This is a genomic window from Aeromonas sp. FDAARGOS 1404 (genome assembly GCF_019047085.1).
Lineage (GTDB): Bacteria > Pseudomonadota > Gammaproteobacteria > Enterobacterales > Aeromonadaceae > Aeromonas > Aeromonas veronii.
Window position 1 is genome coordinate 1477501 of record NZ_CP077237.1, and the last position, 57060, is coordinate 1534560.

A 57060-nucleotide genomic window follows, 5' to 3' on the forward strand; every position below is an offset into this window, starting at 1 on the left:
GAGGTCGGCAAACTCGCTCTCCATCTCGGGATCGAGCCGTTCGCGAGTGCAGTTGCTGGGGTAACCGCGATCGTACTGGGGCCAGAGACCATGCAGCACAAAGCCCAGCTTGCGGGAACACTGGTCCCGATCCGCCGGTTTGACGGCGCAATGCTCGGGCGACCAGGAGAGCGCCATGGCGTAATAGTCAAACTCCCCCGCCTCCCCTTTGGCCTGCACGGCCGAGGAGAGCAACAAACCACCCGCCAACAGGGCAATCATCTTCTTCATCTATATATGTCCATTTCAACCAACTCGGGAATGGCTGCAATGCTCCCATATTCCAGCGCTCGGAAACAGTGCTCCAGCCAAGGCTTGCGACAAGGGTCAGACCACTTCGGGGTTTCACCGGATACTAACGAGGCGTAAGCTGGCATCCTGGCGCCGGGTGCGCCACCGCATCATTTCAAGCAACCACAGGATGTAACATGATCCGCAAGAATCCCTCCGGCCATCTGCCTGTCATTGACGAATCCGCCTATATCGACAAGACCGCCATCATCTGCGGCAAGGTGATCATCAAAGAGAATGTCTTTGTCGGCCCCTATGCGGTGATCCGCGCCGACGAAGTGGATGCCAACGGCGAGATGGAACCCATCGTCATCGGCGCCAACTCCAATATTCAGGATGGCGTGGTGATCCACTCCAAATCCGGTGCCGCCGTCACCATCGGCGAGTACACCTCCATCGCCCACCGCTCCATCGTCCACGGGCCGTGCGAAGTGGGAAACCGGGTCTTTATCGGCTTCAACAGCGTGCTGTTCAACTGCCATATCGGTGACGGTGCCGTGGTGCGTCACAACTCGGTGATTGATGGCTGCGATCTGCCGCCGGAGTTCTACGTCCCCTCCACCACCCGCATCAACCAGCAGAGCGATCTGACCCATATCCCGCGGGTTTCAGTGGATGCCGCCGAGTTCTCCGAAGACGTGGCCCACACCAATATCGACCTGGTCAAAGGGTACAAGGCGCTCTCCAACGAGTTCTGATCCCTCTATTTCCCGCGGGTTTCGGTCGATGCCGCCGAATTCTCCGAAGATATGGCTCACACCAATATCGATCTGGTCAAAGGGTACAAGGCGCTCTCCAACGAGTTCTGATCCCTCTGTATTCCCAGAGAACAAAACGGGCGCCGAGGCGCCCGTTTTTCATCTGACTCTATATGAAGGCTAGATGGCCCTGACGCAGGTGGCGGCATGAGCCTCGTCCGCCAGATCCCACAGCGGCTCACCAGTGCTCAGGTCGAGCAGCGGCAGCTCACCATCATCATTGGCAGTCGCATCGCTGCTCCAGTAGCGGTTGTAGAGCGGCCACCCCTGCTGCTGAAGCAACTGATCCGTCGCGCCATCCTTGTTGTAAGCGGCAAACAGCACCTCCAGCTCGGCCCGGGTCGGCAGACGCCAGTCATCGTGGCCGCTCGCCACCAGCTGCTGGCAGTAATCCCGCGCCCGCGCTTGACCCATGGTCACATACTCCAGCGGGAAGGGATTGTAGTCACCATCGCTGTCACTGCTCACACCGTCATAGGAGATGGACAGACGATCCGCCTCGTCCCTGGTCAGCTGGCAGACAAAGGCAAGCTTGCTCGCCACCAGCTCGGGTTGACGACAGCCCTGGGCAAAATCGGGCTGGGCATCCACCACCTGCACCGTCACGGTCAACGTGTGACGAGCCGTGGTCGCCACCAGTCGTGCCGTACCGACCGCCACACCGCGCACCTCGCCCTGCTGACTCACGGTAGCGAACTCCGGCTGTTCGCTGCGCCACTCAACAGGCGCATCGAGCGGGCCGAGAGAGCCATCGCTCAGTTGCCACTGCAGTTGCAGAGGAAGCGTCCGCCCCACTTCCAGCTGAGGCTGGGCAGGCAGCACGGCCAAGCCGGTGATCACCGCTCCCACCGGAGCCGGGTCATCCGCCTCACTCACCCCCAGCTCAGCAACAGTGGCCGGGGTGCGGCGCGGCTCGGCCGAGGCACTGCGCAAAAACTCACCGATGGCATCGAGCTCGTCATTGCTGAGGCCAAGGGCATGCAGGTGATCGGAGGCTTTGGGGAAGAAGGGATCATATTGATCCGCACCGGTCGGGAAGCCGACCCCGCTGCTCCACTTGGTCACTCCAAAGTTGTACATGGCCACCACCCCCTGCACCGAGCCGCCGATACGCTGGGCCAGGATCGGGAAGATGCCGTTGTGCATATAGGGGCCGGTAAAGGCGACGTCCCGCAAGCTGGGGGTCTTGAAGCGACCGATATCTGCTTTGTTGCGGGTCTGCAGGAAGCGCCCGCGATCTTCCAGCTTGCCACGACCGTAATAGGTGAGCCCCACACTCTCGAACCCGTGCTGACTCAACAGCGGGCCGGAGTGGCAGTTCATGCAGCGGCCATCGGTGCGGTAGAGGTGCATCCCCCACAGCGCTTTGTCACTGAGTGCCTGACTATCCCCTTTGACGAAGCGCTCAAAATCGCTGTCTCGGCTGATGATGGTGCGCTCGAAGGTAGCGATCGCCTTGGCGATCCGCTCCAGCGTGATCCCCTGATCGCCAAAGGCGGTGGCAAAAGCAGCCTGATAGTCGGGGCTGGCCTGCAAACGGGCCAGCAGCTCGTCATGACTCAGCGCCATTTCGATGGGGTTCTGGATCGGGTGAAGCGACTGCTCCTCCAGCGTGGCGACCCGCCCGTCCCAGAACTGGGTCGAGCTGAAGGCGCTGTTGAGGATGGAGGGGGAGTTGCGATTGCCCTTCTGACCCAGATGACCGACCGAGACGCTCAGGCCGTCGCTCCACCCCTTTTGCGGATCGTGGCAACTGGCACAGCTGATGTCCCGCCCCTTCGAGAGCTGTTTGTCGAAAAAGAGCTGCTGACCCAGCACCACCTTGGCCCGGCTATAGGGGTTGTCGACCGGGAAGGGAACCGCCGGCAGCGGCCCCAGCTCCTGCCATTCCACCCCTTCATCCACCCAGGCGGCAGGCCATTGGGCTGACGCACCGCTGTACTGGGCGCGCAGGGCCGCCATGTCCGGCTTGCTGCTGTCGCGCACCACGGAGGGGCGCACCGGATAGGGTGCCAGCGCATACCAGAGCAGACTCCCCTCTCCCTCATCCAGCCAGGTTCGGGTCGCCAGTTGATAGAGACGGGGTTGACCCGCACCATCCTGCAGCCAGATCTGGGCGGGCAGGCCAACAGCAAAGGTATTGGGATAGCGCCATGCCGACTTGTCACTGCTCAGCAGCCGTTCGAACTCGGTGAGGGTCGGCAGGCGCCAGTCGCTGCGGCCGCAAGCGGTCAGCCCCGCGGCCAGTTGTGGCTGGCTGGCAACCGCCAACGCACTGGTGTCACTGCCATAAAGCCAGTACTGGCTGCCCTTGACCCCGCTGACCGTGCGCACATCGTGCAGGCACTGCCAGGGGCCATGCACCACCAGCAGCCCCTGCTCATCGAGGCGCAGCAGATCCGCCGTCTCCGGCTCGTCCGGCTGGCTCGGATTCGCGGGATAGAGCTGGGTGCGGGCGGACTGGATCTGGGCGCTGTTGCTGCGCTGATACCAGCTGCGCGCCTGCTTGTCATCGCGCAGGGCCAACAGCATCTGCCAACTGTCGGCATAGTCGAGCACGGCACCCGGCTGGCGCTGGGCCAGCAGGAAGACAGCATAATCCTGAAGAGCCGCCTGTTGTTGCAGGCGGATCTCCTCTGCCCTGCCCCACTCGGCCTGATTGAGGGAACCATCCCCGCTCTGATCCGCCAGCAGGAAGAGCGCCGTCTCCTCCTCGTTCAACCCCAGCCGCGGCACGCTGTTGCGGCGCGCCAGAGTGATCCCGGCCGAGAGATCCGCCACCCGCACCGATACCGCGCGCAGCAGATAGCCCTCGTCGCTACCGAGCAGCTCCAGCGGCTGATCCAGTTGCAGACCTGCTGGCAAAGTGATGCTGACAAGCTGGCCCGGTTCGATGGCCTGCTGAACGCGGATCCCGGTGGCGACCTGTCTCACCTCAAGCTGTGCTCCCGCCCCCAACCGATCGGCCACATTGACCTCAATGGTCAGAGGAACCCGGGTATGGGTTTCCGGCGGTACTATTGGCGGAGTGATGGGCGGCTCGGTCGGCTTGACGACCGGCGGGGTCACCTCGGGTGAGGGGGTCACCGACGCATTGCTGTGATTGTCATTGCATGCGGTCAGAGCCAGCAGGCTGAGCAGTAAAAGGCTGGTTTTCATTCGGTATGGTTGAGTGGTCAGACAAGTGCGCGATTATCCAACCAAATACCAATCATTATCAATTGCATTCAATTAATATGCTTTTTGACAACAACTCCTTATCAGCAACGCCTTACCACCCAATGAGAGAGGGCAGCCTCTTTGGCTGCCCTCTCTTGCTTCAAACCCGCTTGTCGAAAGCCCGACAATCTTCAGGAGCACTTCTTCAGGCTGATATGCCAGTTGGCGCCGGATTGCACCTGATGCTTGGCGGCGAAGCTGTCCATGTTCAGCGCCACCGACACCTGCAGCAGGCTGTTGAGGTAGACCAGCGGCTGACCTTCCGGCACGTCACCGAAGCTGCTGACGTAAGGGGCCTTGCCGTCATATTTGACCACATCTCCTTCGCGGATCTTGATGCAGGCGTTATCCCCCTTGTTGATCCCCGCCTTGGTCAGCAGGGCATCGTCGATATTGGTCCAGACGTTGCCGTACTGCACATCGAGGATCGGGATGGTGCCCTTGAGGGTGCCATCTTTCTCGGCTACTGCAGGCTGATAGGGGATCTTAACCACTTCGGCGGGCAGCAGCGGGCCCACCTGCTCGTAGCTGATGGCGCCGGAGGCGAGCCGTGCGCCGGTATAGGCGTACACATCGCGGCCGTGGAAGGTGTAGGACTTCTCGGAGCCCTTGAGGCGGTTGAGCTTCTCATCGATCTGGCGCACCGCCTCGATGCCGAAGTGCTCGGCCACCAGGGTCAGGGTGCCGTTGTCCGGGGTCACGATGTAGTGGCCGCTCCTGGTCTTGAGCACTACTGACTTGCGCTCGGTGCCGACACCGGGATCAACCACGCTGACAAACACAGTCCCCTTGGGCCAATACTGCAGGGTCTGGTAGAGGCGGTAGGAGGCTTCCCAGATGTTGTAAGCCGGGATTTCGTGGGTCAGGTCATAGAGCGGCAGGGTGCGATCCACCCCGAAGGCAACCCCCTTCATGGCCGACACGGCGCCATCTTTGAGGCCGAAATCGGTCTGGATCACCAGCGCTTCGTTGGCGACGGCGATGCCGCTTGCCAGCATGAGGGCGAGCGCGATGGCGCGGGGAGCGGTGCGAATATCCATATCTGAACTCCTGAATCATCTGAGGATAACGAAACGGCAATAGCCATTTAGACATCCAGACTGCCACCAATGAATTTTTTTGCAAGGGGTTTGCAACAAAGTGAGGGACGACTCGCAGAAATTGTGCTCGCCAAACGTCGGCGGCGGGGGTATCAAAGGCAGAATGGGAAAACGTTTACAATACAGGAGCTCAGCACCATGACACAACCCGTACCGGAGATGATGACCCTGCTGCTGGAGATTGGTGAACAGAGCAGTCAGCTCTGGCTGAGCCAGCCAGATGCGGCCCCATCACACTACCCGCTGGCCTTTGGTACCCACGCCATCCAGCCCGGGCCGTTTCGCAATGCGCCACCCACCCCGCTCGAACTGGAGCGGGCCATCATGGTGGTGGAAGATGAGCTGATGCGCATCGCCGCGCAGATCCCGCTCGGCTTGCAGCTGACCCTGCGCAGCCAGCCGTCGCTGGCCGAAGTGCTGGGGGACAACCAGCTCGACCGGGATCTGGTGGAGCAAGCCTTTGGCCAGCTGGCCGCCATGGCGGAAGGGGATCCCCTCGCCGCCAGCTTGCTGCCGCGCGACGAGCACTTTGCCGCCGTGCTGCTGATCGTCAGGGAGTGGCTGCACCATCTGGCCAGCGAGAGCGTGCTGATCGTGGAGTAGGGATAAATAAGTGGTGAGGGCTTCAGCTTCTGGCAAGGTTTGTCGGTGGATCCTGTCGGGATTTCCTTCGCGTATACTTTGCCCGTATGGCGCCCACGCCCCTATCGGTACTCTAACCAGACACCTATGACCTTATTTTCAGGTAACCCCCCAGCCTTGCGCTGGCCACAGGCGTTTGCTCGCCAGTTCATCGTCAAAGTGGCCGGATTGGCCCTGCTCGCCCTGACCGGGTTGGGCACTGTCTTCTACTACACCTATCTCACTATCCAGCACGACATGGATCTCATCACCGCCAGACAGAAGAACGTGTTCGAGGTCTTCTACCAACGGGCCAAGATCCTCAAGGTGGAGAACATCACCAGCTATCTGGCACAGCATCATCTACTCGATCAGCCACCGCCCCCGAATAGCGTCGGCAGCGACTATCTCTACGGGTATGACCTCAAAAGCAAATACCGCTTTGCCGATATTCCGCTGCAATACCCGGCCGCCAATATCCTCAACACCTTCCGCTATGCCCTCTCTTATTCGGAGGTGATCAACATCTACACCATCTGGAATGACTACCGGCTGATCGGCATGGTTGCCGACAACAATGTGCTGCCCGCCAGACTGGCGCCGATCAAGGTGGATCTGATGACACTGCCCGCCTGGTATCACTACTTCGGTTGCGCCAGCTTTGCCCCCGGCCGCCCCTTATGCAGCGCCGATGAGGCCTTTGTCTCCGATATCGAGATCGACAGCTTCAGCATGCGCAACACCATAGTGATGTACTTCCCCTTCATTCATCAGTCGGGGCGCGGCGGTTACAAATACGGGCTGCTCGGTATCGACATCGCCGTCGATGAAGCATTTAACGATGTGTTGCGCCCCTTCGACACCATCAACCCGACCCGCACCAACATATCGTTTGAAGCCGCCGAGCCCTGCCGCCCGAAGCATCTCTGCCTGAGCAAACCCTTTATGCGCACCAAGGCGGGGGATGATCTCTATCTGAAGTGGTCCTACAGCTGGTTTGATTTCGTCAAGCTGGCCCTGCAAAGTGCGGCCTTCAAGGTCTATCTCATCGTGCTGTTGATGGGCATGGTGGCCTGGAAGCAGATCTACCTGCGGCTGCGCACCCTGGCGCACACCGACCACCTGACCCGGCTGCCACGCAGAGATGTGCTCTGCCAGAGTCTGCTCCATGAGCACGACTATCTGATGATCCTCGATATCGACAACTTCAAGTCGATCAACGACACCTATGGCCATGGCGTCGGGGATCTGGCACTGGTCGCCTTTGCCCGCCACCTCAGAAGCAATATCCGCAAGGTGGACAGCGCCATCCGTTGGGGCGGCGAGGAGTTTATCGTGCTGTTCAAGGGGATGGAGGATGACGAGATGATGATCCACTCCGCTGCCCGCCTGCTGGATCGGCCATTGGGGATCCCCGAGCTGCCCACCCCCATCACCTTCTCTGCCGGGGTGATCCGCATTCGTGACTACCTCACCGTCACCGAGGCGGTGCATCTGGCCGACGAGCTGCTCTACCACGTCAAACAGCACGGCAAACACAACATCGCCTGCTATGAGGGCAAAAAGATCCGGCTGATCCGCCCATTACCGGACGACGCAGAGGCATAGCCGCCTTCTGCCGATCCCCCTGCTTCTGCTACCATCGCGGCCACGATCACTCACTGCATCGTGGCCGCAGGCCGCGATAACCCCGACTGGTGCCCCTATGTCCACAGCCTCCTTTGCCGAACTGGCCCTCTCCCCCCGCTTGCAGCAGACCCTGAGCGAACTGGGCTATGCCGCACCGACCCCCATTCAGGCGCACGCCATCCCCGTCATTCTGGCAGGGCGGGATCTGATGGCGGGGGCCCAGACCGGCACCGGCAAGACCGCCGCCTTTGTGCTGCCGCTGCTAGAGCAGTTGCTACAACAGCCACAAGCAGAGCCCCGCCCGATCCGCGCGCTGGTGCTGGTGCCGACCCGCGAGCTGGCGGTGCAGGTCGCCGAGAGCGTGGCGCGCTACGGTCAGGGCACCGGCCTCACCAGCACGCAGGTCTATGGCGGGGTAAGTATCGCGGCGCAGGTCGAGGCGCTTCAAGCCGGGGTGGATATCCTGATCGCCACCCCGGGCCGCCTGCTCGACCATCTGCGTCAGGGGGCCTTGAGCCTGGATAGCCTGCGCCATCTGGTGTTTGACGAGGCGGATCGCATGCTCGACATGGGCTTTATGGACGAGATCAAGGCGCTGCTCAAACAGATCCCGGCGGATCGCCAGACCCTGCTCTTCTCCGCCACCTGCGACAACAACCTGTTTGCCCTCTGCAAGGTACTGCTGCGCGACCCCGAGCTGATTGAGGTGGCGCCGCGCAACACCACGGCGGCTGAGGTGGAGCAGCGGGTCTACACGGTGGACAGCGATCGCAAGCTGGCGCTGGTCGAACACATGCTGAAAGTGAAAGGGTGGGCACCGGCACTTATCTTCAGCCGCACCCGCCAAGGTGCTGACAAGCTGGCCCAGCAGCTTGGCAAATCGGACATCAATGCGCTGGCCTTCCACGGCGATCTGTCGCAAAGCGCACGGGAGAAGGTGCTGCTGGAGTTTCGCGCCGGCACCCTGCAAGCGCTGGTCGCCACCGACGTGGCGGCCCGCGGCCTCGATATCACGGATCTCAACTATGTGATTAACCTCGAGTTCCCGTTTGTGGCCGAGGATTACGTCCACCGTATCGGGCGCACCGGCCGTGCCGGCAACAAGGGGCTCGCCATTACCCTGTTCAGCCCGGAAGATGCGCCCCTGCTGGAGAAGGTGGAAGCGGTGCTCGACACCCGTTTGCCCCAGCAGTGGTTCCCGGGCTTTGAGCCGGATCTCACCCGCTTCGAGCCCGAGCCGCGCCGCAACAGCAAGGCGGCCCAGAAACAGCGAGCCAGAAAGCAGGCCCTCGCTGGCAACAAGGGTGGCAAGGGCAAGCGTTAAGCCTGCCCTGCGCCGCCAATAAAAAAACGCCCGCACGGGCGTTTTTTGTTATCTGACAGGAGCCTGCTCTTGGCGAGTAGAGCCCTAGCGGGTCGCCAGCACCAGTGGCAGGGATCGCAAGATCTGCCGCTCCGCCAGGGTCGAGAGGATAAACATCACCATATAACCGAGCCCCAGCGCCACGATAATAGCCACCACGTTGGCGGTGAACTCGGCCACCAGATAGTAGGCGGCGACCAGCGCCACTATGCCCGCCAACCGGATCAGCAGGCTCTGGGTAAAGTGACCGTGAGCCTTGATATAGGCGAGCTGATAGCCGTTGAGCATCATAAAGATAAAGAAGATGGAGAAGTGGAACAGCACAGGCACCGCCCCCACGTAGTCAGCGGGGAAGAACATCAATACCAGCGGCTTGCCCGCCAGCAGCATCAAACCAAAGAAGGCCAGACTGACGATGGCGGAGAGGCGGAAGATCCAGCGGCGGATCAACCTTATCTGGCGGTGATCGCCATTGCGCAGATTAACCGCCAGCTCAGGCAGTACAAAGCGGTAGATGGGGAAGACAAACAAGGTGGTCATATAGGTGAAGATGGGACGCACCACCACCTGAAAATCCCCCAGCTCGTCGATGCTGAAGTGACGGATGGTGAGCAGCACAGTGATGTAAATCATCAGGATGCTGGCCCCCGCCTCCAGGGATGCGGTAAAGCTCTTCTTCACATAGCTCACCATCTCGGGGCCGAGCGCCACCTTGGCCAGCGGCTTGGTGGCGATGGCCCGGCGGCGCAAAACATACATATAACCGGCGATGGCGAGCGAGGAGAAAGTCAGCCCGTAGAAGAGCGAGGCAAGTGCATCCATCCCCAGCCCGAAGTAACAGGCCATAAACAGCAGGCCGTTGGCCAGCGGCTCCAGCCAGGTGACCCGGTTGGAGAGCTGATACATCCGGTACATGGCCACCAGATTGGTGAAGTAGACCTTGAGCCCCAGCCCGAAGATGACCCCCACCAGTTGCAGATACTCCACCCGGATATGGAGCCCGTGTTTGATATAGGGGATCACCGCCCCCCAGGTGAGCAGCACGATGCCGATGAGGAAGTAGCGGAAGATATTGATGATGTCCCGATCATTTTTGGTCTGGGAATAGCTCACCACCATGGAGGAGCGAAAACCTGTCATCAGGATAAAGGAGAGGGAGATCAAATCCACCACGCTGTTGAACAGCGCCAGCTCCCCCTTGGCGACCCACTGCGCAAGCCACACCTTGAAGGCGAAGCCGATAACGATGCTGACCAGCGAGGCCCACATCCCGGTGATAAAGGCCTGCTTGAGGCGCGCGAGAGAGGCGTATTGCATAACGAAAATGGATAACTTTCAGGAAAAAGAGAGAGGGCCATCTTATGAAAGCCGCCCTCCCTTGAACAGCCTTAATCTCGCAGTGCCAACTGCCCGCAATAAGTGGCCGCAGAAAAGCCGCAACAGCAAAACCCCCGCTTAGTTCCTGAAAGCGGGCGTTTTGTGGTGTGCCGTTATGGCTGCTGATTGCAGCGATGGCACGGCTTGCTGCCAGTCTGTCGCGCAACCCTTATGACTGCGGCACCGCCTTGATCAACTCTTCATAGTGATCAATCAGCTCGGGGCCGTGCAGCGGCGAGTCGTGACCGCCAATCACCGTCTTGATCGGCAGCTTCATCGCTTTGAGCCGCTCGATGGTCTGCGGATAGGCCTTCACATTGGCAAAGCTCAGGTTGCCCAGCTTCTCCTTGAGGATGCAGTTGCCATAGAGCACCTGCTCATCGGGGAAGTAGACAAAGATGCCGTCCGGCGTATGGGCCTGGCCCGCGTAGAAGGCGCGCACCTTGCCCTCTTGCAGCGTGAAGTCACCATCGTGCACCACGTTGGGCAGCACCAGCGGCAGATCCGGGTACTCCGGCAGCCCCTTGCGGGTAAAGGCGACAATCTCGGCCCAGTCGCTCTTCATCAGATCCCGGGTCTGGCGCGTCGCCACCACCTTGGCCCCGATGGACTTCCAGTAGGCGTTACCGCCCGCCCGATCGGTGTGGTAGTTGGTGTTGATCACCTCCAGCACCGGCTTGCTGCTGACCCGTTTAATGAGCTTATGCAACTCGCGGGCGGTATCCGGCGTCCAGGTCGCCCCCACCACAGTCACCCCCTTGGCCCCGAAATAGACCATGGAGTTCTCTTTGACGTAGTAGTTGTCCTCCACCACATAGACAGGGCCGCTCACCTGCTTGAGCTCGATCCCCGCCGCCCGCACGCTGCCACCCCAGAAACTCGCCATCAGCACCACGGCCCCGGCCAATCCGCACTTCATCCAACCTTTCATCATCTTGCTCCCTCGAACCAACCGCCCCCTCGCCACCCCTGTGGCAAGCCGGGCCTTTTAAGCAATGAGCAGAAGATACGGGGGATTTGTGAGGGGAAAATGAGGTTGTGTGAAGAGAAGGTGAAGTCTGGGGGAAGTCTGGGGGAAGTCTGGGGAAAGTACGGAAAAATCGGCAACGACCTCTTGTTCGCGAACGTCCGAATACGCTGCGCCATTCAAACCTGCAACACAGATAGCGGCCCCTCACCCTAGCCCTCTCCCGAGGGAGAGGGGATGACCCGTGCCAATTCCAAGCCACTCATATTCACCCGCACCACAGAGCCAACGCACCATCAGCGGAATCCATTCCGCCCCCTTCTCCCACTCTTGATCACAAACAAGGGGAGAAGGGCCGGGGATGAGGGGAGGTAACAATAAGCCCCATAATGTAGGGTCGATTAGCGCAGCGTAATCGTCCGTTTACCGCGAATATCCTGATAGCAAGAGAAGCAGGAAACCCTGAATATCAGCAACCTCTCGACCACAACCTATTCGCGATCGTCCGAATACGCTTCGCTATTCGAACCTACGGGCCTACTGAATACCTAATGACTGTCGTCATACTGGCATTGATTTATGATTCCAACAGCACTTATTATTTAGTGCTATTGATTCATTAAGATACACTGTGCAGCTGGGTGAGGATTTCATGGATGAAAAAAATACTATTAATGTTATGTGTGGTAGGCTCTTGTTTTGGAAAGACAACAGCTCAGGCGGATGATTTATTGTTCATGACAATTCCAGAGCTAACACAACTAGCAGAGCAGGGCGATATAAGGGCACAAAATAATCTTGGCATTCGTTACCTTTCTGGTTTGGGAGTAACAGAAGATAAGAAACAAGCAGAAATTTGGTTTCGCAAATCTGCCGAACAGGGAGATGTTTATTCACAAGATGCTCTCGGCAATATGTATTTCCTAGGCGATGGGGTAAAACGAGATTTCAAACAAGCAAAGATTTGGTATGACAAAGCTGCTGCGCAGGGATATAGCAATGCACAATTAGCGCTCAGCACTATCTATAGTGAAGGGTTTGGAGTAATACAAGATTTTAAGCAGGCTGCGGTTTGGGCCCACAAAGCAGCGGAACAGGGGAATGCCACAGCACAATTTAGCCTAGGCGTTTATTATGAATCTGGCAAAGGAGTGCCACAGGATTACAAAATGGCTTATGTGTGGTACTCAGTAGCGGTTACTAATAACAAATTAATCGCCAAGTATGCCACCGAATCTCGTGATTATGTCGCCAAAAAGTTACCTCCAGCAGTATTAATAGACGCACAAACACTTGCAGGTCAGTATTTCGAGAAATACCAACCAAATTAACCAATGATAACTTTAAAAATAAAACCACCCTCTATGCGGGTGGTTTTTTCATTATCTTCGGATAAACCAGAGATATTTAACTAACCACACAAATCAAGCCAACGGCGGTGTCCGCGGCGGCACCATACGCTTGTTGCCGGTGGACTCGAAGGCCGAGGCGAAGCGCAGCAGGTTGTTGTCGTCATAGGCGCGACCGGCGAAGGTCAGGCCCACCGGCATACCGATATCGGCCATCACCCCCATGGGGACGGTGACGGTCGGCACGCCGAGATGGCGAATGGCGAGGTTGCCGTTGGCAACCCAGATGCCGTTGCTCCAGGCGATATCGGCGGAGGCCGGATTCACATCCGCATCAGCCGGGGCGACGTCGGCAACGGTCGGGAACAGCACGGCGTCGAGCTTGAGCCCGTCCATCCAGTCTTCCAGATCCAGCTTGCGGGTCTTCTCCAGACCGCGCAGGCCGTCCGGCACTGTGGGGATCTCGTCAAAGCGCTTGATGCCGCGCTTGGCCATATTGACGTACTCGTCCATGCCCGCCGCCAGATCGCCCTCGCGGTTAGGCAGGGTGCCCGGATCGTGGGGGAAGATCTTCGGCCCATCGACATCGGCCAGCTTGTTGAGCTTGGGATCGCCGTTGGCGCGCAGGAAGTCGTCGAACGCCCAGCCGGAGAGCTCCCACAGCTCGTCGTTGAGAAACTCCGGGCTCACGATGCCGCGATTGAACACGGTCGGCGCACCGGGTCTGTCCCCTTCGCAGTTGGAGACCAGCGGGAAGTCCACTTCGATAACTTCGGCGCCAGCAGCTTCCAGCGCCTTGCGCGCATCTTCCCAGAGGGCGATCACGGTCTCGCGGGTATGGATGCGCTGACCGGTCGGGCCGCCGATGCCGGGGTTTTCGCTGGTGCCGGCCAGTTCATCCTTGTTGATAAACATGCGCGGCACGCCGAGGCGCTTGCCCTTGAGGGCATCGGCCTTGGCAGCCAGATCCAGATAGGAAGCCGGACGCACTTCGGAGGCCTTGGGCAGTTGCACCCAGGGCTGCAGGCGCCACAGATCGCCACGAGTCTCGGCATCGTCGGCGACCACTACGTCGAGCACTTCCAGCAGATCGGCCATGGTGCGGGCATAGGGCACCACCACATCCATGGTCGGGGTCAGCGGCCAGTTGCCGCGCACCGAGATGACGCCACGGGACGGGGTGTAGGCACACAGGCCGTTGTTGGAAGCCGGGCCACGGCCGCTCGACCAGGTCTCTTCGGCGAGACCAAAGGCGGAGAAGCTGGCGGCGGTGGCAGTACCGGCGCCGTTGGAGGAGCCGGAGGCAAAGGGCGCGGTCAGGTAGTCGGCGTTGTAGGGGCTCTCGGCACGGCCATAGACGCCGCGCTGCATGCCGCCATTGGCCATCGGCGGCATATTGGTTTTGCCAAGGCAGATGGCTCCGGCGGCGCGCAGGCGCTCAACGGTAAAGGCATCGCGCTGGGCCACCAGATCCTTGAAAGCCGGGCTGCCGGAGGCGGCGGTCAGCCCCTTGACCAGATAGCTGTCTTTGGCGGTGTAGGGGATGCCGTCGAGCGGGCTCAGGGTTTCACCACGGGCACGGCGGGCATCGGAAGCTTCGGCTTCTTTCAGCGCATCGGGATTGGCGACCACCACGGCGTTGAGTTTGGTGGCAGTCTCTGGGCCGTTGTAGGCCTCGATCCGGGCCAGATAGGCCTTGACCAGTTCGACCGCTGTGGTGCGGTCTGATTCGAGCGCGGCACGCAGCTCGGCAATGGAAACCTCGGTCACTTCGATCATGGGGATCTCCTGTAAAAGGGTGACTGTTTGTCATGATGATCGCCGCATCAGCGCCGGCGACCATCACACCATCAAGAGAGAAAACCCCACGGCGTGGGGTTTTGAATACTCACCGGAACCGGTTCTTATTTGCCGGAGGGGATCTGCTGAGTAATGCAGTGAATATTGCCACCGCCCAGCAGGATCTCGCGGGCCGGCACGCCGACTACGGTGTGCTCCGGGAAGATCTCTTCCAGAATGCGCTGGGCCTCGCCATCGGTGGCGGCATCCAGCAGCGGGTAGACGATGCGATCGTTGGTGATGAGGAAGTTCACGTAGGAACCGGCCAGACGGCCTTCTGCCTCGCGCGGCACACCGGTACCGCTCTCGACACCGGCAGACTCCTCTTCGGTACAGAACAGCGGGCCCGGCTGGGGCAGCTTCCACACTTTCAGCTTGCGACCCTTGGCATCGACCGCCGCTTCCAGCACCTTGAGGGCGGCCACGGAGCGGGCGTACTGGGGATCGTTCTGGTCATCAGTCCAGTGCAGGGCCACTTCACCCGGACGCACGAAGCAGCACATGTTGTCGATATGGCCGTCGGTTTCGTCCATGTAGACGCCTTCGTCCAGCCAGATAAAGCTGGTAACGCCCAGATAGTCGCGCAGGTGAGCTTCGATCTGCTCTTTGGTCAGGTGCGGGTTGCGGTTTTCGTTGAGCAGGCACTCGGCGGTGGTCAGGCAGGTGCCTTCGCCATCGACGTGGATGGAGCCCCCTTCCAGAATCAGCGGCGCATCGTAGCGAGCCATCTCGTGTTGGGTCAGCATCTGGGCTGCCACTTCCTCATCCTGATTCCACGGGTAGTAGAGACCGCCCTTGTGGCCGCCCCAGGCGTTGAAGCCCCAATCCACGCCACGGCACTCGCCGGCTGCGTTGGTAACGATGGTCGGGCCGGTATCGCGGGCCCAGCAGTCATCGCTGTCCATTTCAACCAGAGTGACGTGGGCGGGCATGATGGCGCGGGCCTGCTCCATAAACTGGGCCGGTACCCCCATAAAGACCGGAGTCGCACCACCGATGGCATCGGCCACCTTGGCGAAGGTCTCTTGCGCGAAGCGACCGGCTACGCGCCAGTTGTCCGGGCGAAACGGCCAGATCATCCAGACGGCCTGCTGGTGCGCCCACTCGGCGGGCATGGTGAAGCCGTCGGCGGCCGGCGTGGAGTTAATGGTCTTGATGCTCATCGCAAGGCTCCTTGCATGGATTGAGGCCCCCGTTTACGCCAGATGCGGCGCGGGAACCCGGAAAAATAAGAGTGGGTCGCAGATTAAGACGTTGCGCCCCCATCCATCAAATGAATAGGATGGATTGTCCCATAAACACGGCGAATAATCCCCCCATGAAACTGCACCAGCTCGACCTCAATCTGCTGCTCGCGTTTGACGCCCTGATGACGCAGGGCAGCGTCACCCGCGCCGCCGAGGCGCTCTTTATCAGCCAGCCCGCCATGAGCCATTCGCTTAACCGGCTGCGCACCTTTCTCGGCGACCCGCTTTTGGTGCGCACCCCGCAGGGGATGCTGCCAACCCCGCGCGCCCAGCGACTGCATCTCGGGGTGCAGCAGGCGCTGCGGCTGCTGGAGCAGCAGCTCACCGAGGAGGAGGAGTTCGAGCCGAGCCAGTCGAAGCGGCGCTTCGTGCTCTGCACCACAGATTACGTGGAGTGCGTGCTGATCCCGCCGCTTATTCAGCGGCTCAGACGGCTGGCGCCGGGGGTCACCATCGAGATCCGCATCCTGCGCGACACCCTGCCCGAAGCCGAGCTGGCAAGTGGCGAGATCGATCTGGTGCTGGGGTTTGACGAGTACATGCAGGTGCCGGGGTATCTGGGCAAGGAGACCTGGCTCACCGAGCCGCTGGCCGGGCTGGTGCGCGCCGATCTGCCGATTGCCAAATCGGCCCCCGCCGGTGCCGAGGATGACCCCTCCCAGTGGCAGGAGCGCATCACCTTGCAGCAGCTTATCGCCATGCCCCACGTGTTCCACTCGCCCCTTGGCACCTCGGAGGCGAGCCTCGACCGCTATCTGAAAAGTCAGGGCTTTAGCCGCACCATCTCGGTCAACAGCCAGAGTTATATGTCCGCCGCCGCCATCGTCAGCCAGAGCGATCACCTCTTGGTGCTGCCCAGCATGGTGGCCGAGCTGCTCGCCACCCACTGGCCGCTGAAAAGCCTGCCGCTACCCGAGGACGTGCCCGATTACCACCTCAACTGCGTCTGGCACCCCGTACACGCCCAGCAACCGGCGCTGGTATGGCTGAAAGATTTGATGAAGGAGCTGGTGGGGCCGAGGTGAGGCGGCTGCGTCTGGCATACCCCATCGGCGTATACGCAATAACCGGCGCAGATGTGGCTCAAGGATTTGATGAAGGAGCTTGTTGACCGACCACGATGCCCAAACCGAACCTCGATCAATTCCCTCTCCCTCTGGGAGAGGGTTAGGGTGAGGGCAGCTCCTGCTCCCTCCCCCTCATCCCCACCCCTTCTCCCACAAGGGGAGAAGGGAGCAGTTACGCTACCACTTGCAGCATCGCAGACAACCACTCAGCCATTCAGCCAAGCGATTCCCAATACATTCGAAAAGTTATCGCCATCTGCTATCACCCAATCCAGCTTCCCCTGCTCGAATCCGGCAATGAACACAGTGATGATCAGCCCAATCCCGATAGCTCCTCGAGCTGTTCCCTCTCCCATTGGGAGAGGGCTAGGGTGAGGGGACGCAATACCCAACCGGTAAACAGATGGGAAGCTGGCTATATCTATAAGGCGATACAGAGTGGGAGCAATTAATGGAGAGCAACCGTGTTGCCAAGCGACTGAGACGGGATGCCACACAGGCAGAGCAGAAACTGTGGCAACAGTTGCGCAATCGCCGTCTGGCGGGGCTGAAATTTCGCCGCCAAATGCCCATCGGCCCCTATGTGGTGGACTTCATCTGCCTTGAACAGGGTTTGGTCATCGAAGTGGATGGTTGGCAACATGGAACACAAACGAACCAGATGCATGACGAGGCTCGGACAGCCTATCTCAATCAGCAGGGATTTCGGGTGATACGAGTGTGGAATAACGATGTGCTGAGTCGGATGGAGGTCGTACTGGCCCATATTTGGCTCTCATTACGCTGAGCAGAGCCCTCCCCCTCATCCCCAACCCTTCTCCCGCAAGGGGAGAAGGGAGCAAACACCCCGGCGCGTGTGGCATCCCCGGAAACAACCATGGCTCCCAAGGGAGCCACTGTTGTTGCTGCGGTATCGCGTTACGCCCGCAGGGCCCGCATCAGCTGGGCAACCACGTCGTCGAGCAGGGGGCGATCGGGGCGGCACTGGGCAAAGGTGACCAGCCCTTGCAAGTTGATCAGCAGCAGGGCGGTGAGGGTGTGGATATTGCTATCCGGGGCCAGTTCACCCTTGGCCTGCGCCTGCGTCAGCAACTCGGCCAGATCCTGCTCCAGCTCGCCATAGATCCCCTTGACCCGCTGGGTCAGCTCCTCATCCTGCTCGCTCAGCTCCATCATGGTGCGAGTCACCAGACAGGAGCCGCAGAGCGCCTCCCCCACGATCTGGTCGAGATAGGCCGCAAGGCCCGCCAGCGGGCTCGGGTTGTCGAGCAGGGAGCGGCGCAGGGTGCGTTTGCCCTCGACATAATGATCCACCGCCGCCAGCAGCAAGCCGCGCTTGTTGCCAAAGGCGCCATAAATGCTGCCCGGGTGCAGGCCGGTGGCAGCCACCAGCTCCTGCATGGTGGTCTTGGCATATCCCTTGGCGCGAAACGCTTCCATGGCATTTCGCAGTACCTCGTCCCGATCAAACTCGGCTATGCGCATGGTTCCTCCCGTGGGAAATGGTTCACCGGCAAGGGGCAACAGGGCCCGCCGATAAAGAGTGGCTGGAAAGGGCGGCAAGTTTACCCCAGCCGCCCGCTCGGGCCAACCTTCTTGAACGCGCATTCAAAAAAAGCTTGCGCCTGACGCAAAAAACGTCTTGAATGCACGTTCAAGAATAACCCGTTCAGGACAACCTATCATGAATACCCTGTTTCAGCCGTATCGACTCAATGACACTCTGACCCTAGCCAACCGTTTCATGATGGCCCCGCTCACCCGCTGCATGGCAGGCCCAGGTCTGGTGCCGACCGAGCAGATGGCAGCCTATTACGGCCGCCGCGCCGACATCGGCCTAATTGTTTCCGAGGCCGTCATCATCCGACCCGACGCGCAGGGCTACCCCAATACCCCGGGCCTCTTCACCCAGGCGCAGATCGATGGCTGGAAGAGAGTGACCAGCGCCGTACATGCCAAAGGCGGCAAGATCTTCGCCCAGCTGTGGCACGTCGGCCGCCTCTCCCACCCCTTCTTCCATCAGGCTGAAGTGTTGGCCCCCTCTGCCGTGGCGCACGAGGGCACTGTGCCCCGCATGCGCGAGCTCACCTATCAGGTGCCGCGCGCCCTGACCGAGGCCGAAATCGCACAGCTGGTGCAGGATTACGCCCAGGCCGCTGCCAACGCCATCGAGGCGGGCTTTGACGGGGTGGAGATCCACGGTGCCAACGGCTACCTGATCGACCAGTTCCTGCACCACTCCACCAACCTGCGCACCGACAACTACGGTGGCAGCCCGGAAAAGATGAGCCGCTTTGCGCTGGAAGTGGTCGATGCCATCAGCGCCCGTATCGGTGGTGATCGGGTAGGTATTCGTCTCTCCCCGGGTGCCTATGTCCATCTGGCGGGTAGCCCGGAAGATCGCGCCGTGTTCGACTACCTGCTGGGCAAGCTGAACGATCGCCCGCTGGCCTATATCCACCTCGGCATCTTCGATGACAACCTCACCTTCGATTATCTGGGTGGCCGCGCCTCCGACTATCTGCGCGCCCACTACAAAGGCAATCTGGTCGGGGTGGGCAACTACGACGCCGAGCGCGCCGCTGCGGCCATCGAGGCCAACCGCTTCGATCTGGTGGCTATCGGTCGTCCGCTTATCGCCAACCCGGACTATCTCGCCAAAGTGAAAAATGGCGAAGCACTGGTGCCCTACGCCGATACCATGCTGGCCGAGCTGGTATAACCACGAAGCCATCGCCAGACAACAGGCAATAAAAAACGAGGGGAGCTGTTGCTCCCCTCGTGCTATCTGGCTGATGCGCTGATCAGTTGGTGCGGGCTTAATTGGTACGAAATAGCGCCTCGATGGAGAGCCCCTGGCTCAGCAGGATCTCCCGCAGACGGCGCAGCCCCTCGACCTGGATCTGGCGCACCCGCTCGCGGGTCAGGCCAATCTCGGCCCCCACATCCTCGAGGGTAGCCGGCTCGTAGCCCAGCAGACCGAAACGACGGGCCAGCACTTCCCGCTGCTTGGGATTGAGCTCTTCCAGCCAGTGGACAATGCTGCTGCGCATATCATCTTCCTGTGACTCCAGCTCAGGCCCCATGCCGCGCTCGTCGGAGAGCACATCCAGCAGCGCCTTGTCGCGATCGCCACCGATAGGGGTGTCCACCGAGGTGATCTTCTCGTTGAGCTTGAGCATGCGGTTCACGTCATCCACCGAACGATCCAGCGCAAAGGCGATATCCTCGGCGGTCGGTTCATGATCGAGACGGTGAGAGAGTTCGCGAGCGGTGCGCAGGTAAACGTTTAACTCTTTGACCACATGAATGGGCAGACGGATGGTGCGGGTCTGGTTCATGATGGCCCGCTCTATGGTCTGGCGGATCCACCAAGTGGCATAGGTGGAGAAACGGAAGCCGCGCTCGGGGTCGAACTTCTCGACCGCACGGATAAGACCGAGGTTGCCCTCTTCGATAAGATCCAGCAGCACCAGGCCGCGATTGTTGTAACGACGGGCGATTTTCACCACCAGTCGCAGGTTGGACTCGATCATGCGCTTGCGGGCGGCTTTGTCACCGCGCAAGGCACGACGGGCGTAGTAGACTTCCTCTTCGGCAGTGAGCAGCGGGGAGAAGCCTATCTCCCCCAGATAGAGTTGCGTGGCATCCATCACCTTGTTCAGCTCAGGTGCCAGCAACTCATCGGAGATAGTCTCGTCCGCCTCGGCGGCTACCTCCTGCAACTCTTCTACCTCGTGAGATTCGGGTTCAGCGTCAAACTCTAACTCTGCATCCTGCATTACCAGTTGTTCTTGGCTCATGGTGTGTCTCCCTGACGTTACCAGAGTAAGACAGTCTCTCTGGGGTTAACGCTTTGGCAAATAGCTCATCGGATTGATCGACTTGCCTCTGTACCGGATCTCGAAATGCAATCGCACATCCGGCGCGTCCGTGCTACCCATGTTGGCAATGACCGAGCCCCCCTTGACGCTGTCCCCTTCCTTCACCCGCAACTCGTCGTTGTGTGCGTAAGCGGAGAGATAGTCATCATCATGCTTGAGGATAATCAGCTTGCCGTACCCCCTTAAAGCACTGCCAGCGTATACCACTTTACCGCTGCTGGCGGCGTAGACGGGTTGCCCCTTCTGGCCGGCTATGTCGATCCCCTTGTTACCCTGTTCTGCAACAGAGAACCCCTCGACAATCCGGCCTTTTGCGGGCCAGTGCCAAGCAAGTCTCGACTGGGAGTTGTTTGTTTTTTGTTCTTTGACCTGAGCGTATTCCTTCGGTGCTGCCGGAGCAACGGATTTCTGAGAGATGAACGGCGTGGTCTGACCAGATCCACTCGGCTCGGCCAACGGACGCGGACCGCTGCTCGGGCGACTCACGGCCACCGGCGTCACGGTTGCCGGACGAGTCGCAGCTACCATCTGGGTCGAACCGCCGCCTGCAGTCTGGACATTGAGCACCTGACCCGGTTGCAGCGCATAGGGGGCGCTCAGGTTGTTGCTCTGGGCCAGCGCCTGCGGTGTCATGCCGAACTGGCGGCCGATGCTGCTCAGGGTATCGCCGCGGCGCACCTCATAGGTACCGGCACTGCGGCTGCTGCTCATGCTGGCGCTGGAACCATCGAGTCGCAGTCGCTGCCCCGGATAGATGTTGTAGGGCGGGCTGATGTTGTTGAGGCTGGCCAACGAGGGTACGTCGTTACCGGAGTTGAAGGCGATGGAGTAGAGGGTATCGCCCCGCTTCACCACATAGCTGCCGCCCTGAATGGGGGCACTGACCTGGGCACCGCTTTGGCGAGCCGGAATGGTCGAGACAAACTGCCCCTCATCAACACCATCTACCGGAGCTGCATTTTTACTGGAGGAGCAGGCAAGCAGCAGCCATGACAACACCACGACACTGCTTCCTTGCCAAATACGCGAACGCATAATGGATCCTTAACGACTAAACCAGAAATAGGCCACCACGGCCAGACCAATACAGAGCCAACCAAGCACATCAACATAGTGCATCAGTTTGCGTTCCATCTTCTCGCCACCCCAACGCATCAGGCCCGCCACCAGGAAAAAGCGCATGCCACGACCGATGAGGGAGGTGATGATGAAGGGCAGCAGAGCCATTTGCAACAACCCTGCCGTCACGGTAAACACCTTGTAGGGGATGGGGGTGAAGCTGGCAATGAAAATGACCCAGATCCCCCACTGCTCAAACCAGTTGCGAGCAATCTCGATCTTGTCCTGATAGCCCACAGACTCCACCAGTGGCAGCACGACCGGATCCCACAGCGCATAGCCAAGGGCATAGCCAAACAGGGCGCCCAGCACAGAGAAGACGGTAGCCAGCGTGGCGTAGTGCCACGCCTTGTGGGGCTTGGCGAGCGCCATCGGCGCCAGCATCACATCCACCGGGATCGGCCAGAATACCGACTCGATGAAAGCGGTGATGGAGAGATACCAGGGGGCATGCTTGTGGCGAGCCCACTGCATCACCAGTACGTACAAACGGGAAAACAACTTCACTCAACATCTCCGTCAATCAGGGGAACAAAACGTACCGGCTCCAGAATACGGCTGGTCAGCTGGGATCCGGATCGTTCGATCAGCTGCAGGGTCTGCTGGCTGTCACCCACGGGCAACACCAGTCGGCCCCCTTCGGCCAGTTGATCGGTGAGCGCCGTCGGGATCTCGCTCGCCGCCGCCGTCACCAGAATGGCGTCGTAAGGCCCCTTGTTGGGCCATCCCAGCCAGCCGTTACCGTGCTTGGCCGAGACATTGTGCAGATCAAGCTGGCGCAGCCGGCGTCTTGCCTGAAACTGCAGCGACTTGATCCGCTCCACGGTATAAACGTGCTCCACCAGATGGGCGAGGATCGCCGTCTGGTAACCGGAGCCAGTGCCAATCTCCAGCACGTGGGCCGGATCATTTTGCATCAGCAGCTCGGTCATTCGCGCCACCATGTAGGGCTGCGAAATGGTCTGGCCATGGCCAATGGGCAAGGCGGTGTTGTCCCACGCCTTGTGGGCCATGGCCTCATCCACGAATAGCTGGCGCGGTACTTTCGCGATGGTCGCCAGTACGCGAAAATCGCGAATATCCTGCGCAATGAGCTGATTTAACAGGCGCTGTACTATCACACCCTCATCCCTGCAGATCTAACCAGGCCCCCAGACCAGCGAGACTGTCATAGGCAGTCATGTCAATGGTCAGGGGGGTTATCGAGACATAACCCTGCTCGATGGCAGCAAAGTCGGTTCCTTCTCCTGCATCCTGCTTGTCGCCGGGAGGGCCAATCCAGTAGATGGGCTGACCGCGGGGATCCTCGGTGCGGATCACCGACTCCGCCCGATGGCGATTGCCAAGGCGGGTCACTCTGATCCCCCGGATCTGCTCAAGCGGCAGGTCAGGTACATTCACATTGAGGATCTGATCCGCTGGCAGGGGGTGCTTCATCAACCCCTTCACCAGCAGGGCCGCATAGTGGGCCGCCGTGGCGAAATGGGTCTTGCCCACCAGCGAGATGGCGAGGGAGGGATAGCCAAGGTGGCGCCCTTCGGTCGCAGCCGCCACCGTGCCGGAGTAGATGACATCATCCCCCAGGTTGGCACCGTGGTTGATGCCGGCCACCACCATGTCGGGTTCAGGACGCACCAGCTCGTTGACCGCCAGATGCACGCAGTCGGTCGGCGTGCCCTTCACCGCATAGCTCTCGCACCCATTAAAGCCGTTTTCTGCGATGCGGGTAACCCGCAGCGGTTCTTCCAGCGTCAGGGAGTGACTCGCGCCGCTGCGGTTGCGATCCGGCGCCACCACAATGACCTCGCCGCAGGCGCGCAGCGCATCGCTGAGGGCACGAATCCCCTCGGCATGCACACCATCATCATTACTGACCAGAATTCGCATCGGTCTGATTCCTGAAACCGTGATCGGCCTCTTCGGCCTGCATTAACTCGCGCACCACGCTGGTGGCAAACGCGCCCGCCGGCAGGAAGAAGGAGAGGGTCAGCGCCTCGCCATCCAGCTGCCAGCTCATCTGCTCCGGCTTGAGCAGCAGGGGGCGCCTGTCCTGATCCAGCCCGGCTTTCTCCAGCCCGTCACACCAATCGCTGTAAGGAGCCAGCACGCCCTGTTCGAACTCGGCAGCGGCACCCTGACTGGCCAAACGGCCACGGCCCCACTGGGGCGCGGTAAGTTGCACATCGCCGGAGGCGAGACGCGCTTCCAGCTCGGGGGTCACGCTCTCTTCACTGAAGATGGAGTGGCTACCCTTGAGCATCACGCAGTCACCGGCCAGCAGCTGGTGAGCCAACCCCTGCTCGATACGGGCACTGACGATGGCATTGAACAGCATGCTGCGCGCGGCGGATAGGTAAAGAGAGCGCTTGTTGCGATCCTTGATCCGCTTGCCGGCAAACATCGCCTTGGCCGCTTCCAGGTTGTTGCCTTCACGGCCGAAACGCTGCTCGCCGTAGTAGTTGGGCACGCCCTGGGTAGCGATAGCCTGCAGGCGGGACTCCAGCCCGTCGGCCTGCTCCAGACCGGTGAGACGCAGGGTGAAGTGGTTGCCCTTGAGATAGCCGACCCGCAGCTTCTTGTTGTGGCGCTTCACCTCCAGGATCCGGATGCTGTCGCTCTCGATGACGGAGAGGTCCGGCTCGGCCTTGCCCGGCAGGTGAATGCCGAACCACTGCTCGGTCACTGCGTGGCGATCTTTCAGGCCAGCCCAGGTCACCGCATTGCGGTTGACCCCGGCCGCATCGGCCAGCAGGCCAGCCACCCAGGCGGTATTCTCGCCGGTTTTACGCACCCGGACGAAGATGTGCTCACCCTCGCCACAGGGTTCAAACCCGAGATCTTCATTGACCACGAAGTCGGCGGCCTCGGCCTTGAGGATACCGCGGGCGGTGGGCGCACCGTGCAGGTAGGCAAGTTGTTCCAGCATTATTGTTTCACCAGTAGGACGACGGCTTCGGTGGCGATCCCTTCCTTGCGCCCCGTAAAGCCAAGCTGTTCGGTGGTGGTCGCCTTGACGTTCACCCGGTTCAAATCACATTGCAGATCGGCAGCCAGCACGGCGCACATGGCGTCGATGTGAGGCGCCATCTTGGGTGCCTGAGCGATGATGGTTACATCCAGATTGCCGATGGCATACCCTGCGCGCTGCACGCGGGCAAAGACATCCCGCAGCAGGATACGGCTGTCGATGCCTTTGAATTCGGCTGCGGTATCGGGGAAATGGCGACCGATATCACCGGCACCGATGGCGCCCAGCAGGGCATCGCTCACCGCGTGCAGCACCACGTCGCCATCAGAGTGGGCGATCAGTCCCTGCTCGTAGGGAACCGGCACCCCGCCCAGCATGCAGGGGCCAACACCACCAAATTTATGAACATCAAAACCATGACCAATGCGCATCATCAGCGGCAACCTCCCAACATGCTGAAACCAACCCCATCAATTTTGTGTACGTCCACACCATGTCCAATCCGGATCATGCTAACTCCTTGTTCGGGCCTGTTTGTTCGAGACACTCTGCTCTGAACGGTCTGTTCTGACCGAGGGGCTTATGCCTGCTGGCTTAAAAACAGCCCCGCCAGCGACAAGTCTTCCGGCCGGGTCACTTTGATATTGTCGGCGCGCCCCTCCACCATCCGCACCGTGAATCCGGCCCGCTCCATGGCGGAGGCCTCGTCGGTGATGGTAGCGCCCAGCAGCAGCCCCTCTTCCAGCGCCCGCTTCAGGGTACGGGTCGGGAACATCTGCGGCGTCAGGGCATGCCAGAGCTGCTCGCGCTCGACGGTAGCGATGATATTGCCCTCCCCATCGGAGCGCTTCATGGTATCGCGCACCCGACTGCCGAGAATGGCACCGCCGCAGTTCATGGCCGCGGCAATCAGCGCATCGAGATCGCCGTGAGTCAGGCAGGGACGGGCCGCATCGTGCACCAGCACCCACTCCCCTTGCGCCACATGGAGGCCATTGAGGACGGAAAAGGCGCGCTCGGCGCCTCCCTCTACCCGCACAATGCGCGGGTCGGCCGCCACGGGCAGGGCCTCGAACCAGCGGTCATGGGGCGCCAGCGCCACGATCACCTGGGCGATGGCCGGGTGGGAGAGCAGCCGCTCCAGGGTATGTTCGAGAATGGTTTTACCCGCCAGTTGCAGGTACTGCTTGGGGCAATCGGCCCCCATTCGGCTGCCGATACCGGCGGCAGGGACGATCGCCGTCAGGCCGGATATCCGGCTGGCATCAGTCATCGTAGGGCTCATCGTCCGGCGCTGTCTCTTTGTCTTTCTCTTTGGGGATGATCCGGTAGAAGGTCTCCCCCTGCTTGATGTAACCCAGATCGTTGCGCGACAACTCCTCGATGGCCTCGAGGCCAGAGGTGAGATCATCTATCTCGCGGTAAATGAGGTCGTTACGATCCTTGAGAGTCTGGTTGTCCCGCTGTTGCTGCGAGATGGCCTCCGACAGGTTCTGATAATCGGATAGCCCGTTCTTCCCCAGCCAGAGGTCATATTGCAGTCCCCCCAGCAGGAGGATCAGGATCAGGGTGAATAGCCGCATGCACTAGGTCTCCTTCAGGCGGCCTAGTGTCCCATATTCGGTGCCAAGACAAAAGAAAGCGAGCACCCGGGAGCCACCGGCCGAACATAAAAAAGTGCCCAAGAGTGAATCAGATAGCACAAAGCCCCGCCAAACCGGTGCAAGGATGGCCAACCAGGGCGCTCCTTGTCCGGGGGCGGGGCTCTCAATCAGAAAGCGGTAAGGGGGATCAGTTCACCACGACCGGCTCTCCCGCGCTCTCGGCCGGAGTGTTGTACTCCTCCTCGGCATCGCGGAAACGCTCCAGCATCGCTTTTGAGGGCGCTTCGCCCAGCAGACTGCCCACCACAATGGCCAGCAGTGCGAACAGGAAGCCCGGAATGATCTCATACAGCCCCAGCCAGCCGAACTGCTTCCAGACGATGACGGTGATGGCACCGACCAGCATGCCCGCCAGCGCACCATTGCGGGTCATTCGCGGCCACAGCACCGAGAGCAGCACCACGGGACCAAAGGCGGCACCGAAACCGGCCCAGGCGTAGCTCACCAGCCCCAGCACCCGGTTTTCCGGATTCATGGCAACGGCGATGGCAATCACCGCGATCAGCAGCACCATCAGGCGACCCACCCACACCAGCTCACGCTGGGAGGCGTTCTTGCGCAGGAAGGGCTTGTAGAGATCCTCTGTGATGGCGCTGGAGCAGACCAGCAGCTGGCAGCTTAGAGTGCTCATCACCGCCGCCAGAATGGCGGAGAGCAGCACACCGGCGATCCAGGGGTTGAACAGGATTTTGGAAAGCTCGATAAAGACCCGTTCCGGGTTGCCGGTCACCCCAGCCGCCACTTCCGGGAAGCGGGCGAAGTAGGCCAGCCCGAAGAAGCCGATGGCCACCGCACCAGCGAGGCAGAACACCATCCAGGTCATGCTGATACGGCGGGCATTGGCCATGGAGTGGTGGGAATCCGCCGCCATGAAGCGGGCCAGAATGTGGGGCTGACCGAAGTAACCAAGGCCCCAGGCCATCAGCGAGATGATGGCGATCACATCCAGATTCTTGAACATGTCGAGGTTGGTGGCGCTCTTGGCAGCCACCTCGATCATGGCGCTGTCCACCCCGCCGACGGCGATGATGACGAAGACCGGGGTCAGGATCAGGGCAAAGATCATCAGGGTCGCCTGTACCGTATCGGTCCAGCTCACCGCGAGGAAGCCGCCGAAGAAGGTGTAGGTGATGGTGGCGGCGGCACCGACCCAGAGGGCGGTGTTGTAATCCATGCCGAAGGTGCTCTCGAACAGACGGGCACCGGCCACCACGCCGGAGGCGCAATAGATGGTGAAGAAGAGCAGGATCACCAGCGCCGAGAGAATGCGCAGCACCTTGCTGTGATCTTCAAAGCGATAGGTGAAATAGTCCGGCAGGGTCAGGGCGTTGCGGTTCTTCTCGGTATGTACCCGCAGGCGACCCGCTACCCAGCGCCAGTTGAGGTAGGCGCCGATGACAAGACCGATGGCGATCCAGCTCTCGGAGATGCCGCTGACGAAGACGGCGCCGGGCAGGCCCATCAGCAACCAGCCGCTCATGTCGGAAGCGCCGGCGGAGAGAGCGGTGACCCAGCTCCCCATTCGGCGGCCGCCCAGAATGTAGTCATCAAAGTTGCGGGTGGCGCGATAGGCGACGAAGCCGATCAACACCATTCCGAGGATATACACCAGGAAGGTGATTAACATGGGTGTGCTAGCTGTCATGCAAAACTCCGTTTTGTGTCATTTTCTGCCCGCTCTGGTGACGGGCTCATCCCTAAAAAAACCGGCCTAGCTTAATCAGCCGTTCGCGCCAGCTCAACCATTTTTAACAAACACAAAACACAATAAAAACCTTTGCGCATCAAATCATCTGCCGCATCAAGAGGATGGCGCCAGATTTCCTGCCGTGGCCGTGACGGTCATCTCGCAGCGCCAGCCGCTACTGAGCGTTATGTTTTCACATTTTGTTACTATCCATTTTTTTACAAGCCAGCGCCCCGCTCCTACACTCCCCGCCCTGTCTCATCACACCAGTCAGAGGTCGGCACCATGTCATCTCATCTGTCACACCTGCGAACCCTCGCCCGCCGCCTTCACCCGGTGGAGGAGTCGGGTCATCTCATCCGACGGGCCAAGTATGTGGGGCGTCTCTGGCTCAATCCCGGCGCCCGCGCCCTCTATCGCCAGCAGCAGGAGCAACCGCTGCTGGCGCAGGCGATCAGCCGCTTTCCCGATATTCTGGAAAAGCCGATCCACCCCTATCGCCACAAGGGGCTCCGCAAGCGCCTGCGAGCCGGGCTTATCAGCGGCCACTACCAGCAGCTGGCACGTCAGCTGCCCAAGGCGCAACAACTGGCAATCTACAGCGGGCGCGGCCTGCTGCTTGCCCAGTGGCATAGCGACAAGCTGACGACCCCCCTGACCCTGCAACTGGATTACCAAACCCACATGGGCAAAGAGGGGGAGATGAGCCTGACCCTCAAGCTGGGTGACGCGGCGCTCTATTACATGGCCCTCAATCTGCGCCCCGCGCCAAACCCGACCCTCGAGATCTGTTCGCTGCAGGGCGGCAAGGGGCAGAGCGAGGAGATCAAGCTGGTCACCAAGGCGTGCGGCGGGCTGCGCCCCATGTCCCTGCTGGTCTATATGGCCGCCGAGCTGGCCCGAGGGCTAGCGTGCAAGAGCCTGCTCGGGATCCGCACCCAAAGCCACGTCTATCAGAGCAGCAAGCGAACCGCCGATCGGGTCAAGTTCGACCTCGACGGCTTGTGGCAGGAGCATCAGGGCAGCGTGCAGGATGAACTCTGGATGAGCCTGCCGCTGGAGGTGCCCCGCAAGACGCTGGAGGAGATCCCCTCCCGCAAGCGGGCCAGCTACAAGGCGCGCTATCAGCTGCTCGATCAGCTCGGCAGCGAGCTGCAGGCAAATCTGCTGCGAAGCTGAGTCAACGCAGCAGAAACAAAAAGGGCGAACAGCATGCTGTTCGCCCTTTGTCATGACGGGGATTTGCCGTTAGCGGTTGATCGCCATCGGCATGCCGTTGCGCTGCTCCAGCGCCTGCTTCACCAGTTGGGAGTCGCTGTCGGCGTGGGCAATGAAGCGGGTCACCGCCGGGGTCATCGGCAGCGGTGCCGGCAGCTTGGAGTTGAACTCCTCTTCGCTGCGCGACAGCGGCTGATGCACTTCCAGATAGCGGACACCGTTGGGCTCGAGAGAGGCCTTGATCGGCTGGTTGACGAACTGGACGCGAGTACCGACCGGTACCTGCTTGAACAGGTAGGCGATGTCGTCGTTGCGCAGACGCACGCAACCGTGGCTCACCCGCAGGCCGATGCCGAAGTTGGCGTTGGTACCGTGGATGGCGTACATCTTGCCGATGTAGAGGGCAAACAGACCCATGGGGTTGTCCGGGCCGGCCGGCCATACCGCAGGCAGGCTCTCGCCACGGGCGGCATATTCGGCATGCATCTTGGCGGTCGGGGTCCAGGTCGGGCCCGCTTTCTTGCGCTGCACACTGGTCACCCAGTTTTCCGGGGTGTCGGTGCCGAGCTGGCCGATGCCGATGGGCAGCACTTCCACCACTTTTTTACCCTTGGGGTAGTAGTAGAGGCGCATCTCGGCCACGTTCAGCACGATCCCTTCACGGGGTGCATCCGGCAGGATCAGTTGCTGGGGGATCACCAGCTTCTCGCCGGTCTGTACCAGCAGGGGATCCGCATCGGGGTTGGCTTCGGTCATGTTGGTGAGCCCCAGCTGGAATTTGGCCGCAATGGCCTCCAGCGGCTGGCCGTTCTCTTCGGCCGGAACCACGTATTCCAGATTCTCCCCTACCAGACGGCTGTTGGCCGCAGGCAGAGCATATTCAACAGCGAAAACCGGCGCAGCGGTCAGCAGCAGGCTGTAGCAGAGTGTTGCCACACTATTGCGAAGGAGCTTCATAACTTTCCCATGATGATGACTTGAAGTGACGTCTCTGGGCTGGCAGCTGATCAAGAGGGGATCAGGGGCGCGAAGAGAAGGCCGCCATTTTTCTCCTCTGCACGGCAAATTTCAACTGACAAGTGGCGACGGGTCGATGATTAATATGCGGTTTTTTCCGCGTCCCCGACCCGCCCGGTTTCCCTGTTTATCCCCGTTGCCAGGCACGCATATCGTAACCTGTGGGAGATTGATGCAACCGCAGATGAAATTGCTCAATGATGGCGAAGATATGGTCGAAAATATCGGCCTGGATCCCTTCGTAATCGGCCCATGCCGTTGTCGCGGTAAAGCAGTAAATTTCCAGCGGCAGACCGTCTGACGTGGGTGCCAGCTGGCGCACCATCAGGGTCATGTCCTTGCGAATACCGGGGTGGGCACGCAGGTAGGCATCCAGATAGGCGCGCAGGGTGCCGAGGTTGGTGAGGTGACGACCGTTGATGGGGCAGCTCAGGGCATCGCTCAGCTGCTGGTTGTAGGCACTCAGCTCCTGCTCCTTGCGGCTCAGATAGGGTGCCAGCAGTTGCGCCTGCTTGAGCTGCAACTGCTCCTCGGCCGTCAGAAAACGTACGCTGGTCATGTCGATATTGACGCTGCGCTTGATGCGGCGGCCGCCCGACTCGGTCATCCCCTGCCAGTTCTTGAAAGAGTCGGAGATCAGGGCATAGGTGGGAATGGTGGTGATGGTCTTGTCCCAGTTCGACACCTTGACCGTGGTGAGGCCGATGTCGGTCACCTCGCCATCGGCGCCGTACTTGTCCATCTGCAGCCAGTCACCGACGCTCAGCATCCGGTTGGCGGAGAGCTGGATCCCCGCCACCAGCCCGAGGATGGGGTCCTTGAATACCAGCATCAGCACCGCGGTCATGGCACCCAGACCGCTGAACAGGAACAGCGGCGACTTGCCGAGCAGCAGGGCGATCATCAGGATGCCCACCAGAATGCTGCCTACCAGCTTGGCCCCCTGGAAGATGCCGCGCAGGGGCAAATCCCGACCAAGGCGGGTGTAACGGCTCACCGACAACAGGCAGTCGAGCAGGGCGAAGAAGGCCAGCAGCAGGAACAGCAAAATCCAGAGCTGGGCCACCATCTCGATAAGTTTCAGGCTATCCGATTGGCGGGGCAGCCAGATCTCCGCCTGACCGAGCAGCACGGCGCCCTGCAGCACGAAGGCGAGCCGGTTGAAGAGGCGCTGTTGCAGCTGGGGCGGCAACCATACCTGCTTGGCCTTGCCGAGGATCCCCACCAGCCGGACCAGCAGCACCCGGTGCAGCGCCATGTGCAGCAGCAACGAGGTGATGACGATAAAGCCCAGCGCGATCACCAGCGCCATCATGCTGGTCACTTCCACCCCAAGGCCCGACAACCAGTTAAAAAACGCCTCTTTCATTGCTCTCTCCCGAACCTGGCAGCCCGCTGGCTGCAAAACAGTGGTGGTCAGGGTACCGCTCCCCTCCCCCATGTCAAATCGGCGTACGCCAGAAATGACAACGCCCGGCACAGGCCGGGCGTTGTTTCAAAGCGAGGCTGACTTAGCAGACCAGGCTCAGGGCATCGCGAGCGATAACCAGCTCTTCGTTGGTCGGGATCACCATGGCGCAACGGCTGTCGGCGGTGGTGATGCGACCTTCGCCACCCAGTACCGCGGCGTTGTTGGCCTCTTTGTCCACCTTGAAGCCGAACAGGGCCAGACGGTTCAGCACCATCTCGCGCACCATGGCGGCGTTCTCACCGATACCACCGGTGAAGACCACGGCGTCCAGACGACCGTCCATCGCAGCGGCATAGGCGCCGACATACTTGGCCACACGGTAGGTGAAGACATCCAGCGCACGCTTGGCACCGGCGTCGGTGGCGTAGTTGGTGGTGACGTAGCGGCAATCGCTGCTCACTTCGGTCATCCCCAGCAGACCGGACTCACGGGTCAGGGTGTGGTTGATCTGCTCAACGCTGTAACCGAGCTGGTCGTGCATGAAGAAGACCACGGCCGGATCGATATCACCGGAGCGGGTACCCATCGCCAGACCTTCCAGCGGAGTCAGACCCATGGAGGTGTCAACGGATTCGCCGTTCTTGATGGCGCAGACAGAGGCACCGTTACCCAGGTGGCAGTTGATGATGTTCAGCTCATTCAACGGCTTGCCCAGCTCTTTCGCGGCTTCTTCCGCGATGTAGCGGTGAGAAGTACCATGGGCACCGTAACGACGGATGCCGTGTTCGCGGTAGAGCTTGTGCGGCAGCGCATAGAGGTAGGCCTCTTGCGGCAGGGTCTGGTGGAAAGCGGTGTCGAACACGGCCACGTTCTTCTCGGACAGCTGCGGGAACACTTTCAGCGCGGCACGAATACCGATCAGGTGCGCCGGGTTGTGCAGCGGGGCGAACGGAATGGCGGCTTCGATACCGGCGATCACGCCGTCATCAATGCGCACGGAGCGGGAGAACTGCTCGCCACCGTGTACGATTCGGTGACCAATGGCCACCAGTTGCTCGGCAAGAGTCGGATCCTGCGGCAGGATGTGACCCACGATATGGTCGAGGGCCTCCTGGTGAGCGGCCCCCGCTCCCAGCATGGCTTCGCCCTTGACCCCGTGGAGTTTCCATTTGATACGTGCATCATCCAGATTGAAGCATTCGGCCAGGCCGGACAGCATGTCCTCACCTGTTTCGGCGTCCATTACGGCAAATTTCAGGGAAGAGCTACCGCAGTTAAGGATCAATACCAACTTGCTCATTTTCTACATCTTCCTGTGCTTCGGCTTTATGCCGACAGTGTCGTGTCATCCAAAAGAGGATGGGATTCCCCTGCCGGGGGCTTATGGTCGCAGGAGGGTGCGTCCAATTTTTCAATTCTTGCTCTTGAAAGAGTGATCGCAACTTGTGGTGCGTATCACTGGTTTCAATGCTTGCGAGTCTCAACGCATCAGCTGCGCAGGGCTCGCCTCAATGGGAGTGCTCAGGCAATAGCCAGCAGATCCTTGTGTACCTTGACCACCAGCTTCTTCACCTTGGCGGGCTGGTTGAAGGTACAGAGCGGGCGGTGCAGCTCGCCCGGCCAGAAGATGGCGAAATCGCCCGGTTGCAGCGCCAGATAAGTGGTCTGCTCGTCATCGACAAACCAGAGGTCAGGATGGGGATGGTCGGCGCCGTCGCTCACGTAGTCGTGGGGGCCCACACCTATCCACTCTTCACCGCGCAGCAGCAACTGGATATCGAGATACTGCTCATGGAATTCGCCACGGCGATCCGCGGCTGGCTCGGTCAGATCCTCGCTCACCAGACAGAACAGGTTGAGGCCATCGATCTCGGTCTTGCCGAGCGGAGCGTCACCCCAGTGAGCCACGCTCTTCACCACCTCGGCCATGATGCGGGCCAGCGGGGCGGGCAGCGGCGTTCGCTGCAGGGTGTTCAGGCTACCGGTGATCATGGCGTCTGTTTCCTGTTAGGTATATTTGGGCGGCATCTTTGCCCGCCAATGAAAAAGGACCTGTGACAGGTCCTTCAATAATGCCGTCTGCAATCCGTGCAAACCGGTTTAGAGCTTTTGCTCATGTTCAGCTATATGGGCACTGTTACACACTCGTCAGCACCTTGCCAAGAGACATAATCCCATTTTCATAGTGATCGTACCAGCTGAAACCATATTATTCACCACCCTTTCCCCCTCGACTTTGACCAGACGCAAAAACGGGCGCATCAGCGCCCGTTTTTTTCGCAAAACCGTTTAACAACCGGTTTCATTCAAGCCTTTTTGGCGTTTTCCACCGGTTTGGCGTACATGGCTCGCCAGATCGCCTTGTGCTCTTCCGGCACCTCTGACTGACGGGTCAGGAAGGCCGCCTGCTCGATGGTGTTGGCCTTGCCGGAGACATCGGCCGCCAGATAGTTGCTGGGGAAGAGGTGGTAACTGCTCCAGATCGCCTTGTCGATTAGCGCGGCAAGTTCGTCCGGATCGCTGAAGCCCTCGGTAATGGGGGCGCCGAAGGAGACGTGTACCCGCCCCTTCATGCCGACGATACCGGCGACGATACTCTCGATATCCTCGAACTCGCCCTTCTCGTAGCTGCCGTTGACCGACTTCTCGTAGAGCTCGCGCGCCTTCGCCTTGTCGGTCGGGTCCAGCTCGTAGCTGATGCTGACCGGCACGATATTGAGGCTGCGCATGTAGTCGACGAAGTCGATCTTCTGCTTCTTGCCGTCAACGTAAAACATCTTGAGGATGGCGGGATCTGTCTTGTCATCGCCATTCTTGGCGCGCCCTTCCTTCTGGGCGATCCAGATGGAGTGACCTTCGTGAACCGAGTTGCCAATATAGGCAGACAGCTCGCCGAGCGCCTTCATCATCTCCCGCGGCCCCTTGGCGGAGCGTTTGACGATAAAGCTCTTGTTGAGCTTCATCAGCTCGGTAGCGCAGGGTTTGCGCAGCAGGTTGTCACCGATGGCGATGCGCACGGTATCGAAACCGTGGGTGTGCAGCCCCCAGTTGACGAACGCCGGATCCATGGCGATGTCTCTGTGGTTGGAGACAAACAGATAGCCCTGCTCTTTCTTAAGATGCTCGATCCCGGAGAAGGTCACCCCCTTGGTGGAGGTGGCGATCATGCGGGACATGTACCGGGTGACCCCCATCTGGACCTGATGCACAGTGGTCACTTTTGACCATTTGCGGCGCAGGAACAGGCGGATCATCGGGCGGATGGCCCAACCCAGCCAGCTCATCAGGGAACCGAAACGATACTTGGCGATGGCGCCGATAAATTCATCATCCTGGATCAGCCGTTCGATGGCTGCCGGCACTTCTTCATCGCGGTAGGGGCGAATATCCGCGAATCTATCTACTTCAGTCACAATGTCAGCCTTGCATGCTAGGAAACCGCAGCCAACCCGCGTTGGCCGGGGAAAATTCAGGGCGCAATTTTACACGCTTTTATGGCAAGGGGTATGAGACAAGCATGAATAGTGAGATCTGACCAGTTTATTAATCGGATGCCAGTGCCAGCGCGACCGCCGCTTCGGCATGGATGGCAGTGGTATCGTAGAGCGGCACCGCCGCTCTGGCATCGCCCACCAGCAGGGCAATCTCGGTGCAGCCAAGGATCACCGCCTCGGCACCCGCGGCCGCCAGCCCCTCGATAATGGCCAGATACTCGGCCCGCGACGATTCGCGGATCTCCCCCAGACAGAGCTCGTCATAGATGATCCTGTGTACCCGCTCCCGCCCGGCCTCATCGGGTACCAGCACCGCCAACCCGAAGCGCTCCTGCAAACGACCCTTGTAAAAATCCTGCTCCATGGTGAAGCGGGTGCCGAGCAGGCCGACCCGGGTTATCCCGTCCGCCCGCAATTTGGTCGCGGTGGCATCGGCGATATGGAGCAGCGGGATATCGATGGCCGCCTCAATCTCGGGGGCCACCTTGTGCATGGTGTTGGTGCCGATCAGCAAGAAATCGGCGCCGCCATCCTGCAACTTGCGCGCCTCCGCCGCCAGCAGGCGGGCGGTAGCGGGCCAGTCACCGGCATGCTGCAGCCGCTCGATAGCGGCAAAGTCGACGCTATTGAGCAGCACCCGCGCCGAGTGCAAACCACCGAGCTGTGTCCGCACCCCGCGGTTGAGCGCCTGATAGTAACTGACGGTGGACTCCCAGCTCATGCCACCCAGCAGACCGATACATTTCATATGAACTCCTTTGATCCCAAGGGAGGGCAGAACAACGCCACCTTGCAGGCAAGGTCACGCAGGCGAGATAAAAAAGGCCCCGCAGGGCCAACAAGACAGCCGGTAAAGGCCCGGGTCAACCCCGGGCTAAATCCAGATCATCCCGACACAGGCGGCCGTCGCCAGCCCCATGCCAAGATTGAAACGCCGCCAACCCCGGGCGGTGCGAATGATTTGCCGCACCTGGGCACCAAAAAGCACCCAGAACGCCCCGGTGTAGAGGCCGGTAATAAAGAAGATCACCAACACCCAGAGCGCAGAGGGCCAGTAAGCCTCCCCCGCCAGGGTGAAACCGCTGATGGCGGAGAGCGCCATCATCCATGCCTTGGGGTTGAGCAGTTGCAGCATGGCCCCCTGATGGGCGGGAATGAGCGGCCGGTTACCCTCGGCCGGGCCGCTGGCGGTCGCCACCTTCCACGCCAGCCAGAGCAGATACGCCGAGCCGATAAGCTTGAGGCCGTCGTGCAGCAGCGGCACCTTCTCGAACACCACGCCAAGCCCCAGCGCGGTAGCGAGGATCATCAGATTGATCCCCCCCACCACCCCTACCAGCAGGGGAATCGTGCGGCGAAACCCCTGCGCCGCCCCGGCGCTGGTGAGCAACATATTGTTGGGCCCCGGCGTGCCGCAGGTAACCAGGGCAAACCCAGCCAGGGGCAGTAACCAGTTCAGATCCATCTCAACCTCTTGTCGATGCAACGCCCCCGTTATGGGGAAAGCCTTCTAATATGCAGAGCCAACCCCTTGGCGACAAGTCAGAAATGCCTCTTTCCAGGCCACCTCCCCCTCCAGCGCAACACGGCTCAATACCAGAGCATCACCACACAGAGCGCCGTCAGCAGGCCGAGAGAACCGTTGAGTCGCCGCCAGCCCCGATCCGAGCTGATCCAGTTGCTCAGCTGATGGCCGAACAGTACCCAGACAAAGCAGACCGGCAGGGCCACCAGCGCAAACATGACCATCACCGCCAGCTGACTCGACCAGTAACTGGCGCCGGGCAGGCTGAACAGACTGATGGCGGAGATCCCCATCATCCACGCCTTGGGATTGAGGAACTGAAAGCCCAGCCCCTCCAGCATGGTCAGCGGACGGGCACGCTGGGCCGGATCCCCCGGCGCCCCGGCCACCGCGATACGCCACGCCAGCCAGAGCAGATAGAGGCTGCCGAAGATCTGCAAACCGAGGCGTAATAAGGGCCAACGCTCGAACAGGGGATAGAGCCCCAGCGCCAGCACCAGTTGCAACACCGGCTGCCCCAATCCGACCCCGAGCAGATGTGGCAGGGTGCGGCGCACCCCGAAGTTGGCGCCGGAGGCCGTCAGCATCAGGTTGTTGGGCCCCGGCGTACCGCAGGTGAGTACGGCAAAGCCAAACAGGGTGACATACCACTCCATCGTCATATTGTGACTCCTTACCCGCCACATTGTATCGATACAATGTGTGCTATTTGGTTGTTATAAGGTTGAAATTCACGCTATATTGACAGCAAATTTTGATCAATGGATTTATTGTCACCATGACAATCTGGACACCCGACCTTACGGCCTTCGATGGCCCCCTCTACCTCAAGCTGGTCAAAGCGATCGAACAGGGGATCGCGAATGGCGAGCTGCCACCGCAGACCCGATTGCCTACCCACCGATCCCTGGCGGATCGTCTGGGTGTCACCGTCGGCACAGTCACCCGCGCCTACAGCGAGGCAGAGCGGCGCGGCCTGCTGGCCGCCCGGGTGGGGCACGGCACCTGGGTCAAGGGAGCGAACACGGATCCCGCCAATGAGTGGGTGATCCGTCAGGAGGAGGGGCACCGCATCGAGCTGTGGCAGAACCTGCCGGTGCAGCTGGATCGGGCAGCCATCATTCGCCCCATGTTGGGGGAAGTGGCGGACGGGGATCTCAACGCCCTGCTCGGCTACGACAAGGAGGCGGGACGACCGGATCAGCGCCAGCAGTTCGTCAACTGGCTGGCGGAGCAAGGGGTGGCCTGCAGTGAGGATCGCCTGCTGTTCAGCCACGGCGCCCAGCACGGCATCATGCTGGCGCTGCTGGCGACCAATTGCGTGGGGGAGACCATCCTGTGCGAGGGGCTGAGCTACCCTGGCATGCTGGGCAACGCTCGCCAACTGAAGAATCAGGTGGTGGGACTGGCGATGGACGAGGAGGGGCTGCTGCCCGAGGCGCTGGACGCCGCCTGCCGCACCCGCCGGGCCAAGCTGCTCTACCTCACGCCAACCCTGCAAAACCCCACCACCGCCATCATGAGTCTGGCGCGGCGGGAGGCCATCGTCGCCATCGCCCGTCGCCACGATCTGCTGATCATCGAGGATGACGTCAACGGCCTGCTGCCCCAGCAACCGGTGATCCCTCTGGTCAATCTGGCGCCGGAGCGGGTCATCTATCTGGGCAGTCTGGCCAAGATCGCCTGCGGCGGTCTGCGGGTCGGCTTCGTGCTCACTCCCCACGCCTTGCGCAGCGCCTTCGCCCAGACCATGCGGCTGTCGAGCTGGATGGTGAGCCCGCTGCTGATCGAGCTTGCCTGCAAAATGGTCAGTCAGCGCCAGATCATGCCGCTGGTCGAGCAGCAGCGGGAGATCCTCAAACGCCGTGGCGAACTGCTGCGCCACCTGCTGCCCGCCGCCCGCTGGCAGCCGGGCAGCATGCACGCCTGGCTGCCGCTGCCTGAGCCCTGGCGCAGCCAGCAGTTTGCCGCTGCCGCCGATGCCCTTGACGTTGGTGTGGCGAGCGGAGAACACTTCGCCGCCGGTCAGTTTGCTGCTCCGCAGGGGGTGCGCCTGAGCCTGAGCCAACCCGCCACCGACGCCCGGGTCGGCGAGGGGCTGGCCCGTCTGGCGCAACTGCTGCAGGGGACGCCCCCCAGCAATCCCCTGCTATAGTCAGGGCCAACCGACCTGACCTTCACGCTTCATCGTCATAGCCAAGGAGATGCCGTGCCCCCCATCAGAGCCACCCTGCTGCTTGCCATCCTGTTGCTGGGTGGCTGCGCCTCGTCAACGACCCACCAACAGCTGGGAGCCGCGCTCAATGGACTGGAAGGGGAGTTGCAACGACTGGAAGAGGAGCTGGCGGCGATGAACGGACTGCACTATCAAAAGGCGATCGATGCGCCGCTCAGTTTGCGCCGTGCACTCGGGGCGCCGCAGCCCACCCCAGAGGGGCTGGTGCCGGTGACCAGCAAGCTGGAGGATGGGCCACTCCTGCGCTATCAATACCGACTGCCAGCGGGGATGGCGAGTCTGCCCCAGGACAACCTCTGCCAGCGCTACGAGTTCGAGCTGCGCCATCTGGGCCGCCTCGGCAAGCTGGAATTGAGCTGGCTGGGGGAACAGGGCAAGGGGTCGCGGCTGATCCGCCAGAGCGACTGCCCCTTCGGGGCACAGGCCCGCCCTCGGCAATAACAGGTTGCCGCCCTGAGAGATGGCATAACCGATTGAAATAACAGCCCATAGTGCGCCCTCCAGCACCCTGCTGGCTACTGTCAGCTTTTCACTCAGCGAGTGCTGTGTCTATGTTCCTCTTGGGTCTACCATAATCAACCTAATGGTTTGCTCACAGGAAGTACCTGCATGACGATACTGCTGCTCGAAGAGGATCCCCTGCTCCGTAGCGCCATCACCCGGGAACTGACCGAACAGGGGATACCCGCCGACCGGATCCACTACCACAGCCATCCAAACCACGAGCGCAGCGGCCTGCTGGCCCTGCTGCAACAGCACGCCTTCGACGCCATCATCTGTCAGCAGGACAAGCAGCAGGATCTTGACGGAGCCCGGCTGCTGCACGAAGCGCACTATCTCGGCCTGCTGCAACCCGGTTGCGTATTGCTGCTGCTCGATGCCGATCAGAGCGAGCAGGAGTTTCTCCCCTCGGATCTCTACTTCTCCCTCTATCTGGCTCTTCCCTTCATGACCCAGCAGCTCACCGCGGTGCTCGGCCAGCTGGTGAAGTTAAGCAACCTGACCCGCACGCTGGCCGCCCCCATTCTGCTGCGGGAGTGGCAACTGGCTACCGCCCTCTGTGAAGACCTGCTGTTTCAACGGGAGAATCGCTCGCTGACCCCCTGGCTGGATCGGCTCAAGGGCTACCTGCTGCTGCAATCAGCCGAGCGGATCACTGCCGCCCAGCACTATGCCCTCTGTGCCAACGAATATCAGGCGAGCTGGCCAAGGGCCGGGCTCTTCTACGCCATGCTGGGGCTCGGCAAATTACAAAGCGCCCGGACCGACTTGCAGCGCCATCAGGCCAGCGTCTCGATGGCCACCCGGCTGGAGCTGCAACTCGCCAGCCAGCTGCATCAGCATCACTGGCTGGCGGCCTGGGAGACCATGGGAGAGCTGCTGCAGATCCACCCCCATCAGCCGCGCTGGCATCAGCTGGCGATGTTGCTCGGGCTGGTGCTGCAAGATGAGGAGAAGGTGCTGGAGCAGGCCAACAGCCTGACCCTGCGCCACTTCGGCGAGCAGCGCGTCCGGCTCGCCATCGACAGCTTCATGCTCAATGCCAGTCTGGCGGTGCTGTGGCACGCCCCCTCCAGCAACCGGATCCGCTCCTTGCAACAGGAGTGGGAGCACCTCAAGCGCACCGTCCACCTGCAGCCCCACGAATATGAGCTGCTGCAGGCGTTGATGCTGGGGCTGGATTACCGCTTCGACGAAGCACTGATCCTGATTGCCCACCACCAGCCGGATGAGGGGAGCGACAACCACCTCACCCTGCTGCTCGGCTTTGCGGTCAGCCAGTTCTGCGGTTTGCCCCACCACGCCCAGCGCTACCTGACCCAGCTGACCCAATACCGCGTCAGGGTTGCGCCCCACCCGCTCACCCGCCAGCTGTTCCACCATCTGGTGGCCGAGCTGGGCCAGCGTCTGACGGCGAGAGAGCAGCGGCTGAGCGAACTGCGCCAGCTGCGCCACAAGGCGATGCAGGCCAGCCAGTATCAGACAGCCCTGCAAGCGGGCTTGCAGCTGCTGGAGGAGTTCCCCGCCCTGCCGGGCGATGCTTGGCAACTGCTGGAGCTGCTGCAACACTGCTGGCCAGCGGGTATGGCAGCCCCCAGGGTGGCACTGCTGGTCGATACCCTGGAGCGGCGCCTCAAGCACAGCCCCGCGTTTCTCGATCAACATGCCCAGCAGTACCAGCGCACCCTGCAGGAGATCCGCACCCATCTGCAGCCGCACCTCTCCGGCAGCGGCCCCTCCTGTCTTGTCGCAGGGCAGCCCGAGCCGTGATGATGCAGGCGGCGTACAAACCGGCATTTTCGGCAAAGCCAACATAGAGAGAGGGGAGCCTTGGCTCCCCTCTCTCTATTTGTTCTCTGTCAGCTGATGCCGATGAGCGTTGGGCTCAAACCAGCGCGTCACTCTCCAGCGCCGCCTTGAGAAAATCCTTCCAGCTGATGATGCCGACCAGGGCGCCATTCTCCAGCACCGGCAGGCAGGAGACCCCCTTCTCCAGCATCAGCTTGACGCCGTCGCGCACGGTGAGATGGGGTGCGATGGTGACGAGCTGACGACTCATGATCTGGTGGGCCCGCTTGTTGAGGGTTTCGGTATCGCGGCTCATCTCGGCTTCGGAGTCGAGATAGGGGCTGATGGCGCGGAACAGATCCCGATCCGAGATGACCCCCACCAGCTCCTCCTCCTCCAGCACCAGCAGGTGGCGAAAGTGTGCCTGCTCGAAGATATCCCTGATGACTCGGAGTCGATCATCCATTGAAACGGTGGCGACCCGGGTCGTCATAATATCCCTGATATGCATGCTAACCTCCCGTAACCAAACTGGTTTCTCTGTTATGGCATGTTTTTGCAGCGCCAGCCAGTGGCCAGCCCTTCGCTACAGTGCAAATCAGCGTCATTTCACGTAAGATCCGCGCCAGTTTTTCTCCTCCATTTTGAGCAAGCAGATCCCACCCATGATAGTTGCCAGTCAAATCGAACTGATCCGCGGCGGCCGCAAGCTGCTGGACAACGCCTCCGCCACCATTCACCCCGGCCACAAAGTGGGTCTGGTGGGCAAAAACGGCTGTGGCAAGTCCACCTTTTTTGCACTGGTACGGGGCGAGCTGGCCATCGACAGCGGCACCTTCAGCCTGCCCGCTGGCTGGCAGATTGCAGGCGTCGCGCAGGAGACCCCGGCGCTCGACTGCTCCGCGCTCGAGTATGTGATCGACGGCGACAAGGAGTTCCGCTCGCTGGAAGCCCAGCTGGTGCAGGCCGAGCAGGATGACAATGGTCTGCTGGTGGCCGAGCTGCACGGTCGCCTCGATACCATAGGCGCCTACAGCATTCGCGCCCGCGCCGCCGAGCTGCTGCACGGTCTCGGTTTCAGCGACGAGCAGCTGAGCTCGCCGGTGCGCAGCTTCTCCGGTGGCTGGCGCATGCGCCTGAACCTCGCCCAAGCGCTGCTCTGCCGCTCCGATCTGCTGCTGCTCGATGAACCGACCAACCACCTGGATCTCGATGCGGTGATCTGGCTGGAGAAGTGGCTCAAGGGCTATCAGGGCACGCTGGTGCTCATCTCTCACGACCGCGATTTCCTCGATTCGGTCATCAGCCGCATCATCCATATCGAGAACGGCAAGCTCAACGAATACACCGGCGGCTACTCCGACTTCGAACTGCAGCGCGCCGAACATCTGGCCCAGCAGCAGTCGATGTACGAGAAGCAACAGCGGGAGATGTCCCACATGCAGGCGTATGTGGACCGCTTCCGCTACAAGGCCTCCAAAGCCCGTCAGGCCCAGAGCCGCCTGAAAGCCATGGAGCGGATGGAGAAGATCCTGCCCGCCCACGCCGACTCGGAATTCAGCTTCGAGTTTCGTGAGCCGTCGGCCCTGCCGACCCCGCTCATCGCCATGGAGAACCTCTCTGCCGGTTACGGCGACAAGGTGATCCTGGAGAAGATCAAACTCAATCTGGTACCGGGTTCGCGCATCGGTCTGCTCGGTCGTAACGGCGCCGGCAAGTCCACCTTTATCAAGATGCTGTCCGGCTCCAACCCGCCGCTCTCCGGCAAGCTCGAAGTGAGCGCCGGGGTGAGCATCGGTTACTTCGCCCAGCATCAGCTGGAGACCCTGCGTCTCGATGATTCCCCGCTCGATCATCTGGCCCGCCTCGCGCCGGACAAGACCGAGCAGGAGCTGCGCAACTATCTGGGCAGCTTCGGTTTTCACGGTGACAAGGCGCTCGACAAGGTGGCGCCCTTCTCCGGTGGCGAAAAAGCGCGGCTGGTGCTGGCGCTGATCACCTGGCAAAAGCCGAACCTCCTGCTGCTGGATGAACCGACCAACCACCTGGATCTGGAGATGCGCCACGCCCTGACCATGGCGCTGCAAGGCTTCGAAGGGGCCATGGTAGTGGTCTCCCACGACCGGCACCTGCTGCGCACTACCACAGATGACTTCTATCTGGTGCACGGTGGCCGGGTCGAGCCGTTCGACGGCGATCTGGACGACTACCACAAGTGGCTCGGCGAGCAGGAGAAAGAGGCCAACGCCAAACCGGCCGATGGCCCGGTCTCTGCCAACTCGGCGGTAGCGCGCAAGGATCAGAAGCGGCGCGAGGCGGAGTTCCGCCAGCAGACCCGTCCCCTGCGCCAGAAGCTCGAGAAGCTCGAAGCGAGCATGGAGAAGCTGCAGGGCAAGCTTGGCGACATCGAGAGCCAACTGGCCGACCCCGCTATCTACGAAGAGAGCGCTAAAACCAAGCTCTCCGAGCTGCTCAAATCCCAGGGCCCCCTCAAGGAGCAGCTGGAAGAAGTTGAGCTGGAGTGGATGAGCCTCTCCGAAGAGCTGGAAACCATGGAGCAAGCCTTCTTTGCGTGACGAACAGCTGATGGCCAGCGAGCGGGTCTCGATCCACGAATTGCCGACGCCGATCGGCTTCTGGCACTGGAGCGGCAAGGTCTATGGTGAGCGCAGCCAGGATTGGCTCACCGTGCAGGAGCAGGGGGGCAACGTCAATCTGGCGCTGCTGCTGCACCGGCTCGATCAACTCGGCATCGTGGTCGATCTGACAGACCTGCAACCGGCGCTGGTGCAAACCGAGGCGGTGCTGACCCCGTGGCGCGCCCTGCGCCAAAGCGCCAAGACGCGACTCGACGAGCAGCAGTATCAGTCGATGCTGGCCCACGAACTGGAGCTGGAGCGGCTGCAACAGGGCGTCCTGTTGCAGACCCTGCGCAGCCTCTCCCTATTTCGCGGCAACAGCCGCAATTTGTTGAACTATCTATCGTTACTGGGTGCCCAGCAGGGCCCCCTCAGAGATCTAATATGCTGAGCTACCGCCACGCCTTTCACGCCGGCAACCATGCCGACGTGCTGAAACACACCGTTCAGGCCCTGATTATCGAGTCCCTCAAGAAGAAGGAGAAACCCTTCATCGTGCTGGACACCCATGCCGGTGGCGGTCTCTACGACCTGCGCGGCGACTGGTCCCAGAAGAAGGCCGAGTATGCCGACGGCATCGGCCGCCTGTGGGACGAGCGGGCCCAGTGGTCTGCCATGGCCCCCTATCTCGGCGTCATCGAGGAGATGAACAGTGATGGCCAACTGCACTACTACCCCGGCTCGCCGGAGCTCTCCCGTCGCCTCACCCGCGAGCAGGACAAGCTAGCGCTGATGGAGCTGCACAACAACGAAGTGGACGATCTGCGCGCCAACATGGGCTATGACCCCCGCGTCGCCGTGCACCACCGTGACGGCTTCGAGGGGCTGATCGCCCTGCTGCCGCCGACTCCGCGCCGCGGGCTGGTGCTAATCGACCCGCCCTATGAGCTCAAGGAAGATTACTTCGCCGTGGTCGACACCCTGAAAAAGGCGCAAAAGCGCTGGGCGACCGGCATCTACGCCCTCTGGTATCCGATCCTCGGGCAGGAGGCGGACAAATCCCGCGATATGCTGCGCGCTATCAAGCGGGAAAACTTCGGCAACGTCCTGGTGGCCGAGCTGGAAGTGGCTGGTCAGACTGCCGACTGGGGCATGAACGGCTCAGGCATGCTGATCATCAGTCCGCCCTGGATGCTGGACGAGCAGATTGAAGCGTTCCTGAAACCGCTGTGCGCCAAGCTGGCGCAGGGTGCAGGCGCCCAGTACAAGGTCGAGTGGCTCAACAAGGCCGAGGATTAATCCCTCGCCCCTACGGCGCTCACCGAGTTCAAACGCAAAAGCCCCATCACGGGGCTTTTGCTTTTGGTACGGCCAGTGTGTGCGGCAGCCTGAACCTGCGCCCCCTATGAGCGGGTGGGCAGATCCTGTTTCAGCGCAACCAGCAACAGGGCCAACAGGCCAAAGGGCGGAAACAGACAGAGCAAGGAGCAGATAAGGGTGATCAGCGCTGGATGCTCGCTCTTGCGGCGCGCCAGTCGCCAGGCGATGACGCCGACGATGACCATCAGCAACGCAATGAACTGGCCAAGCAGGGTGGCATTGATATTCATGAAAGATCCTTTTTCATGGGCAAGTGTGAAGAACCTGTACTTTATCGCCTTGGCTGCGATTGGCAACCGCTGAACCGCACCGGCCACTCGCCCGTTGATAGGTTCTCTCTATTCTGGCAATAGATGAGAATAGTTTTCATTTAATCTCATTTCGGCGGATACTCTCATCATCAACAGAGGGAGCCGCCATCATGAAAAAGACCATCAGCTTTGCCATCCTGCACTTCGGTGTCGCCTTTACCGTGGCTTACCTGCTGACCGGTGAGCTGCTGACCGCCAGCCTGATCGCCCTGATAGAGCCCGCCGTCAACACGGTCGCCTTCTACTTTCATGACCTTGGCTGGCACAAGCTCAAGCCAAATCACAGCCTGCAGGCCAAGACCAGCAGCTTCGCGGTGGTCCACTTCTCGGTGGCCTTCGGGGTTGCCTTCCTGCTGAGCGGCGAGCTGCTCACCGGCGGCGTGATGGCGATGATCGAACCGGCCATCAACACCGTGGTGTTCTTCTTCCACGAGCGGCTGTGGCGCGCCCGCAGTCAGCAACTGGCGCTGGCCTGATCAACCGGGCAAGCCGCCTCCCCCTCTATCGCGGCCACAAAAAACCCGATATTCCAGCCAGGAGTGTCGGGTTTTTCCGTTTGGCAGCCATTCAGCAGAGCAAAATGCGCTCGGCTCACCTGCTGCATTGCCCTGTAGAGTGTGCTGTAGTAGGCAGATATACCCTCTTCATTGCTGGAATCTATCGATGAACAAGACCTTGTTTGCCACCCTGCTGTTTGCCCCTCTGCTGGCCAGCGCCGCAACCCCCTCCTTTGACTGCACCAAAGCGTCCGGGTCGGTCGAAACCCTGATCTGCAAGGATGCCGGACTGGCCGCCCTTGATAACGAACTGGCGGCCCTCTACCCCAAGGCGATTGCAGCGCTCTCTCCCGAACAGCTCAAGACTGAGCGCGCCATGCAGCGCGGCTGGATCAAGGGGCGCAACGACTGCTGGAAGGGGCAGGATCTGCGCCAATGTGTGGAAGATAACTACCTGCTGCGGATCACCGAACTGCAGATCAGCGGCGGCCAGCTGATGGTGCCGGCACCGGTCAACTACAAGTGCGGCAAGAGCGTCATGCTCTCTACCTACTTCAATAACGATGCCAAGCTGCCCGCCGCGGTGATCAACCTGAGCGAGGGCGACAAACAGCAACAAGTGCTCGCCTATGAAGCCCCCAGCGCCAGCGGCGCCCGTTATGAAGGGCAAAACCTCACCTTCTTAACCAAAGGGGACGAAGCCACGCTGGAGCGTTACGGCCAGCCAACCCTCACCTGCATGGAAAATCCGACCAAGGGCTGAGGCTCATAGGGGCGGCTCGTCTTGCCGCCCCACCTTGACTAGATGGCGATATCCAGCGGTTTTCCTTCCCGCACAACCCGCAACTTGAGCGACCCCGGCTTGCTGGTGCTGAGCAGTTCACGCACCTTGTCGATCTCGAGGGGGCGATAAGCCACCCCGTTGATCTGCTCCAGAATGTCGCCGTTGGCCAGACCATAGGGGGCAAGATCCCGTTCGTCGCTGTAGTAGACCTGCAGATGCTCGCCATCAAAACGCACCCCGATATTGCGCAGGACTGGCGGCAATTTGCGCGCCAGGCTGTCGGCGTCGTAGCAGAGCATCATCCGCCCGGGCATGATCGCAAAGCGATTGAAGCGGTTAACAAAATCCAGCCCCAGACCATACTGCTCATTGCTGTTTTCCGACACGCGCAGCTCACCGAGCTGGCGCTCATCAAAGTGCAGGCCGGTGAGGATATGTTCACGCCCCTCCACCATACCGCTGGCATCCACCCCTTTGCGTGGCATCGCATCTTCGCCAGAGATCGCCTTCTGACTGGCCATAAAGTCGATAAAGGCATGATCGGCATAGCTCTGATCGGCCCCGGTATCCAGATACATGCGCACGCTGCTCTCGCCGTGGGTCAGATACACGGCCGGGGAGCGGTTGTAGCTATCTTCATAGCCGATGCAACGCTCGAAGGTGGCTGCCGACGGTGCCGTCAGCGAAGCAGTGAGTTGATGCCTGTCGCGATCAAACACCCAGTTGAAACGGCGGATGGTGTCGATCCCGAGGATGCCATCGATACGGCTGCCGAGAGACTGGGAGAAAAGATCGAAATCAACGGTTGCCCACAGATCGCTGTCATCAATGGTGACCGACCCCAGCGAGAAGGGCTGCGGCTCAACAAAGCCAAGCTGCTCGCTGCCCAGTTGACTCGAAACGCTGCTTACACTGGCAAAATCAGCCTGATAGGCCCTGGGCAACTCGCTTAAGGTCAGCGCCTTGAAGCGGCTGGCCAGACGACGATCGATAAAGGTGATACTGGCCCCGGTATCCAGCAAAAACTGGTACTGCTCACCTGCGATGGTGACGGGGATCAGGGGGGCACTTTCGTAATGCACGGTCAGCACCGAGCCGGGTGCATGGCGCTTGGTGGATGAATCCGGGGCTGTGCAGCCTTGGACGACGAACAGGGCCAACATGGCCAGCGCCACTTTGAACTGCGACTTCATAACTCTCCTTCCCGATAGCAGATGCCCCCGCTACGCCACCGCATAATGCTATCTTGTTGATTTATAGATAAATAAGCTATTTCAACGGGGGGGTGCGGACAATAACAAAGAGTTTTATGCTGGTTCAAGCCGGATATGACCATGAATACTCTATGGAGATAGTTCAAGAATGGTTGTTCACGCTATCTCGGCGCGTCATCAATCGTAGGCGACATTTGATTAATTTATTGATCTTGCACAGAAAATCTCAATATTGAGCTTTCTCTCCACAGCGCCATGGTTAATATTGCCATTTGGCAACACTTGCCTCGTCGGAGTCTCCCATGAGCCATGCCAACCCCATCCCCTTGGTGAACCGCAGCAGACTGGAGGCTGAAATTCAGGGGCGGTAGCCATGGCGGATGGAATGGATAAGCGAACCTTGCCCACAATGACCCACCCAACATGGCAACGGCCTTATGCTTATTTCTGGGCTGTTCACGCAGGCATACTGTGGCGACACTTTCCAAGACGGCTCTGAGAGCTGTTTTTTATACAGTATTAACAACGGCGTAAAATAGAGGGAGTCAATCAAATACGTTAGGTACAAAAAATAAGCTGGTAATGTTTTGATTTTATAATGATTCTTACTTGGCAGCAGTGAAAATGTTACGGGGTTATATGGAATGCTCTGCTAACGGATTAGTGCCGCCTTCCATCTAATCACTGTTAGAGCCAACACACTTATGGATGCTATCGCCAACAACCTTAAAGATCCGAGCTGGTGGTTTTCAGCATTTTTTATTGCCATCATTGCCAGTGTCATCGCCGGCTTCCTAAAAGAGCGAATCGAAAAGTGGCTAAGCAATACTTTTTCAAGCCTACAGTCTTGGCGTGCCAAAAGGGAAGCCGAGCGAAACATGGTGATTGAGGCGCTCCTCACAGATCACATGTATTTTCAGATAGCGCTTTTTCGTGCAGTAGTGGCGATTATTCTGTTTACCCTTTGTTCGATCATGTATTTTTCTGCGCCAGTGCTACTTGCCACAGCCCCTGAGCAGTCGGGTAACTTGATAGACATTGACCGGAAGTTCTTTATTTGGAAGGTATTAACTCCAATTCTCGGACTCTTCAACGTATTGGTTTCTTATAGGGCTGTGCGCCTTCTGTCCCTCATCTTCCAAGCAATCCGGGAATACCGTAGCCGCAATGGTTTGCCAAAGTTGCTCTAACCCGGCGGTCGACCTCGACCCCTTTGGTCGCTGGACGCTGCGCGATGAAGCCGCGCGGCGCCGGTCACCTTCACGTTATAGCTCACAGTCAGAAATTGGAGAAAGATTTAAGTGGCAAGTGGTTATTTTGAAGCGATTGGGTCTTGGATAGTGCCCCATATTTATGAATTAAAGTTGTTTTTTGTCGCTTATTTTAGCTACCTAACAGTATTGTTTATTATACGTTGGGCTCACCTTAGTTATTACATGAACATCCCTTTGAATGAACTATGGAAAGGAATAGTTGGTAACTTAGGAAGAATTTATTCACCAGATTACTATACGGCCTCGATATTTAAGTCACTCTCAGGCTATGGCAGCCGTAAGTTTTTAGCGAATTATTATCAAACGATTTACGTAAAGATATGGAACAAGGTAAACATATACGCCTCAATTTTTTGCTATATAATTATGTTAATGGCAATTAATAACACGTATGTTTTTAGCATTCTGTTTTGGTTGTCTTATGTTCGCTTCTTCTCAAGGTGTAGTGAAATCTCAATAGCATTTTTCCATGATGTGATCCGTAAACCGGAAAGATCTATTCAAAAGCGAAATACATTTCTAACCAAGTATGAAAGAGTCCAATTAGCGGTAACCAGCTATTTTGAAATTTACTTTTTATCTGCAGCGATGTATCTAACAAATAAGCCATTTACAGGTAGTTGGTTAAGTTCAGTTTTCGACACTTTATCAGTTGGTTCGTTGACTAATGTTGGAATACTTGTAACTGATCCTCCAACCGGAAATGAAGTTTATGCATTTGTACAGGTATTCACTACTTTAGTCCTTGTTCTCATGTCACTAGCAGTGTATCTAGGCCGTGAAAAATGAGCTACAACAAACAATTTAAGAGTGATTCAGCACGCTTGGTATTTTGGGTTTGGGTCTAGTTTGGTGATTACAGCGTTAAAATTGAGTGTCGTGGTAGCGTACTTTGCACCTTAATTGAGCGTTATATATCTAAGGAGGTTCGATGGACTTTTTAGTATTTGGAGATGAAAGTGGCACCACAGGTAGTGATCGCTGTTATTCCATCGGTCTGTTGTGTGTTCCTAAAGATAAAATTAGCGAGTTCAATGACTATGTACTAAACCTCAAAACCAAGCGAGGCATTGTCGGTGAACTTAAGTGGTCAAAAATCAAGAATAGCTCCGGGCAAGCAAATATTTGTGTTGATATACTTTCGATGGTTTTGCGTAGTTCATGTTGTTTTCATTCTATCATCGTTGAAAAAGCCATTTATAATAACTGGCAAATAGACCGTGAACGAGCTTTTTACCAAACGTATACATACTTACTTAAGAATACAGCAAAACTCGTTGGTTCTGAACTAACTGTATTGATTGACCAAAAATGTGACAAATATAAAAAGCACGACGAGGTTATAGGTATTGTTGCTAATAATATGCTGTCTCAAATAGGTTCTAACCATACTATTCAAAGTGTGGAAATGCATGATTCAAAGATGCATTGTGGACTACAGGTGGTTGATATCTTAACTGGGGCAGTTAATTCTGGATACATGAAGTTTCTAAATCCTAGCTTGACCTTTTCACAAGCAAAGGAAGCTGCATTTGTAAAAATGGCAGAGATGTTGGGTTGGGACAAATTACATTACGATACTTTTCCTAACAAGGATTTCAATATTTGGCACTTCCCTAGTGAAAATAGATCTGTTCCAGGCACAAAAGAAATCATAATGAATTTATATGTTTCACCTGTCGAATAATAACCCACCAAATTTTAGATGCATTAAAATATAGAGGTCATACAGCCCGTAGGTTCGATTAGCGAAGCGTAATCGAACGTTCGCGATAACAATATTTCGTGATAGCACCAGTTGCCTTTAAAGACCGACTTTTATACGGTCTCTTTATTCATCTGTATATTTGCTGGCGTAACACTCCCCAAGGAGATAAATGAAGCCTGACTTAACCGGCAGACGGATTGTGCTGCGTACCATTGGCCCGCAGGATGCCGCCGATCTGTTCGAGATTTATGGCAATCCGCTGACCATGGAGTTTGCCTCTGATCCCTGCTTTACCTCCCCCGCCATGGTGACGCAGATGATGATGAGCGTGGTACGGCTGGAGCAAACCGGTGAGTCGCTGGAGTGGGCGATTGTCGAACGGGAGGGCAATAAGGTGATCGGCACTTGCGGCCTGCACAGTTTCAGCGAGGCGGGCCACAGCTGCGAGGTGGGCTGCCTGCTCAATGCGGCCTATTGGCGCAGAGGGTTTATGTCGGAAGCGCTGGGGTTGCTGTTCACCCACGCCACCACACTGGGGGTCACCTGCCTCACCGCAGATATCGATGCAGATAACGTCCGCTCTATCGCCCTGTTTGAAAAGCTGGGTTTCAAGGCGCATGCAGGGCGCCATCAGCGCATGCTCCCCTTTGTCTGACCCCGAGACAAGAGGCATAACCCCCTCGCCTCTCAGGGCGTTGTGGCAAGGCTCAGGCATAAAAAAACCGGAACCCAGGGGTTCCGGTTTTTTTCATTCCAGTCGAAGCTGGCAAACCAGCAAATTAAGCCTGGTTTTTAACTTCTTTCAGACCGCGGAAAGGAGCTTTGGCACCCAGAGCTTCTTCGATACGGATCAGCTGGTTGTACTTGGCAACACGGTCAGAACGGCTCATGGAACCGGTCTTGATCTGGCCAGCAGCGGTACCAACAGCCAGGTCGGCGATGGTCGCGTCTTCGGTCTCACCGGAGCGGTGGGAGATGACGGCAGTGTAGCCAGCGTCTTTGGCCATCTTGATGGCAGCCAGAGTTTCGGTCAGGGAACCGATCTGGTTGAACTTGATCAGGATGGAGTTAGCGATGCCGTTGTCGATACCGCGCTTCAGGATCTTGGTGTTGGTTACGAACAGGTCGTCACCCACGATCTGGATTTTCTTGCCCAGTTCAGCAGTCTGGTAGGCGAAACCTTCCCAGTCAGATTCGTCCAGGCCATCTTCGATGGAGACGATCGGGAACTTGGTGGTCAGGTCAGCCAGGAAGTCGGAGAAACCGTTGGAGGTGAAGACACGACCTTCGCCTTTCAGGTTGTACTCTTTCTTCTCTGCGTCGTAGAACTCGGAAGCAGCGCAGTCCATAGCCAGGGTGATGTCGGTGCCCAGTTTGTAACCGGCAGCGGCAACGGCTTCAGCGATAACTTCCAGCGCTTCGGCGTTGGATTTCAGGTTCGGAGCGAAACCACCTTCGTCACCAACTGCAGTGTTGTAGCCCTTGGACTTCAGCACTTTGGCCAGGTTGTGGAACACTTCTGCGCCCATGCGAACGGCTTCTTTCAGGGTCTTGGCGCCAACCGGCTGGATCATGAACTCCTGGATGTCGACGTTGTTGTCGGCGTGCTCACCACCGTTGATGATGTTCATCATCGGCAGCGGCATGGAGTAAACACCCGGGGTGCCGTTCAGCTCGGCGATGTGGGCGTACAGCGGCATGCCTTTGGCAGCAGCGGCAGCTTTGGCGTTAGCCAGGGAAACAGCCAGGATGGCGTTGGCGCCGAACTTGGATTTGTTCTCGGTACCGTCGAGGTCGATCATGATCTGGTCAACGGTGGCCTGGTCCTTGGCATCTTTACCCAGCAGAGCTTGAGCGATCGGGCCGTTTACGGCTTCGATGGCTTTCAGCACGCCTTTACCCAGGAAACGGCTCTTGTCGCCGTCACGCAGTTCCAGCGCTTCGCGGGAACCGGTGGACGCGCCAGACGGAGCGGCTGCCATACCAACAAAACCACCTTCCAGGTGAACTTCGGCCTCAACGGTCGGGTTACCACGGGAGTCGATGATTTCACGACCGATCACTTTAACGATCTTGGACATGTGTATTTCCTCAGGTTTCGTAAAAAAACAACAAAAATATGCCAAAAAAAGCGGCTGTGGCACAGTGCCCCAACCGCATTTATTTTCAATTACTTCAAATTACGCTTCTGATACTCGCCTGCCGCCTTCACAAAACCGGCGAACAGAGCGTGGCCATCACGAGGAGTAGAGGTGAACTCCGGGTGGAACTGCGCAGCCACGAACCAGGGGTGATCCGGGATCTCGATGATTTCCACCAACTTCTTGTCGGCGGAGAGACCGGTCACTTTCAGACCTGCCGCTTCAATCTGCGGCAGCAGCTTGTTGTTGACTTCGTAACGGTGACGGTGACGCTCGTAAATGGTCGGGCTGCCGTACATCTGACGCACCTTGGAATCTTCGACCAGGTGGCAGAGCTGGGAACCCAGACGCATGGTACCGCCCAGATCAGACTTCTCGGTACGGGTCTCGACGTTGCCCTCTTCATCCACCCACTCGGTGATGAGGCCGACGACCGGGTACGCGCAATCTTTCTTGAACTCGGAGGAGTGAGCCCCTTCCATACCCGCGACGTTGCGAGCGAATTCGATCATGGCAACCTGCATGCCGAGGCAGATACCCAGGTAGGGGATCTTGTTCTCGCGGGCATACTGGGCAGCCAGAATTTTGCCTTCCACACCACGCTCACCGAAGCCACCCGGCACCAGGATCGCGTCCAAACCTTCCAGCAGCTCGGCGCCACGGGTCTCGATATCCTGAGAGTCGATGTACTTGATGTTGACGGAGTGACGGGTCTTGAGACCACCGTGCTTGAGCGCCTCGTTGACGGACTTGTAGGCGTCCGGCAGGGAGACGTACTTGCCGACCATACCGATGGTCACTTCACCGGTCGGGTTGGCCTCTTCGTAGATAACCTGTTCCCACTCGGACAAATCAGCTTCTTTGCACTCCAGACCGAAACGCTCGGTGAAGTAGGAGTCCAGATTCTGGGACTTGAGCAGTGCCGGGATCTTGTAGATGGAGTCGACGTCTTTCATGGAGATGACGGCGCGCTCCGGCACGTTGCAGAACAGTGCAATTTTGGCGCGCTCGTTGGCCGGAATGGCACGGTCAGAGCGGCAGATCAGCACATCCGGCTGGATACCGATGGAGAGCAGCTCTTTGACGGAGTGCTGGGTCGGCTTGGTCTTCACTTCACCGGCAGCAGCCAGGTAAGGAACCAGCGTCAGGTGCATGAACATGGCGTTGTTGCGGCCCACTTCGGCAGCCAGCTGACGAATGGCCTCGAGGAACGGCAGGGACTCGATGTCACCTACGGTACCGCCCACTTCGACGATGGCAACCTGATGGCCTTCGGCACCGGCAATCACCCGCTCCTTGATGGCGTTGGTGATGTGCGGGATAACCTGAATGGTGGCGCCCAGATAGTCACCACGACGCTCTTTACGCAGTACGTCGGCGTAGATACGGCCGGTGGTAAAGTTGTTGCGACGGGTCATCTTGGTGCGGATGAAACGCTCGTAGTGGCCCAAATCCAGATCGGTTTCGGCCCCGTCCTCGGTTACGAACACTTCACCATGCTGGGTCGGGCTCATGGTGCCCGGATCCACGTTGATGTACGGGTCCAGTTTCATGATGGTCACATCCAGACCACGGGCTTCCAGAATGGCTGCCAGAGAAGCTGCGGCAATGCCTTTGCCGAGGGATGAAACAACGCCACCAGTAACAAAAATATATTTGGTCGTCATGCTGAACCTGAAAGAAGTTTAGGGAATTTTAAGGGGTGCTTCGGGGATGAAGCAGGACGGGGAAACAGTATACCAAAAACCCCTCTCCCAAACAATGAGCAAAAATCTATCAGGCTCCTTGCCGCCCCATCTTGCGCCAAATCAACTTTGCTCGGTTTCCTTCGCCTTATCCCAGGCGGCATCGAGCTTTTCGAGGGTGCAATCGGTCATTTTCAAGCCTTCTGCGGCGATTATCTGCTCAACCTGACGAAAACGACGTTCGAACTTGGCGTTGGCGCCTCGCAGCACCTGCTCCGGATCCTTGCCCAGATGACGCACCAGATTGACAGTGGCAAACAGCAGGTCACCGAGCTCATCGCTCACCCTCGCCTCGTCCACATCGGCCATCAATGCCTCTTCCATCACCTCGTCGATCTCTTCGTGGATCTTGTCCACCACAGGCCCCAACGTCTTCCAGTCAAAACCGACGGTGGCGCAGCGTTTCTGAATTTTGGCGGCACGAGTCAGGGCAGGCAGCGCCTGCGGGATATCGTCCAGCACGCTCTCTTTGTCGAGGGCCGCCCGCTCTTTGGCTTTTTCCGCCTCCCAGTTCGCTTTTACCGCCTGCTCGTTGGAGAGGTCTGCATCGGAAAAAACGTGGGGGTGACGGCGAATGAGCTTTTCACTCACCGTATCGACGATATCGGCAAAGTCGAACAAGCCCCGCTCTTTACCCAGCTGGGCGTAAAACACCACCTGAAACAGCAGGTCGCCCAACTCCCCTTTCAGCCCCTGCCAATCTTCGGTCTCGATGGCATCGGCCACCTCGTAGGCCTCTTCCAGGGTGTGCGGCACTATGGTCTGGAAGTCCTGCTTCAGATCCCAGGGGCAGCCGTTTTGCGGATCGCGCAGGCGAGCCATGATGTCGAGCAGTTGGGGCAGATCGTAACGTTGGGACATGGGCTACTCACTTTCGATTCGTTAAATGGGGATGAAGCGACATCAGGCCGCGCAGTCGAGCAATCTCATGTCGAGCAGTTGGGAGAGGTCGTAACGTTGGGACATGGGAGATTCGCTTTCGATTCGTTCAAAAAGGGTCATAAATACAGACCGGCCACTGGGGCCGGTCGGTTCGATATCAAAGCCGCTTGGCGCTAATTACGTCATTGAGCTGACTGAGCTTGGCCAACGCCCGGTTGAAGGCGTTGATGTTGTAAATCTCCAGCTCCATGTCGATCTCGGCGGTCTGCTCGCGCACGTTGGAGCGTGAGCGCACCCCCATCACATTGATCTTCTCGTTGGCCAGCACTGTGGTGATATCGCGCAGCAGGCCGGAGCGATCGTTGGAGATGATCCGGATGGTGAGGCCGTAGCCGCCGGAGTAGTTCTCCCCCCACACCGCATCGATCAGCCGCTCCGGGTTGCGCCGTGACAACTCTTTCAACTGCTCGCAATCTTCCCGGTGGATCGAAACGCCACGTCCCATGGTGATAAAGCCCTGAATGGAGTCCCCCGGAATGGGCTGGCAGCAGCGGGCGATATGGGTCATCAGGTTGCCAACCCCTTCCACCACGATGTGGTCTTTGGGCTTGTGGCGCATCGGCGCATTGGCCTTCTGCTCCAGCTTCTCCAGCAAGCGGCGATCTTCCTCTTCCGCCGTCGGCTTGTTGTAGCAGGTGTCGAGATAGTTGAGCACCTGGTTGATGCGGATATCGCCGCTGCCGATACCGGCCAGCAGATCGTCGGTGCTCTCCAGATTGAAACGGCGCAGCATGTTGCCCTTGTCGATCTTGGACATGCTGAGATTGTGGCGATCCAGTTCCTTCTCGAACAGCTCGCGACCGGCCACGATATTCTTGTCCCGATCCAGCTTTCTGAACCAGGTCGCCACCTTGGCCCGCGCCCGGCTGGAGCGCAGGAAGCCGGCGTTGGGGTTCATCCAGTCGCGGCTCGGGTTCGGCTCTTTCTGGGTGATCACCTCCACCTGATCGCCGGTCTGCAGCGCGTAGGTGAACGGCACGATGCGACCATCAATCTTGGCGCCGATGCAGCGGTGACCGATCATGCTGTGGACGTGATAGGCAAAATCGAGCGGGGTGGCGCCAGCTGGCAGGTCGATGACATCCCCCTTCGGGGTGAAGACGTAGA

54 protein-coding genes (2 of these 54 cut by a window edge) are annotated in these 57060 nt (G+C 59.3%); 21 read left to right on the top strand and 33 right to left on the bottom strand.

Annotated features, from left to right (window positions below; genetic code table 11):
• A protein-coding gene (locus tag I6L34_RS06700) for a ribonuclease (protein ID WP_075114575.1) crosses the window boundary here: on the bottom strand, positions 1–270 show its 5' portion. It extends 372 nt beyond the left edge of the window; only the first 270 of its 642 coding nucleotides appear in the window; its start codon is at positions 268–270; the stop codon falls past the left edge of the window.
• A 197-nt stretch (positions 271–467) separates the two neighbouring features.
• On the opposite strand from I6L34_RS06700, the gene I6L34_RS06705 reads away from it, so the two are divergent.
• Positions 468–1028 carry a carbonate dehydratase gene (locus I6L34_RS06705; RefSeq protein ID WP_005343397.1) on the top strand — a complete coding sequence of 187 codons (561 nt, stop codon included), beginning with the start codon at positions 468–470 and terminating at the stop codon, positions 1026–1028.
• A 180-nt stretch (positions 1029–1208) separates the two neighbouring features.
• On the opposite strand, the gene I6L34_RS06710 is transcribed toward I6L34_RS06705, so the two are convergent.
• Positions 1209–4247 (bottom strand): cytochrome c peroxidase, encoded by a 3039-nt coding sequence (locus I6L34_RS06710; RefSeq protein WP_216956224.1) that lies wholly within the window; start codon positions 4245–4247, stop codon positions 1209–1211.
• A 191-nt stretch (positions 4248–4438) separates the two neighbouring features.
• A complete protein-coding gene (locus I6L34_RS06715) occupies positions 4439–5347 on the bottom strand; it encodes an S-adenosyl-l-methionine hydroxide adenosyltransferase family protein (protein WP_064335542.1) in 909 nt (302 codons plus the stop codon).
• Between the two features lie 198 nt (positions 5348–5545).
• Between I6L34_RS06715 and I6L34_RS06720 the strand changes: the two genes are divergently transcribed.
• The 3 genes from I6L34_RS06720 (at position 5546) to I6L34_RS06730 (ending at position 8981) form a co-directional block, all read left to right on the top strand.
• The gene (locus I6L34_RS06720; protein WP_216956227.1) at positions 5546–6010 is read left to right on the top strand and encodes a hypothetical protein; all 465 of its coding nucleotides are present in this window, start codon (positions 5546–5548) and stop codon (positions 6008–6010) included.
• 156 nt (positions 6011–6166) lie between these two features.
• The gene (locus tag I6L34_RS06725) at positions 6167–7636 is read left to right on the top strand and encodes a GGDEF domain-containing protein (RefSeq protein WP_216956899.1); all 1470 of its coding nucleotides are present in this window, start codon (positions 6167–6169) and stop codon (positions 7634–7636) included.
• A gap of 97 nt (positions 7637–7733) precedes the next feature.
• Positions 7734–8981: a DEAD/DEAH box helicase gene (locus I6L34_RS06730; RefSeq protein WP_216956231.1), complete on the top strand. Its 1248-nt coding sequence runs from the start codon at positions 7734–7736 to the stop codon at positions 8979–8981.
• Between the two features lie 84 nt (positions 8982–9065).
• Here I6L34_RS06730 and I6L34_RS06735 read toward each other — a convergent pair whose 3' ends face one another.
• Positions 9066–10337 carry a lipopolysaccharide biosynthesis protein gene (locus tag I6L34_RS06735; RefSeq protein ID WP_216956234.1) on the bottom strand — a complete coding sequence of 424 codons (1272 nt, stop codon included), beginning with the start codon at positions 10335–10337 and terminating at the stop codon, positions 9066–9068.
• Positions 10338–10566: 229 nt separating this feature from the next.
• Positions 10567–11331, bottom strand: a complete 765-nt coding sequence (locus I6L34_RS06740; RefSeq protein WP_216956236.1) for a CphA family subclass B2 metallo-beta-lactamase — start codon at positions 11329–11331, stop codon at positions 10567–10569.
• 689 nt (positions 11332–12020) lie between these two features.
• Here I6L34_RS06740 and I6L34_RS06745 point away from each other — a divergent pair.
• Positions 12021–12695, top strand: coding sequence for a tetratricopeptide repeat protein (locus I6L34_RS06745; RefSeq protein WP_216956239.1), 675 nt, complete (start codon positions 12021–12023; stop codon positions 12693–12695).
• A gap of 93 nt (positions 12696–12788) precedes the next feature.
• Here the strand turns inward: I6L34_RS06745 and I6L34_RS06750 are convergent, their stop codons facing one another.
• On the bottom strand, positions 12789–14492 hold the full coding sequence (locus I6L34_RS06750; RefSeq protein WP_216956242.1) for an amidase: 1704 nt from the start codon (positions 14490–14492) through the stop codon (positions 12789–12791).
• Positions 14493–14617: 125 nt separating this feature from the next.
• Positions 14618–15715, bottom strand: a complete 1098-nt coding sequence (gene aguA / locus I6L34_RS06755; RefSeq protein ID WP_043849960.1) for an agmatine deiminase — start codon at positions 15713–15715, stop codon at positions 14618–14620.
• 155 nt (positions 15716–15870) lie between these two features.
• Between aguA and I6L34_RS06760 the strand changes: the two genes are divergently transcribed.
• The gene (locus tag I6L34_RS06760) at positions 15871–16824 is read left to right on the top strand and encodes a LysR family transcriptional regulator (protein ID WP_033115874.1); all 954 of its coding nucleotides are present in this window, start codon (positions 15871–15873) and stop codon (positions 16822–16824) included.
• A 493-nt stretch (positions 16825–17317) separates the two neighbouring features.
• On the top strand, positions 17318–17653 hold the full coding sequence (locus I6L34_RS06765) for an endonuclease domain-containing protein (RefSeq protein ID WP_216956243.1): 336 nt from the start codon (positions 17318–17320) through the stop codon (positions 17651–17653).
• 131 nt (positions 17654–17784) lie between these two features.
• Here the strand turns inward: I6L34_RS06765 and I6L34_RS06770 are convergent, their stop codons facing one another.
• The gene (locus I6L34_RS06770) at positions 17785–18351 is read right to left on the bottom strand and encodes a TetR/AcrR family transcriptional regulator (protein ID WP_216956244.1); all 567 of its coding nucleotides are present in this window, start codon (positions 18349–18351) and stop codon (positions 17785–17787) included.
• 199 nt (positions 18352–18550) lie between these two features.
• On the opposite strand from I6L34_RS06770, the gene I6L34_RS06775 reads away from it, so the two are divergent.
• Positions 18551–19588, top strand: coding sequence for an alkene reductase (locus tag I6L34_RS06775; protein WP_069554974.1), 1038 nt, complete (start codon positions 18551–18553; stop codon positions 19586–19588).
• Between the two features lie 97 nt (positions 19589–19685).
• Here I6L34_RS06775 and rpoS read toward each other — a convergent pair whose 3' ends face one another.
• The 10 genes from rpoS to putP all read right to left on the bottom strand — a co-directional run bounded on the left by rpoS (position 19686) and on the right by putP (position 28146).
• A complete protein-coding gene (rpoS, locus tag I6L34_RS06780) occupies positions 19686–20669 on the bottom strand; it encodes an RNA polymerase sigma factor RpoS (RefSeq protein ID WP_005335504.1) in 984 nt (327 codons plus the stop codon).
• A 45-nt stretch (positions 20670–20714) separates the two neighbouring features.
• Positions 20715–21785 carry a LysM peptidoglycan-binding domain-containing protein gene (locus tag I6L34_RS06785; protein ID WP_058057110.1) on the bottom strand — a complete coding sequence of 357 codons (1071 nt, stop codon included), beginning with the start codon at positions 21783–21785 and terminating at the stop codon, positions 20715–20717.
• Positions 21786–21794: 9 nt separating this feature from the next.
• Positions 21795–22376 carry a YqaA family protein gene (locus I6L34_RS06790; protein WP_005354505.1) on the bottom strand — a complete coding sequence of 194 codons (582 nt, stop codon included), beginning with the start codon at positions 22374–22376 and terminating at the stop codon, positions 21795–21797.
• The gene (locus I6L34_RS06795; protein WP_033138377.1) at positions 22373–22990 is read right to left on the bottom strand and encodes a protein-L-isoaspartate(D-aspartate) O-methyltransferase; all 618 of its coding nucleotides are present in this window, start codon (positions 22988–22990) and stop codon (positions 22373–22375) included. The genes I6L34_RS06790 and I6L34_RS06795 overlap by 4 nt, the downstream gene beginning before the upstream one ends.
• 4 nt (positions 22991–22994) lie before the next feature.
• Positions 22995–23756 (bottom strand): 5'/3'-nucleotidase SurE, encoded by a 762-nt coding sequence (surE, locus tag I6L34_RS06800; RefSeq protein ID WP_216956245.1) that lies wholly within the window; start codon positions 23754–23756, stop codon positions 22995–22997.
• Positions 23737–24795: a tRNA pseudouridine(13) synthase TruD gene (gene truD, locus I6L34_RS06805; RefSeq protein WP_216956246.1), complete on the bottom strand. Its 1059-nt coding sequence runs from the start codon at positions 24793–24795 to the stop codon at positions 23737–23739. The genes surE and truD overlap by 20 nt, the downstream gene beginning before the upstream one ends.
• Positions 24795–25271, bottom strand: coding sequence for a 2-C-methyl-D-erythritol 2,4-cyclodiphosphate synthase (gene ispF, locus I6L34_RS06810; RefSeq protein ID WP_216956247.1), 477 nt, complete (start codon positions 25269–25271; stop codon positions 24795–24797). Before ispF ends, truD begins: the two co-directional genes overlap by 1 nt.
• Before the next feature lie 146 nt (positions 25272–25417).
• Positions 25418–26110, bottom strand: coding sequence for a 2-C-methyl-D-erythritol 4-phosphate cytidylyltransferase (ispD, locus tag I6L34_RS06815; RefSeq protein ID WP_181222732.1), 693 nt, complete (start codon positions 26108–26110; stop codon positions 25418–25420).
• Positions 26103–26420 carry a cell division protein FtsB gene (gene ftsB, locus I6L34_RS06820; protein ID WP_005335520.1) on the bottom strand — a complete coding sequence of 106 codons (318 nt, stop codon included), beginning with the start codon at positions 26418–26420 and terminating at the stop codon, positions 26103–26105. The genes ispD and ftsB overlap by 8 nt, the downstream gene beginning before the upstream one ends.
• A gap of 208 nt (positions 26421–26628) precedes the next feature.
• Entirely contained in the window at positions 26629–28146 is a 1518-nt protein-coding gene (putP, locus tag I6L34_RS06825) for a sodium/proline symporter PutP (RefSeq protein WP_124928600.1), read from the bottom strand.
• A 327-nt stretch (positions 28147–28473) separates the two neighbouring features.
• Between putP and I6L34_RS06830 the strand changes: the two genes are divergently transcribed.
• Positions 28474–29367: a DUF535 family protein gene (locus tag I6L34_RS06830; RefSeq protein ID WP_216956248.1), complete on the top strand. Its 894-nt coding sequence runs from the start codon at positions 28474–28476 to the stop codon at positions 29365–29367.
• 69 nt (positions 29368–29436) lie between these two features.
• Here I6L34_RS06830 and I6L34_RS06835 read toward each other — a convergent pair whose 3' ends face one another.
• The 8 genes from I6L34_RS06835 to I6L34_RS06870 form a co-directional block, all read right to left on the bottom strand.
• A complete protein-coding gene (locus I6L34_RS06835; RefSeq protein WP_005354531.1) occupies positions 29437–30363 on the bottom strand; it encodes a L,D-transpeptidase family protein in 927 nt (308 codons plus the stop codon).
• Positions 30364–30550: 187 nt separating this feature from the next.
• Positions 30551–31792: a mechanosensitive ion channel family protein gene (locus I6L34_RS06840; protein WP_101529604.1), complete on the bottom strand. Its 1242-nt coding sequence runs from the start codon at positions 31790–31792 to the stop codon at positions 30551–30553.
• Positions 31793–31934: 142 nt separating this feature from the next.
• Entirely contained in the window at positions 31935–33134 is a 1200-nt protein-coding gene (locus I6L34_RS06845) for an acetate kinase (RefSeq protein ID WP_120415468.1), read from the bottom strand.
• Between the two features lie 221 nt (positions 33135–33355).
• Entirely contained in the window at positions 33356–33826 is a 471-nt protein-coding gene (locus I6L34_RS06850; protein WP_216956249.1) for a YhcH/YjgK/YiaL family protein, read from the bottom strand.
• Positions 33827–34140: 314 nt separating this feature from the next.
• The gene (locus I6L34_RS06855) at positions 34141–35247 is read right to left on the bottom strand and encodes a 1-acyl-sn-glycerol-3-phosphate acyltransferase (protein ID WP_005362790.1); all 1107 of its coding nucleotides are present in this window, start codon (positions 35245–35247) and stop codon (positions 34141–34143) included.
• A gap of 130 nt (positions 35248–35377) precedes the next feature.
• Entirely contained in the window at positions 35378–36076 is a 699-nt protein-coding gene (locus I6L34_RS06860; RefSeq protein WP_100645169.1) for an aspartate/glutamate racemase family protein, read from the bottom strand.
• 126 nt (positions 36077–36202) lie between these two features.
• Entirely contained in the window at positions 36203–36793 is a 591-nt protein-coding gene (locus I6L34_RS06865) for a LysE family translocator (RefSeq protein WP_005335534.1), read from the bottom strand.
• Positions 36794–36918: 125 nt separating this feature from the next.
• A complete protein-coding gene (locus tag I6L34_RS06870) occupies positions 36919–37515 on the bottom strand; it encodes a LysE family translocator (RefSeq protein WP_101529606.1) in 597 nt (198 codons plus the stop codon).
• A gap of 116 nt (positions 37516–37631) precedes the next feature.
• Between I6L34_RS06870 and I6L34_RS06875 the strand changes: the two genes are divergently transcribed.
• The 3 genes from I6L34_RS06875 to I6L34_RS06885 all read left to right on the top strand — a co-directional run bounded on the left by I6L34_RS06875 (position 37632) and on the right by I6L34_RS06885 (position 41360).
• Complete coding sequence (locus I6L34_RS06875; RefSeq protein ID WP_216956251.1) at positions 37632–39008, top strand: PLP-dependent aminotransferase family protein; 1377 nt, start codon at positions 37632–37634, stop codon at positions 39006–39008.
• Between the two features lie 54 nt (positions 39009–39062).
• Positions 39063–39530 carry a hypothetical protein gene (locus I6L34_RS06880; protein WP_216956252.1) on the top strand — a complete coding sequence of 156 codons (468 nt, stop codon included), beginning with the start codon at positions 39063–39065 and terminating at the stop codon, positions 39528–39530.
• A 168-nt stretch (positions 39531–39698) separates the two neighbouring features.
• Complete coding sequence (locus tag I6L34_RS06885; RefSeq protein ID WP_216956254.1) at positions 39699–41360, top strand: hypothetical protein; 1662 nt, start codon at positions 39699–39701, stop codon at positions 41358–41360.
• A gap of 115 nt (positions 41361–41475) precedes the next feature.
• On the opposite strand, the gene I6L34_RS06890 is transcribed toward I6L34_RS06885, so the two are convergent.
• Positions 41476–41889: a CBS domain-containing protein gene (locus tag I6L34_RS06890; RefSeq protein ID WP_040068349.1), complete on the bottom strand. Its 414-nt coding sequence runs from the start codon at positions 41887–41889 to the stop codon at positions 41476–41478.
• 154 nt (positions 41890–42043) lie between these two features.
• Between I6L34_RS06890 and I6L34_RS06895 the strand changes: the two genes are divergently transcribed.
• Genes I6L34_RS06895 through I6L34_RS06905 form a run of 3 tightly spaced genes read left to right on the top strand, consistent with a single transcriptional unit; the run spans position 42044 to position 45256 of the window.
• On the top strand, positions 42044–43954 hold the full coding sequence (locus I6L34_RS06895; RefSeq protein ID WP_124928589.1) for an ABC transporter ATP-binding protein: 1911 nt from the start codon (positions 42044–42046) through the stop codon (positions 43952–43954).
• A complete protein-coding gene (locus I6L34_RS06900) occupies positions 43947–44408 on the top strand; it encodes a DUF2390 domain-containing protein (RefSeq protein ID WP_162895450.1) in 462 nt (153 codons plus the stop codon). The genes I6L34_RS06895 and I6L34_RS06900 overlap by 8 nt, the downstream gene beginning before the upstream one ends.
• Positions 44402–45256 carry a 23S rRNA (adenine(2030)-N(6))-methyltransferase RlmJ gene (locus I6L34_RS06905; RefSeq protein ID WP_216956256.1) on the top strand — a complete coding sequence of 285 codons (855 nt, stop codon included), beginning with the start codon at positions 44402–44404 and terminating at the stop codon, positions 45254–45256. The genes I6L34_RS06900 and I6L34_RS06905 overlap by 7 nt, the downstream gene beginning before the upstream one ends.
• A gap of 104 nt (positions 45257–45360) precedes the next feature.
• Here the strand turns inward: I6L34_RS06905 and I6L34_RS06910 are convergent, their stop codons facing one another.
• Entirely contained in the window at positions 45361–45567 is a 207-nt protein-coding gene (locus I6L34_RS06910; RefSeq protein ID WP_139707525.1) for a hypothetical protein, read from the bottom strand.
• A 191-nt stretch (positions 45568–45758) separates the two neighbouring features.
• On the opposite strand from I6L34_RS06910, the gene I6L34_RS06915 reads away from it, so the two are divergent.
• Both I6L34_RS06915 and I6L34_RS06920 read left to right on the top strand, forming a co-directional pair.
• On the top strand, positions 45759–46124 hold the full coding sequence (locus I6L34_RS06915) for a DUF2061 domain-containing protein (protein ID WP_042084552.1): 366 nt from the start codon (positions 45759–45761) through the stop codon (positions 46122–46124).
• 187 nt (positions 46125–46311) lie between these two features.
• Positions 46312–46908 (top strand): MliC family protein, encoded by a 597-nt coding sequence (locus tag I6L34_RS06920; RefSeq protein WP_216956258.1) that lies wholly within the window; start codon positions 46312–46314, stop codon positions 46906–46908.
• A gap of 38 nt (positions 46909–46946) precedes the next feature.
• Here the strand turns inward: I6L34_RS06920 and I6L34_RS06925 are convergent, their stop codons facing one another.
• Positions 46947–48122 carry a retropepsin-like aspartic protease gene (locus I6L34_RS06925; protein WP_216956260.1) on the bottom strand — a complete coding sequence of 392 codons (1176 nt, stop codon included), beginning with the start codon at positions 48120–48122 and terminating at the stop codon, positions 46947–46949.
• Positions 48123–48847: 725 nt separating this feature from the next.
• Here I6L34_RS06925 and I6L34_RS06930 point away from each other — a divergent pair.
• The 4 genes from I6L34_RS06930 to I6L34_RS06945 all read left to right on the top strand — a co-directional run bounded on the left by I6L34_RS06930 (position 48848) and on the right by I6L34_RS06945 (position 51780).
• A complete protein-coding gene (locus I6L34_RS06930; RefSeq protein WP_216956262.1) occupies positions 48848–49333 on the top strand; it encodes a hypothetical protein in 486 nt (161 codons plus the stop codon).
• A 111-nt stretch (positions 49334–49444) separates the two neighbouring features.
• Complete coding sequence (locus I6L34_RS06935) at positions 49445–50206, top strand: hypothetical protein (protein ID WP_216956264.1); 762 nt, start codon at positions 49445–49447, stop codon at positions 50204–50206.
• Between the two features lie 142 nt (positions 50207–50348).
• Positions 50349–51104 carry a DUF3800 domain-containing protein gene (locus tag I6L34_RS06940; RefSeq protein ID WP_216956266.1) on the top strand — a complete coding sequence of 252 codons (756 nt, stop codon included), beginning with the start codon at positions 50349–50351 and terminating at the stop codon, positions 51102–51104.
• A gap of 190 nt (positions 51105–51294) precedes the next feature.
• Positions 51295–51780: a GNAT family N-acetyltransferase gene (locus I6L34_RS06945; RefSeq protein WP_216956269.1), complete on the top strand. Its 486-nt coding sequence runs from the start codon at positions 51295–51297 to the stop codon at positions 51778–51780.
• 124 nt (positions 51781–51904) lie between these two features.
• Here the strand turns inward: I6L34_RS06945 and eno are convergent, their stop codons facing one another.
• From eno to relA, 4 genes are all read right to left on the bottom strand, one after another.
• Positions 51905–53206: a phosphopyruvate hydratase gene (gene eno / locus I6L34_RS06950; RefSeq protein ID WP_005335583.1), complete on the bottom strand. Its 1302-nt coding sequence runs from the start codon at positions 53204–53206 to the stop codon at positions 51905–51907.
• Positions 53207–53295: 89 nt separating this feature from the next.
• Complete coding sequence (gene pyrG, locus I6L34_RS06955; protein ID WP_005335584.1) at positions 53296–54933, bottom strand: glutamine hydrolyzing CTP synthase; 1638 nt, start codon at positions 54931–54933, stop codon at positions 53296–53298.
• Positions 54934–55074: 141 nt separating this feature from the next.
• The gene (mazG, locus tag I6L34_RS06960) at positions 55075–55872 is read right to left on the bottom strand and encodes a nucleoside triphosphate pyrophosphohydrolase (protein WP_043821669.1); all 798 of its coding nucleotides are present in this window, start codon (positions 55870–55872) and stop codon (positions 55075–55077) included.
• Positions 55873–56050: 178 nt separating this feature from the next.
• Positions 56051–57060, bottom strand: the 3' end of a protein-coding gene (relA, locus tag I6L34_RS06965; protein ID WP_005335588.1) for a GTP diphosphokinase. 1204 nt of this gene lie beyond the right edge of the window; the window shows 1010 of its 2214 coding nt (coding positions 1205–2214); its start codon lies off the right edge, out of view — the gene reads right to left on this strand; its stop codon occupies positions 56051–56053.

Excerpts from the sequence above, each read along its gene's own strand:
- I6L34_RS06705 (WP_005343397.1), top strand. The coding sequence starts at position 468 with ATGATCCGCAAGAATCCCTCCGGCCATCTGCCTGTCATTGACGAATCC.
- I6L34_RS06710 (WP_216956224.1), bottom strand. The coding sequence starts at position 4,247 with ATGAAAACCAGCCTTTTACTGCTCAGCCTGCTGGCTCTGACCGCATGC.
- I6L34_RS06715 (WP_064335542.1), bottom strand. The coding sequence starts at position 5,347 with ATGGATATTCGCACCGCTCCCCGCGCCATCGCGCTCGCCCTCATGCTG.
- I6L34_RS06720 (WP_216956227.1), top strand. The coding sequence starts at position 5,546 with ATGACACAACCCGTACCGGAGATGATGACCCTGCTGCTGGAGATTGGT.
- I6L34_RS06730 (WP_216956231.1), top strand. The coding sequence starts at position 7,734 with ATGTCCACAGCCTCCTTTGCCGAACTGGCCCTCTCCCCCCGCTTGCAG.
- I6L34_RS06735 (WP_216956234.1), bottom strand. The coding sequence starts at position 10,337 with ATGCAATACGCCTCTCTCGCGCGCCTCAAGCAGGCCTTTATCACCGGG.
- I6L34_RS06740 (WP_216956236.1), bottom strand. The coding sequence starts at position 11,331 with ATGATGAAAGGTTGGATGAAGTGCGGATTGGCCGGGGCCGTGGTGCTG.
- I6L34_RS06745 (WP_216956239.1), top strand. The coding sequence starts at position 12,021 with ATGAAAAAAATACTATTAATGTTATGTGTGGTAGGCTCTTGTTTTGGA.
- I6L34_RS06750 (WP_216956242.1), bottom strand. The coding sequence starts at position 14,492 with ATGATCGAAGTGACCGAGGTTTCCATTGCCGAGCTGCGTGCCGCGCTC.
- aguA (WP_043849960.1), bottom strand. The coding sequence starts at position 15,715 with ATGAGCATCAAGACCATTAACTCCACGCCGGCCGCCGACGGCTTCACC.
- I6L34_RS06760 (WP_033115874.1), top strand. The coding sequence starts at position 15,871 with ATGAAACTGCACCAGCTCGACCTCAATCTGCTGCTCGCGTTTGACGCC.
- I6L34_RS06765 (WP_216956243.1), top strand. The coding sequence starts at position 17,318 with ATGGAGAGCAACCGTGTTGCCAAGCGACTGAGACGGGATGCCACACAG.
- I6L34_RS06770 (WP_216956244.1), bottom strand. The coding sequence starts at position 18,351 with ATGCGCATAGCCGAGTTTGATCGGGACGAGGTACTGCGAAATGCCATG.
- I6L34_RS06775 (WP_069554974.1), top strand. The coding sequence starts at position 18,551 with ATGAATACCCTGTTTCAGCCGTATCGACTCAATGACACTCTGACCCTA.
- rpoS (WP_005335504.1), bottom strand. The coding sequence starts at position 20,669 with ATGAGCCAAGAACAACTGGTAATGCAGGATGCAGAGTTAGAGTTTGAC.
- I6L34_RS06785 (WP_058057110.1), bottom strand. The coding sequence starts at position 21,785 with ATGCGTTCGCGTATTTGGCAAGGAAGCAGTGTCGTGGTGTTGTCATGG.
- surE (WP_216956245.1), bottom strand. The coding sequence starts at position 23,756 with ATGCGAATTCTGGTCAGTAATGATGATGGTGTGCATGCCGAGGGGATT.
- truD (WP_216956246.1), bottom strand. The coding sequence starts at position 24,795 with ATGCTGGAACAACTTGCCTACCTGCACGGTGCGCCCACCGCCCGCGGT.
- ispF (WP_216956247.1), bottom strand. The coding sequence starts at position 25,271 with ATGATGCGCATTGGTCATGGTTTTGATGTTCATAAATTTGGTGGTGTT.
- ispD (WP_181222732.1), bottom strand. The coding sequence starts at position 26,110 with ATGACTGATGCCAGCCGGATATCCGGCCTGACGGCGATCGTCCCTGCC.
- ftsB (WP_005335520.1), bottom strand. The coding sequence starts at position 26,420 with ATGCGGCTATTCACCCTGATCCTGATCCTCCTGCTGGGGGGACTGCAA.
- putP (WP_124928600.1), bottom strand. The coding sequence starts at position 28,146 with ATGACAGCTAGCACACCCATGTTAATCACCTTCCTGGTGTATATCCTC.
- I6L34_RS06830 (WP_216956248.1), top strand. The coding sequence starts at position 28,474 with ATGTCATCTCATCTGTCACACCTGCGAACCCTCGCCCGCCGCCTTCAC.
- I6L34_RS06835 (WP_005354531.1), bottom strand. The coding sequence starts at position 30,363 with ATGAAGCTCCTTCGCAATAGTGTGGCAACACTCTGCTACAGCCTGCTG.
- I6L34_RS06840 (WP_101529604.1), bottom strand. The coding sequence starts at position 31,792 with ATGAAAGAGGCGTTTTTTAACTGGTTGTCGGGCCTTGGGGTGGAAGTG.
- I6L34_RS06845 (WP_120415468.1), bottom strand. The coding sequence starts at position 33,134 with ATGAGCAAGTTGGTATTGATCCTTAACTGCGGTAGCTCTTCCCTGAAA.
- I6L34_RS06850 (WP_216956249.1), bottom strand. The coding sequence starts at position 33,826 with ATGATCACCGGTAGCCTGAACACCCTGCAGCGAACGCCGCTGCCCGCC.
- I6L34_RS06860 (WP_100645169.1), bottom strand. The coding sequence starts at position 36,076 with ATGAAATGTATCGGTCTGCTGGGTGGCATGAGCTGGGAGTCCACCGTC.
- I6L34_RS06865 (WP_005335534.1), bottom strand. The coding sequence starts at position 36,793 with ATGGATCTGAACTGGTTACTGCCCCTGGCTGGGTTTGCCCTGGTTACC.
- I6L34_RS06870 (WP_101529606.1), bottom strand. The coding sequence starts at position 37,515 with ATGACGATGGAGTGGTATGTCACCCTGTTTGGCTTTGCCGTACTCACC.
- I6L34_RS06875 (WP_216956251.1), top strand. The coding sequence starts at position 37,632 with ATGACAATCTGGACACCCGACCTTACGGCCTTCGATGGCCCCCTCTAC.
- I6L34_RS06885 (WP_216956254.1), top strand. The coding sequence starts at position 39,699 with ATGACGATACTGCTGCTCGAAGAGGATCCCCTGCTCCGTAGCGCCATC.
- I6L34_RS06890 (WP_040068349.1), bottom strand. The coding sequence starts at position 41,889 with ATGCATATCAGGGATATTATGACGACCCGGGTCGCCACCGTTTCAATG.
- I6L34_RS06895 (WP_124928589.1), top strand. The coding sequence starts at position 42,044 with ATGATAGTTGCCAGTCAAATCGAACTGATCCGCGGCGGCCGCAAGCTG.
- I6L34_RS06905 (WP_216956256.1), top strand. The coding sequence starts at position 44,402 with ATGCTGAGCTACCGCCACGCCTTTCACGCCGGCAACCATGCCGACGTG.
- I6L34_RS06910 (WP_139707525.1), bottom strand. The coding sequence starts at position 45,567 with ATGAATATCAATGCCACCCTGCTTGGCCAGTTCATTGCGTTGCTGATG.
- I6L34_RS06915 (WP_042084552.1), top strand. The coding sequence starts at position 45,759 with ATGAAAAAGACCATCAGCTTTGCCATCCTGCACTTCGGTGTCGCCTTT.
- I6L34_RS06920 (WP_216956258.1), top strand. The coding sequence starts at position 46,312 with ATGAACAAGACCTTGTTTGCCACCCTGCTGTTTGCCCCTCTGCTGGCC.
- I6L34_RS06925 (WP_216956260.1), bottom strand. The coding sequence starts at position 48,122 with ATGAAGTCGCAGTTCAAAGTGGCGCTGGCCATGTTGGCCCTGTTCGTC.
- I6L34_RS06930 (WP_216956262.1), top strand. The coding sequence starts at position 48,848 with ATGGATGCTATCGCCAACAACCTTAAAGATCCGAGCTGGTGGTTTTCA.
- I6L34_RS06940 (WP_216956266.1), top strand. The coding sequence starts at position 50,349 with ATGGACTTTTTAGTATTTGGAGATGAAAGTGGCACCACAGGTAGTGAT.
- I6L34_RS06945 (WP_216956269.1), top strand. The coding sequence starts at position 51,295 with ATGAAGCCTGACTTAACCGGCAGACGGATTGTGCTGCGTACCATTGGC.
- eno (WP_005335583.1), bottom strand. The coding sequence starts at position 53,206 with ATGTCCAAGATCGTTAAAGTGATCGGTCGTGAAATCATCGACTCCCGT.
- pyrG (WP_005335584.1), bottom strand. The coding sequence starts at position 54,933 with ATGACGACCAAATATATTTTTGTTACTGGTGGCGTTGTTTCATCCCTC.
- mazG (WP_043821669.1), bottom strand. The coding sequence starts at position 55,872 with ATGTCCCAACGTTACGATCTGCCCCAACTGCTCGACATCATGGCTCGC.